This window comes from Palleronia marisminoris (genome assembly GCF_900172315.1).
In the GTDB taxonomy this organism is placed as follows: Bacteria; Pseudomonadota; Alphaproteobacteria; order Rhodobacterales; family Rhodobacteraceae; genus Palleronia; species Palleronia marisminoris.
Genome location: NZ_FWFV01000006.1, coordinates 113,523 through 168,061, shown reverse-complemented (window position 1 = coordinate 168,061; position 54,539 = coordinate 113,523). Strand labels below are relative to the sequence as shown.

General features: G+C 67.1%; 56 protein-coding genes and 1 tRNA gene (2 of these 57 cut by a window edge). 26 read left to right on the top strand and 31 right to left on the bottom strand.

The window, feature by feature from the left end:
- The 5 genes from PAM7066_RS11750 to cysQ all read right to left on the bottom strand — a co-directional run.
- Positions 1-120, bottom strand: partial view of a DUF5927 domain-containing protein gene (locus PAM7066_RS11750; RefSeq protein WP_085854360.1) — the start only. The gene continues 1,548 nt to the left of window position 1, outside the view; only the first 120 of its 1,668 coding nucleotides appear in the window; it begins with the start codon at positions 118-120; its stop codon lies off the left edge, out of view.
- On the bottom strand, positions 117-1,127 hold the full coding sequence (locus PAM7066_RS11745; protein ID WP_085854359.1) for a glycosyltransferase family 2 protein: 1,011 nt from the start codon (positions 1,125-1,127) through the stop codon (positions 117-119). The genes PAM7066_RS11750 and PAM7066_RS11745 overlap by 4 nt, the downstream gene beginning before the upstream one ends.
- Before the next feature lie 49 nt (positions 1,128-1,176).
- Entirely contained in the window at positions 1,177-2,190 is a 1,014-nt protein-coding gene (locus tag PAM7066_RS11740; RefSeq protein WP_175484638.1) for a glycosyltransferase family 2 protein, read from the bottom strand.
- Positions 2,191-2,230: 40 nt separating this feature from the next.
- Positions 2,231-3,121 carry a UTP--glucose-1-phosphate uridylyltransferase GalU gene (gene galU, locus PAM7066_RS11735; RefSeq protein ID WP_085854357.1) on the bottom strand — a complete coding sequence of 297 codons (891 nt, stop codon included), beginning with the start codon at positions 3,119-3,121 and terminating at the stop codon, positions 2,231-2,233.
- Positions 3,122-3,182: 61 nt separating this feature from the next.
- Complete coding sequence (gene cysQ, locus PAM7066_RS11730; RefSeq protein ID WP_370738091.1) at positions 3,183-3,992, bottom strand: 3'(2'),5'-bisphosphate nucleotidase CysQ; 810 nt, start codon at positions 3,990-3,992, stop codon at positions 3,183-3,185.
- 89 nt (positions 3,993-4,081) lie between these two features.
- Here cysQ and PAM7066_RS11725 point away from each other — a divergent pair, with 89 nt between their 5' ends.
- A complete protein-coding gene (locus PAM7066_RS11725; RefSeq protein WP_085854355.1) occupies positions 4,082-4,903 on the top strand; it encodes an ABC transporter permease in 822 nt (273 codons plus the stop codon).
- Positions 4,900-5,493: a COG3650 family protein gene (locus PAM7066_RS11720; RefSeq protein ID WP_085854354.1), complete on the top strand. Its 594-nt coding sequence runs from the start codon at positions 4,900-4,902 to the stop codon at positions 5,491-5,493. The genes PAM7066_RS11725 and PAM7066_RS11720 overlap by 4 nt, the downstream gene beginning before the upstream one ends.
- Here PAM7066_RS11720 and PAM7066_RS11715 read toward each other — a convergent pair.
- Positions 5,470-6,108 (bottom strand): alpha-ketoglutarate-dependent dioxygenase AlkB family protein, encoded by a 639-nt coding sequence (locus PAM7066_RS11715; protein ID WP_245749668.1) that lies wholly within the window; start codon positions 6,106-6,108, stop codon positions 5,470-5,472. The genes PAM7066_RS11720 and PAM7066_RS11715 overlap by 24 nt on opposite strands.
- 163 nt (positions 6,109-6,271) lie before the next feature.
- On the opposite strand from PAM7066_RS11715, the gene dnaK reads away from it, so the two are divergent.
- The 3 genes from dnaK to radC all read left to right on the top strand — a co-directional run bounded on the left by dnaK (position 6,272) and on the right by radC (position 10,211).
- Positions 6,272-8,191 carry a molecular chaperone DnaK gene (gene dnaK / locus PAM7066_RS11710; RefSeq protein ID WP_085854352.1) on the top strand — a complete coding sequence of 640 codons (1,920 nt, stop codon included), beginning with the start codon at positions 6,272-6,274 and terminating at the stop codon, positions 8,189-8,191.
- Between the two features lie 71 nt (positions 8,192-8,262).
- Complete coding sequence (dnaJ, locus tag PAM7066_RS11705) at positions 8,263-9,414, top strand: molecular chaperone DnaJ (protein WP_085854351.1); 1,152 nt, start codon at positions 8,263-8,265, stop codon at positions 9,412-9,414.
- A 53-nt stretch (positions 9,415-9,467) separates the two neighbouring features.
- A complete protein-coding gene (gene radC / locus PAM7066_RS11700) occupies positions 9,468-10,211 on the top strand; it encodes a RadC family protein (protein ID WP_085854349.1) in 744 nt (247 codons plus the stop codon).
- Here the strand turns inward: radC and PAM7066_RS11695 are convergent.
- Both PAM7066_RS11695 and secA read right to left on the bottom strand, forming a co-directional pair.
- Positions 10,183-11,688 (bottom strand): OmpA family protein, encoded by a 1,506-nt coding sequence (locus PAM7066_RS11695; RefSeq protein WP_085854348.1) that lies wholly within the window; start codon positions 11,686-11,688, stop codon positions 10,183-10,185. The two genes, radC and PAM7066_RS11695, sit on opposite strands and share 29 nt — an antisense overlap.
- Before the next feature lie 57 nt (positions 11,689-11,745).
- A complete protein-coding gene (gene secA, locus PAM7066_RS11690; RefSeq protein WP_085854346.1) occupies positions 11,746-14,448 on the bottom strand; it encodes a preprotein translocase subunit SecA in 2,703 nt (900 codons plus the stop codon).
- Positions 14,449-14,612: 164 nt separating this feature from the next.
- Between secA and PAM7066_RS11685 the strand changes: the two genes are divergently transcribed.
- From PAM7066_RS11685 to PAM7066_RS11675, 3 genes are read left to right on the top strand one after another with little or no spacing between them, the layout of a single operon-like run.
- Positions 14,613-15,440 (top strand): peptidylprolyl isomerase, encoded by an 828-nt coding sequence (locus tag PAM7066_RS11685; protein WP_085854345.1) that lies wholly within the window; start codon positions 14,613-14,615, stop codon positions 15,438-15,440.
- 3 nt (positions 15,441-15,443) lie between these two features.
- A complete protein-coding gene (argJ, locus tag PAM7066_RS11680; protein ID WP_085854344.1) occupies positions 15,444-16,661 on the top strand; it encodes a bifunctional glutamate N-acetyltransferase/amino-acid acetyltransferase ArgJ in 1,218 nt (405 codons plus the stop codon).
- Positions 16,658-17,056 carry a (deoxy)nucleoside triphosphate pyrophosphohydrolase gene (locus PAM7066_RS11675; RefSeq protein WP_085854342.1) on the top strand — a complete coding sequence of 133 codons (399 nt, stop codon included), beginning with the start codon at positions 16,658-16,660 and terminating at the stop codon, positions 17,054-17,056. Before argJ ends, PAM7066_RS11675 begins: the two co-directional genes overlap by 4 nt.
- Positions 17,057-17,108: 52 nt before the next feature.
- Here PAM7066_RS11675 and trxA read toward each other — a convergent pair whose 3' ends face one another.
- The 8 genes from trxA to regB all read right to left on the bottom strand — a co-directional run bounded on the left by trxA (position 17,109) and on the right by regB (position 28,828).
- Positions 17,109-17,429 (bottom strand): thioredoxin, encoded by a 321-nt coding sequence (gene trxA, locus PAM7066_RS11670; RefSeq protein ID WP_085854341.1) that lies wholly within the window; start codon positions 17,427-17,429, stop codon positions 17,109-17,111.
- A gap of 57 nt (positions 17,430-17,486) precedes the next feature.
- Positions 17,487-20,849, bottom strand: a complete 3,363-nt coding sequence (gene addA, locus PAM7066_RS11665; protein ID WP_085854340.1) for a double-strand break repair helicase AddA — start codon at positions 20,847-20,849, stop codon at positions 17,487-17,489.
- Positions 20,807-23,716 carry a PD-(D/E)XK nuclease family protein gene (locus PAM7066_RS11660; RefSeq protein WP_085854339.1) on the bottom strand — a complete coding sequence of 970 codons (2,910 nt, stop codon included), beginning with the start codon at positions 23,714-23,716 and terminating at the stop codon, positions 20,807-20,809. The genes addA and PAM7066_RS11660 overlap by 43 nt, the downstream gene beginning before the upstream one ends.
- Entirely contained in the window at positions 23,709-24,380 is a 672-nt protein-coding gene (locus PAM7066_RS11655; protein ID WP_085854338.1) for a nucleotidyltransferase family protein, read from the bottom strand. Before PAM7066_RS11655 ends, PAM7066_RS11660 begins: the two co-directional genes overlap by 8 nt.
- Positions 24,377-25,306 (bottom strand): aminoglycoside phosphotransferase family protein, encoded by a 930-nt coding sequence (locus PAM7066_RS11650; protein WP_085854337.1) that lies wholly within the window; start codon positions 25,304-25,306, stop codon positions 24,377-24,379. The genes PAM7066_RS11655 and PAM7066_RS11650 overlap by 4 nt, the downstream gene beginning before the upstream one ends.
- Entirely contained in the window at positions 25,299-25,769 is a 471-nt protein-coding gene (gene tsaE, locus PAM7066_RS11645) for a tRNA (adenosine(37)-N6)-threonylcarbamoyltransferase complex ATPase subunit type 1 TsaE (RefSeq protein ID WP_085854336.1), read from the bottom strand. The genes PAM7066_RS11650 and tsaE overlap by 8 nt, the downstream gene beginning before the upstream one ends.
- Positions 25,770-25,864: 95 nt before the next feature.
- The gene (locus tag PAM7066_RS11640; RefSeq protein WP_085854335.1) at positions 25,865-27,382 is read right to left on the bottom strand and encodes a PAS-domain containing protein; all 1,518 of its coding nucleotides are present in this window, start codon (positions 27,380-27,382) and stop codon (positions 25,865-25,867) included.
- A gap of 75 nt (positions 27,383-27,457) precedes the next feature.
- The gene (regB, locus tag PAM7066_RS11635; protein WP_085854334.1) at positions 27,458-28,828 is read right to left on the bottom strand and encodes a sensor histidine kinase RegB; all 1,371 of its coding nucleotides are present in this window, start codon (positions 28,826-28,828) and stop codon (positions 27,458-27,460) included.
- A gap of 75 nt (positions 28,829-28,903) precedes the next feature.
- Here regB and PAM7066_RS11630 point away from each other — a divergent pair, with 75 nt between their 5' ends.
- Both PAM7066_RS11630 and PAM7066_RS11625 read left to right on the top strand, forming a co-directional pair.
- Positions 28,904-29,545 carry an SCO family protein gene (locus tag PAM7066_RS11630; protein WP_085854333.1) on the top strand — a complete coding sequence of 214 codons (642 nt, stop codon included), beginning with the start codon at positions 28,904-28,906 and terminating at the stop codon, positions 29,543-29,545.
- 74 nt (positions 29,546-29,619) lie between these two features.
- On the top strand, positions 29,620-30,174 hold the full coding sequence (locus tag PAM7066_RS11625) for an ActR/PrrA/RegA family redox response regulator transcription factor (RefSeq protein ID WP_085854332.1): 555 nt from the start codon (positions 29,620-29,622) through the stop codon (positions 30,172-30,174).
- Here the strand turns inward: PAM7066_RS11625 and PAM7066_RS11620 are convergent.
- Positions 30,171-31,046, bottom strand: coding sequence for a LysR family transcriptional regulator (locus tag PAM7066_RS11620; RefSeq protein ID WP_085854331.1), 876 nt, complete (start codon positions 31,044-31,046; stop codon positions 30,171-30,173). The two genes, PAM7066_RS11625 and PAM7066_RS11620, sit on opposite strands and share 4 nt — an antisense overlap.
- A gap of 214 nt (positions 31,047-31,260) precedes the next feature.
- Between PAM7066_RS11620 and PAM7066_RS18985 the strand changes: the two genes are divergently transcribed.
- On the top strand, positions 31,261-31,416 hold the full coding sequence (locus tag PAM7066_RS18985) for a hypothetical protein (RefSeq protein ID WP_175484632.1): 156 nt from the start codon (positions 31,261-31,263) through the stop codon (positions 31,414-31,416).
- A 6-nt stretch (positions 31,417-31,422) separates the two neighbouring features.
- Here the strand turns inward: PAM7066_RS18985 and PAM7066_RS11615 are convergent, their stop codons facing one another.
- On the bottom strand, positions 31,423-32,013 hold the full coding sequence (locus PAM7066_RS11615; RefSeq protein ID WP_085854330.1) for an HD domain-containing protein: 591 nt from the start codon (positions 32,011-32,013) through the stop codon (positions 31,423-31,425).
- Entirely contained in the window at positions 32,010-32,984 is a 975-nt protein-coding gene (locus PAM7066_RS11610; RefSeq protein ID WP_085854329.1) for a glycosyltransferase family 8 protein, read from the bottom strand. The genes PAM7066_RS11615 and PAM7066_RS11610 overlap by 4 nt, the downstream gene beginning before the upstream one ends.
- Positions 32,985-33,120: 136 nt before the next feature.
- Here PAM7066_RS11610 and ahcY point away from each other — a divergent pair, with 136 nt between their 5' ends.
- Entirely contained in the window at positions 33,121-34,509 is a 1,389-nt protein-coding gene (gene ahcY / locus PAM7066_RS11605) for an adenosylhomocysteinase (RefSeq protein WP_085854328.1), read from the top strand.
- Between the two features lie 68 nt (positions 34,510-34,577).
- The gene (locus PAM7066_RS11600; protein WP_085854327.1) at positions 34,578-35,615 is read left to right on the top strand and encodes an FUSC family protein; all 1,038 of its coding nucleotides are present in this window, start codon (positions 34,578-34,580) and stop codon (positions 35,613-35,615) included.
- Here the strand turns inward: PAM7066_RS11600 and PAM7066_RS11595 are convergent.
- Together PAM7066_RS11595 and tsaD are read right to left on the bottom strand one after the other, a co-directional pair.
- Positions 35,612-36,025, bottom strand: a complete 414-nt coding sequence (locus PAM7066_RS11595; RefSeq protein ID WP_085854326.1) for an EVE domain-containing protein — start codon at positions 36,023-36,025, stop codon at positions 35,612-35,614. The genes PAM7066_RS11600 and PAM7066_RS11595 overlap by 4 nt on opposite strands.
- Positions 36,022-37,065: a tRNA (adenosine(37)-N6)-threonylcarbamoyltransferase complex transferase subunit TsaD gene (gene tsaD / locus PAM7066_RS11590; RefSeq protein WP_085854325.1), complete on the bottom strand. Its 1,044-nt coding sequence runs from the start codon at positions 37,063-37,065 to the stop codon at positions 36,022-36,024. Before tsaD ends, PAM7066_RS11595 begins: the two co-directional genes overlap by 4 nt.
- Here tsaD and PAM7066_RS11585 point away from each other — a divergent pair.
- From PAM7066_RS11585 to PAM7066_RS11565, 5 genes are all read left to right on the top strand, one after another.
- Positions 37,064-37,816, top strand: a complete 753-nt coding sequence (locus PAM7066_RS11585) for a uroporphyrinogen-III synthase (protein WP_176237569.1) — start codon at positions 37,064-37,066, stop codon at positions 37,814-37,816. The genes tsaD and PAM7066_RS11585 overlap by 2 nt on opposite strands.
- Before the next feature lie 15 nt (positions 37,817-37,831).
- Complete coding sequence (locus PAM7066_RS11580) at positions 37,832-38,998, top strand: COG4223 family protein (protein ID WP_085854323.1); 1,167 nt, start codon at positions 37,832-37,834, stop codon at positions 38,996-38,998.
- 11 nt (positions 38,999-39,009) lie between these two features.
- Positions 39,010-40,575 carry a heme biosynthesis protein HemY gene (locus tag PAM7066_RS11575; RefSeq protein WP_085854322.1) on the top strand — a complete coding sequence of 522 codons (1,566 nt, stop codon included), beginning with the start codon at positions 39,010-39,012 and terminating at the stop codon, positions 40,573-40,575.
- A 49-nt stretch (positions 40,576-40,624) separates the two neighbouring features.
- Positions 40,625-40,700 (top strand) — tRNA-Thr (locus PAM7066_RS11570).
- A 454-nt stretch (positions 40,701-41,154) separates the two neighbouring features.
- Positions 41,155-41,460, top strand: coding sequence for an SOS response-associated peptidase family protein (locus PAM7066_RS11565; protein WP_245749667.1), 306 nt, complete (start codon positions 41,155-41,157; stop codon positions 41,458-41,460).
- Between the two features lie 232 nt (positions 41,461-41,692).
- Here PAM7066_RS11565 and PAM7066_RS18660 read toward each other — a convergent pair whose 3' ends face one another.
- On the bottom strand, positions 41,693-41,983 hold the full coding sequence (locus PAM7066_RS18660; RefSeq protein WP_139214998.1) for a hypothetical protein: 291 nt from the start codon (positions 41,981-41,983) through the stop codon (positions 41,693-41,695).
- Between the two features lie 61 nt (positions 41,984-42,044).
- On the opposite strand from PAM7066_RS18660, the gene PAM7066_RS11560 reads away from it, so the two are divergent.
- Positions 42,045-42,491, top strand: coding sequence for a COG4315 family predicted lipoprotein (locus PAM7066_RS11560; RefSeq protein ID WP_085854321.1), 447 nt, complete (start codon positions 42,045-42,047; stop codon positions 42,489-42,491).
- A gap of 384 nt (positions 42,492-42,875) precedes the next feature.
- Positions 42,876-43,046, top strand: a complete 171-nt coding sequence (locus PAM7066_RS18980) for a hypothetical protein (protein WP_175484630.1) — start codon at positions 42,876-42,878, stop codon at positions 43,044-43,046.
- Between the two features lie 16 nt (positions 43,047-43,062).
- On the opposite strand, the gene PAM7066_RS11550 is transcribed toward PAM7066_RS18980, so the two are convergent.
- The 3 genes from PAM7066_RS11550 to PAM7066_RS11540 form a co-directional block, all read right to left on the bottom strand.
- Positions 43,063-43,662: a hypothetical protein gene (locus PAM7066_RS11550; protein WP_175484629.1), complete on the bottom strand. Its 600-nt coding sequence runs from the start codon at positions 43,660-43,662 to the stop codon at positions 43,063-43,065.
- Between the two features lie 212 nt (positions 43,663-43,874).
- Positions 43,875-44,141: a CsbD family protein gene (locus PAM7066_RS11545; protein ID WP_246799791.1), complete on the bottom strand. Its 267-nt coding sequence runs from the start codon at positions 44,139-44,141 to the stop codon at positions 43,875-43,877.
- 44 nt (positions 44,142-44,185) lie between these two features.
- Complete coding sequence (locus PAM7066_RS11540; protein ID WP_085854317.1) at positions 44,186-44,671, bottom strand: hypothetical protein; 486 nt, start codon at positions 44,669-44,671, stop codon at positions 44,186-44,188.
- Between the two features lie 72 nt (positions 44,672-44,743).
- Here PAM7066_RS11540 and PAM7066_RS11535 point away from each other — a divergent pair, with 72 nt between their 5' ends.
- The 4 genes from PAM7066_RS11535 (at position 44,744) to PAM7066_RS11520 (ending at position 49,065) form a co-directional block, all read left to right on the top strand.
- Complete coding sequence (locus tag PAM7066_RS11535; RefSeq protein ID WP_175484628.1) at positions 44,744-45,355, top strand: DUF3280 domain-containing protein; 612 nt, start codon at positions 44,744-44,746, stop codon at positions 45,353-45,355.
- A gap of 539 nt (positions 45,356-45,894) precedes the next feature.
- Entirely contained in the window at positions 45,895-46,455 is a 561-nt protein-coding gene (gene hslV / locus PAM7066_RS11530; protein WP_085854315.1) for an ATP-dependent protease subunit HslV, read from the top strand.
- Positions 46,452-47,756 carry an ATP-dependent protease ATPase subunit HslU gene (gene hslU / locus PAM7066_RS11525; protein ID WP_085854314.1) on the top strand — a complete coding sequence of 435 codons (1,305 nt, stop codon included), beginning with the start codon at positions 46,452-46,454 and terminating at the stop codon, positions 47,754-47,756. Before hslV ends, hslU begins: the two co-directional genes overlap by 4 nt.
- Positions 47,757-47,826: 70 nt before the next feature.
- The gene (locus PAM7066_RS11520) at positions 47,827-49,065 is read left to right on the top strand and encodes an MFS transporter (protein ID WP_085854313.1); all 1,239 of its coding nucleotides are present in this window, start codon (positions 47,827-47,829) and stop codon (positions 49,063-49,065) included.
- On the opposite strand, the gene PAM7066_RS11515 is transcribed toward PAM7066_RS11520, so the two are convergent.
- Genes PAM7066_RS11515 through PAM7066_RS11505 form a run of 3 tightly spaced genes read right to left on the bottom strand, consistent with a single transcriptional unit; the run spans position 49,030 to position 51,310 of the window.
- Entirely contained in the window at positions 49,030-49,623 is a 594-nt protein-coding gene (locus PAM7066_RS11515; RefSeq protein ID WP_085854312.1) for a Smr/MutS family protein, read from the bottom strand. The two genes, PAM7066_RS11520 and PAM7066_RS11515, sit on opposite strands and share 36 nt — an antisense overlap.
- Positions 49,623-50,648 (bottom strand): murein transglycosylase A, encoded by a 1,026-nt coding sequence (mltA, locus tag PAM7066_RS11510; RefSeq protein ID WP_085854311.1) that lies wholly within the window; start codon positions 50,646-50,648, stop codon positions 49,623-49,625. The genes PAM7066_RS11515 and mltA overlap by 1 nt, the downstream gene beginning before the upstream one ends.
- Complete coding sequence (locus tag PAM7066_RS11505) at positions 50,648-51,310, bottom strand: Tim44/TimA family putative adaptor protein (protein WP_085854469.1); 663 nt, start codon at positions 51,308-51,310, stop codon at positions 50,648-50,650. Before PAM7066_RS11505 ends, mltA begins: the two co-directional genes overlap by 1 nt.
- 102 nt (positions 51,311-51,412) lie before the next feature.
- On the opposite strand from PAM7066_RS11505, the gene PAM7066_RS11500 reads away from it, so the two are divergent.
- Both PAM7066_RS11500 and secB read left to right on the top strand, forming a co-directional pair.
- Positions 51,413-51,928 (top strand): FxsA family protein, encoded by a 516-nt coding sequence (locus PAM7066_RS11500; protein ID WP_085854310.1) that lies wholly within the window; start codon positions 51,413-51,415, stop codon positions 51,926-51,928.
- A gap of 27 nt (positions 51,929-51,955) precedes the next feature.
- Positions 51,956-52,480: a protein-export chaperone SecB gene (gene secB, locus PAM7066_RS11495; protein ID WP_085854309.1), complete on the top strand. Its 525-nt coding sequence runs from the start codon at positions 51,956-51,958 to the stop codon at positions 52,478-52,480.
- Here the strand turns inward: secB and dnaQ are convergent, their stop codons facing one another.
- The 3 genes in view from dnaQ to PAM7066_RS11480 are tightly spaced (each overlapping or abutting the next) and all read right to left on the bottom strand, a layout consistent with a single transcriptional unit that may run on beyond the window.
- The gene (gene dnaQ / locus PAM7066_RS11490; protein WP_085854308.1) at positions 52,481-53,167 is read right to left on the bottom strand and encodes a DNA polymerase III subunit epsilon; all 687 of its coding nucleotides are present in this window, start codon (positions 53,165-53,167) and stop codon (positions 52,481-52,483) included. It abuts the gene before it with no gap.
- Positions 53,160-53,747, bottom strand: coding sequence for a dephospho-CoA kinase (coaE, locus tag PAM7066_RS11485; RefSeq protein ID WP_085854307.1), 588 nt, complete (start codon positions 53,745-53,747; stop codon positions 53,160-53,162). Before coaE ends, dnaQ begins: the two co-directional genes overlap by 8 nt.
- Positions 53,744-54,539 carry the 3' portion of a shikimate dehydrogenase gene (locus PAM7066_RS11480; protein WP_085854306.1) on the bottom strand. Its footprint extends 35 nt past the window's final position, so 796 of the gene's 831 nt are visible here — the last part of the coding sequence; the start codon falls outside the window, past its right edge; its stop codon occupies positions 53,744-53,746. The genes coaE and PAM7066_RS11480 overlap by 4 nt, the downstream gene beginning before the upstream one ends.

Here is a 54,539-nt window from a genome sequence, read left to right as displayed (position 1 = left end):
GGCCGAGGCGCGTGCATCGACATGGATCACGATGGGGCAGCCACGCTCGGACCAGTGGCGGGCGACCTGCGCCGCCCGGTCGAGCGCCTCATGGCAGAGCATGACGAAGCCGAGGCTCATGCCCAGTTCCCCTTGGACATCAGGCCCAGGATCTCGAGCTGGCGCCAGTTGATGTATCGCTCGGACCAGTTGGACCACAGCTCAGGGGAACTCTCCAACCCTTCGGCATAGGCCTGATATTCGCGCCCGCCGGCATAATGTTCCGCCCGCACGGCCTCGTCCTTCGCGCGATCACCGAGGGTGTTGAGGAACTTGGCATGCAGCAGCACGCCGCACGCCTTCTCGCCGCCGAGATCGTCAAAGACGAGGTTCAGCCCCCGCGGCAGCACGTTGTGGGTGGACGAGGCGAAGACCGTCCCGCGCCGCCATTTGACCAGGGGAACCTTGTTCAGCGCCGGCGACCGCGAGGGATCGTCGCGGAAGAAGACGCGCGCGCGCGGACCGCCCTGGATCCACAGCGACTTGCACTCCCAGTTCCGGGTGATCGTGTAATTGCCGCTGTCGAACCACGACGCCACCTCGAACGGGTTCTGCCCGGCCTCGTATGTCGCCTCGCCCACCGGGCCCTTGGGATACATGTCGATCAGCATGGTCCCGAACGAGCGGATGTCCGACCCGTCCAGCCAGTCGGTCAGCGCGCGGATCGGGCGGGTGTCGCAGAACGGGAAGACGAAGAACTCGTCCACGTCGACGTGCAGCACCCAGCGGCCGAGGCAGTATCGCCGCGCGAGCCAGTTCACCCAGTCGAGCCCGAAGCGCGCGCCCCGGTAGCTGGCGTCGGTGGACCAGACCGAGCAATCGGGCTGCTCGGACAGGTAGGCGACGCTCTCGTCCTCGCTGCCGTTGTCGATGAACAGGAAGTGCTCGATCCCGAGGTCGCGGTAGTAGCGCAGGAAATAGGGCAGACGGACATGCTCGTTGCGCGCGACGGCGATGACGACGTTGGTCGCAGAGGAGATCCTGGCCCCGCGCAGGCGGATACGCCGGAGGTCACGGCGCTTGCGGATGGCGCGGATATACCACCGCCGCCGTCTCAGCCCGAGCCGGATCCGCTTGCCGATCTGCATGTCCGCTCCACTCTCGACCCGGCCGGCGCCGCTGCGGGCCGTCGGCGGCTCAGGTCCATCCCCCGCGCGAGATCAGGCCGAGCGCCTCGAGATGCCGCCATCCGCGATACGCCGTGGAAAAGGAACACGCGAGCGTGGGCTTGTCTATCAAAGCCTCGTAATAATTATCGTAAAGAGAAGCGTTTGCGAAATGCTCGCGCCGCTCCAGTTCTTCCGCCGATTTGCGAACGATCTGGTCGAGGAACTTGGTGTGCAGGAGCGCGCCGGTGATCCGCTCTCCCTCGCCTTGGATCTTGTTCAGGCGGGGCGGCAGGGCGGCGTGGGTCGAGTTCACGTAGACATAGCGTCGATCCCAAAGGATCAGGGGCACCTTCTGCATCGTCGGCGCCCGACGCGGCTCGGATGCGAAGAACCTCCGCGCCCGGACCCCGCCCTGCACCCAGAGGTTCCCCATCGGCTCCTGCCGCCGGATCGTGTAGTTCCCCGCGTCGAAGAGGGGCAGTGTTACGGTCGGGTCGGTGCCGACGTCGTACGGCACCTCGCCCAGCGGCCCCTCGGGGTAGAGGTCCAGCATCAGCGTGCCCATCATCGGCTGCTCGCTTGCGCCCAGCCATTCGGTCAGCGCCTGCAGAGGGCGGGTGCGCCAATGCGGATAGATGAACAGTTCGTCGGCATCGAGCGTGAGGCACCAGTGGCCGTGCCCGTGCCGGATCATCAGCCAGGTCAGCCAGTCCATGCCGAAACGCGACTGCCGATAGGAGTGCCCGGTACGCCAGACAGAGACGTCGGGCGCATTGGCCAGCATCTCGGACGTGCCGTCGGTGGAGCCGTTATCCACGACGAGGATGTGATCCACGCCAAGCGCGCGGTGGTGGTCGAGGAAGAAGGGCAGCCGGGCGGCCTCGTTCCTGACGCAGGTGAACAGAAGGATGTCGCCGGGGCGGATGCGGCCGGTGCGGTCAGCGACTGTCGCAAGCTGCCGACGCTTTCGCAGGGCGCGATACAGGAGGCGCCGCCGCTTCCAGCGTAGCCGGTACGCGGCGGCGGGATCCGGCGGCAGGATCGGACGCGAGACGCCGATCTCGATCCGCCGCCGGGTCAAGTCAGCCCAGCTCGTTCGGCCCAAGGGACTTGATGAAGCTCGCGAGATCGTCGCGCAGGTCGGGACGGCTGAGGCCAAAGGCCACGGTCGCCTGCAGGAAGCCGGCCTTGGATCCGCAATCGAACCGCTGGCCGTCGAACTTCAGGCCGTGCACACCCTTTTCGCTGTCGATCTGCTTGGCGATGGCGTCGGTCAACTGGATCTCGCCGCCCTTGCCGGTGTCCTGGTTGTCGAGAACCGACAGCACCTGGGGCGTCAGGATATAGCGGCCGATGACTGCAAGGTTGGACGGCGCTTCGGACGGATCGGGCTTCTCGACCATGCCCTTGACGCGGAGTGTCCTGCCGCCGTCGTCGTTCACGTCGAGGATCCCGTATTTCGAGGTCTGTTCGTGTTCGACTTCCATCGCGGCGACCATGCAGCCTCCGGTCTCGGCCTGCGCGTCGACCATCTGCTTCAGGCAGGGCACGTCGGACTTGATCACGTCGTCCGGCAGGATCACCGCGAAGCTCTCGTCCGAGTCGATCAGGCGGCGGGCACACCAGACCGCGTGACCCAGGCCCAGCGCCTTCTGCTGGCGGATGGTCGAGATCGCGCCCGAGGGCATGTCTGTCCGGCTGAGCTCTTCCAGCAGGTCGTCCTTGCCCTTCCGCTTCAGAGATTCCTCGAGCTCGGGCGACTTGTCGAAGTAATCGACGAGCGAGCTCTTGCCGCGCGCGGTCACGAAGATGAAGTCCGTGATCCCCGCATCGCGGGCCTCGTCCATCGCGTACTGGATCAACGGGCGGTCGACGAGCGTCATCATCTCTTTCGGCATCGACTTCGTCGCCGGCAGGAATCGCGTTCCAAGCCCGGCGATCGGAAGGACGGCTTTGGTGACTTTCTTGGTCATGAAATCCTCTTTGGCACCGTGTGCACGGCGTGCATCTACCGTGTTGGTTGTAGTGCCTACATTACTGTTTCAATGTGACGCCCGGTGCATGGGCGATGAAGAAAGGGTTCTCGAACCCGGATTTACCATAGCGCAAGGGGTTCTGATCGTCGAAGCGGACGACACGGCCGCCAGCGCCGGAAAGGACGGCGTGACCCGCCGCGGTGTCCCACTCCATCGTGCGGCCGAGGCGGGGATAGAGGTCGGCCTCGCCGGTGGCGACGAGGCAGAATTTCAGCGACGAGCCCGCGCTGCGCATGTCCTCGACGCGGTAGTGCCCGATGTAGTCGTCCGTCGCCTGGTCGCGGTGCGACTGGGACGCGACGACCAGAAGCGCGTCGTTGTTGGGCACCCGCACGCCGATCGGCTGGGTTTCTCCCGGCGTTTCGGGGTCGAACGGGCCTTCTTCCTCGACCGACTTGCCGTCGGGGCGGGTGTAGAACAGCCGACCGCGCGCCGGGGCATAGACCACGCCGCGGATCGGCTCGCCATCCTCGACATAGGCGATGTTCACGGTGAAATCGCCGCGCCGCTTCACGAATTCCTTCGTGCCGTCCAACGGATCGACGATCAGGAAGGTCGCGACGGACTGCCCGTGGCTGTCGGCCTGTTCTTCGGTCACCAGGGGCGTGTCGGGAAATGCCGCGCGCAGGCCGGCGGATATCAGCTTGTCCGCCGCCTCGTCGGCCTCGGTCACGGGGCTTTCGTCGGACTTTTCGCGGACCTCGAAATCCTCGCGGTTGTAGATCTCCATGATCGCTTCGCCCGCTTCGAGCGCAAGTTTCCGCATTACACGGGCGAGAGTTTCCTGATCCACCACAATTCTCCGCATTGGCTGATTCCCGGGGGAGGTTTAGGCGAGGCTGCTAGGAAAACAACAACATTCCCCTGCGAGACTACCCTCGGAGATTCGGAGCGACCATGTTCGAGGCAAGAAGAAGCACATCGTGGATCGGATCAGCGGGCGGTGTACTCGGCCTGATCTTCCACAACACCGTGCGATCGGTGCGCAAGACCCACGCCAACGCTTTCATGGCGATCGGGCTGAACATCTTCCAGACCGTGATCCTGGTGGTGTCGTTCTACGTCCTGTTCACGGTCCTCGGGATACGCGGCGCGGCGATCCGCGGCGACTTCATCCTCTTCATCATGAGCGGCATCTTCCTTTACATGGTGCATGTCCGCACCGTGCAGGCGGTATTTTCGACCGAGGGGCCGTCCTCGCCGATGATGCTGCATGCGCCGATGACCACCTTCGTGGCGATCGCGTCGAACGCCCTCGCGGCGCTCTACACGCAGATCCTTTCGGTCATCCTGGTGCTCTATGCCTACCATGTCATCTTCCAGCCGATCGCGATCCACAACTGGAAGGGCGCGCTCGCGATGATGTGCCTCGCGTGGTTCTCGGGCGTGGCCGTCGGCGTGCTGTTCCTCGGTCTGAAGCCGTGGTTTCCCAGCGCCGCCTCGACGGGGCAGTCGATCTACAGCCGCGTGAGCATGATCGCCTCGGGCAAGATGTTCGTCGCCAACCAGATGCCGGGCTACATGATCGACTGGTTCGACTGGAACCCGCTGTTCCACGTCATCGACCAGACGCGGGGCTTCGTCTTCATCAACTACTTCCCCCATTACTCGAACGTCACCTACCCACTTTACATATCGCTGGCGCTGATGATGATCGGCCTGATGGGAGAGTTCTTCACACGCCAGAACGCCTCGATCAGCTGGGGGGCACGCAGATGATCCGGACTCTGGTCCTCCTGCTCGCGATCCTGACCGGCGGAGCCGCTGCGGCGCAGGGGACCGGGCTGTACGACGTGACCGGCGTGGCCTCGGACGATGCGCTGTTCGTCCGCGCACGACCCTCGAACGACGGAGAGGTCACCGGCACCCTGTCCCACGATGCGCAAGGCGTGCACGTCAGCGAACTGTCCGAGAACGGTCTCTGGGGGCGCGTCGATCACGACGGCGCCGCAGGCTGGGTCTACCTCGGATACATGGAGGCCCAGGGCGCCATGGACTTCCCCGGCACGCTCGATTGCAACGGGACCGAGCCCTTCTGGTCGCTTTCCATCCGCCCCGACAGCGTCACCCTGGACGAGATGTCGGGGGCCGGCTTCGACGGCACCACCGGAACGAGGGCGCGCGCAGACGGCCGGACCAATCGCTGGTCCCTGCGCGCCTTCGACAGCGGCCGCAGCCTGACGGCGGTGATCGTCGCGCAACAATGCAGCGACGGCATGTCGGACCGCAGCTATCCCTACACCGTCGACGTGATCCTGTCCGAGCAGGACGGCCACCGCCACGTCTCAGGGTGCTGCGCCCTGCCCTGACCGGGCCACCCGCATCGTCACGTTGATCCGCCCGCCCTGGGGCAGAAGGTCGGACGAGCCGAACCTGATCCGGTCGATGCCGTGATGGACCAACCGCGCAGCGCCGCTCAGGATCGCCACGTCGCCCGACCGCAGCCAGACGCTTTCCGTACATCCACCCCGCTCGACATTGCCGATGCGGAACAGGGCCTCGTCGCCCAGTGACAGAGAGAGGACCGGCAGCGATAAATCCGCCTCGTCCTTGTCCTGGTGCAGGCCCATCCGCGCGCCCTCGCCGTAGTAGTTCACGAGGCAGGTGTCGGGCGCGGCCGCGTCCGGAAGCACGCCCGCCCATAGCTCGGTAAGACGCGGCGGGATCGCGGGCCAGTCGCCGCCCGCAGGGTGGCGTGGCGCATAGCGGTAGCCCTTCCGGTCGCTGACCCACCCGACCGCGCCGGCCGAGGTCATGCGCACGCTCATCTGCCCCCGCCGCGTCTCGGGGTGGAAGAAGGGCGCGACCCGCGCCACGGCGCGCAGATCCTCTACCAAGGCCTCCTGCGCCAGCCGGTCCAGCGCGCCGCGCAGGACCTCCACGCCGCGTATGTCGATCCGCTCGCTTGTCTCGAAAAGGCTCAAAAAGCGGTCCTCCGTCGGGATTGCAGCGTCAAAACGCCCTCCCTATATACGACCGGACGCCGGCCGCAGGCGATAAACGCGGCAGAAAATCGGGATCGGCGGCGGGGCGCCTCGGACGTGGGCCCGGCTGCAACAACATCGCCTAGAAGAGGACATTGAGAGCATGGCCAAAGTCATCGGTATCGACCTCGGCACGACGAACAGCTGCGTCGCCATCATGGACGGCTCGCAGCCCCGCGTGATCGAAAACTCCGAGGGTGCGCGCACGACCCCCTCGATCGTCGCCTTCACGGAAGAAGAGCGCCTTGTCGGCCAGGCCGCCAAGCGTCAGGCGGTCACCAACTCGGAGAACACGGTCTTTGCCGTCAAGCGCCTGATCGGCCGCCGGTTCGGCGACCAGGGGCTCGAGAAAGACAAGAAGAACCTGCCCTACACCATCGTCGACGGTGGCCAGGGCGACGCCTGGGTGCAGGCGCGCGGCGAGAAGTACTCGCCCAGCCAGATTTCCGCCTTCATCCTGCAGAAGATGAAGGAGACGGCCGAGAGCTATCTCGGCGAAGAGGTGACGCAAGCCGTCATCACCGTCCCCGCCTATTTCAACGACCAGCAGCGTCAGGCCACGAAGGACGCCGGCAAGATCGCCGGCCTCGAGGTACTGCGCATCATCAACGAGCCGACGGCCGCCGCGCTGGCCTACGGGCTCGACAAGAAGGAAACCAAGACGATCGCGGTCTATGACCTCGGCGGCGGTACCTTCGACATCACGATCCTGGAGATCGACGACGGCCTGTTCGAGGTGAAGTCGACGAACGGCGACACGTTCCTCGGCGGCGAAGACTTCGACATGCGGATCGTCGACTACCTCGCGGCCGAGTTCAAGAAAGAGCACGGCGTCGACCTGACCCAGGACAAGATGGCCCTTCAGCGTCTGAAGGAAGCGGCCGAGAAGGCGAAGATCGAGCTGTCGAGCTCGAGCCAGACCGAGCTGAACCAGCCGTTCATCACGATGGGCGCGAACGGCCAGCCGCTGCACCTCGTGATGAAGCTGACCCGCGCCAAGCTGGAAAGCCTCGTCGGCGACCTCATCAAGAACTCGATCAAGCCATGTCAGGCAGCGCTGAAGGATGCCGGCCTCTCGACCGGCGACATCGACGAGGTGGTGCTTGTCGGCGGCATGACGCGCATGCCGAAAGTCATCGAGGAAGTGACCAAGTTCTTCGGGAAAGAGCCCCACAAGGGCGTGAACCCCGACGAGGTCGTCGCCCTCGGCGCCGCCATTCAGGCCGGCGTGCTGCAGGGTGACGTCAAGGACGTCGTGCTGCTCGACGTGACGCCGCTGTCGCTGGGTATCGAGACGCTTGGCGGCGTGTTCACCCGCCTGATCGACCGCAACACCACGATCCCGACGAAGAAGTCGCAGATCTTCTCGACCGCCGAGGACAACCAGAACGCGGTGACGATCCGGGTCTTCCAGGGCGAGCGCGAGATGGCGGCCGACAACAAGATGCTCGGTCAGTTCAACCTCGAGGACATCCCCCCCTCGCCGCGCGGCATGCCCCAGATCGAGGTGACGTTCGACATCGACGCCAACGGCATCGTGTCGGTTTCGGCCAAGGACAAGGGCACGGGCAAAGAGCAGAACATCACCATCCAGGCGTCCGGCGGTCTGTCCGACGACGACATCGAGAAGATGGTGAAGGACGCCGAGGCCAATGCCGACGCCGACAAGAAGCGGCGTGACCTGGTCGAAGCCCGCAACCAGGCCGAAAGCCTGATCCACTCGACCGAGAAGTCGCTGGAAGAGCACAAGGACAAGGTCGATCCGACCACTGTCGAGGCCATCGAACTGGCCATCTCGAACCTGCAGGAGCAGCTCGAGACCGACAACCCGGAGAAGATCAAGTCCGGCATCCAGAACGTGACCGAAGCGTCGATGAAGCTGGGCGAGGCGATCTACAAGTCGCAGCAGTCCCAGGGCGAAGCTTCGGCCGACGACGCCGAGGGCGGCTCCGGTGGCGGGGGTGACGACGACATCGTCGATGCCGACTTCGAGGATATCGACGACGACAAGCGCGCGTCGTAAGACACCCCGTAACTTCAACAGGGGCCGGCCTGATCTGTCGGGCCGGCCTTTGACGTGAAGGAAACAGACTGATGGCAAAACGTGATTTCTACGACGTTCTGGGGGTGTCGAAGGGCGCGTCTGCCGACGAGATCAAGAAGGGCTATCGCCGCAAGGCGAAAGAGCTTCACCCCGATCGCAACAGCGACAACCCGAACGCCGAAGCCCAGTTCAAGGAAGTGAACGAGGCCTACGACGTCCTGAAGGATGCCGAGCGCAAGGCCGCCTATGACCGCTTCGGCCACGCGGCCTTCGACGGTGGCATGGGCGCACGAGGCGGGCCTCGTCCGGGCGCGGCTCACGGCCAGGGCGATTTCGCGTCGGCGTTCTCGGATGTGTTCGACGATCTCTTCGGTGACTTCATGGGGCAGCAGCGTCGCGGTGGCGGCCAGCGTGCGACCCGCGGATCCGACCTGCGCTACAACCTGCGGATTTCGCTCGAAGATGCCTACCGCGGCATGCAGCGCACGATCACCGTTCCGACGGCCGTGGCCTGCAGCGTCTGCGACGGATCGGGCGCCGAGGGCGGCGCCGAGCCGGCCACCTGCCCCACCTGTTCGGGCATGGGCAAGGTCCGCGCGCAGCAGGGCTTCTTCACCGTCGAGCGGACCTGCCCGACCTGCTCGGGCGCCGGTCAGATCGTCAAGAACCCTTGCAGCAATTGCGGCGGCGCCGGGCGCGTGCAGAAGGACCGCGCACTGTCGGTGAACATCCCCAAGGGCGTCGAAACCGGCACCCGCATCCGCCTCGGCGGCGAGGGTGAAGCGGGCCTCCGCGGCGGCCCGGCAGGCGACCTTTATATCTTCATCGAGGTCGAGGATCACCCGATCTTCCAGCGCGAGGCCGAGAACCTGTTCTGCCGGGTGCCCGTGTCGATGACCTCGGCCGCGCTTGGTGGCGACATCGAGGTGCCGACGATCGACGGCGGCCGCAGCCGCGTGAAGATCCCGGGCGGCAGCCAGTCGGGGAAGCAGATGCGCCTGCGCGGCAAGGGGATGCCCGGGCTCCGCAGCACGACGAGCGGCGACATGTTCATCGAACTGGCGGTCGAAACGCCGGTGAACCTGACCGGCCGCCAGAAAGAGCTTCTGCGCGAGTTCGAGGACCTGTCCGAGGAAAACAGCCCCGAGAGCACGGGCTTCTTCCGCAAGGTCAAGTCGTTCTGGGACGGGATGAAGGGCTGAGTCCCTTCATCCTTTAACGCCGCCTTCATCACCGGTCCGGCAAGGTGGGCACCATGCCGGATTTCGCTGAACATCCACGACTGTTTGAGGGGTTCCCCGCGGGGGAAGCGGTCTCGCGCGGGCAACCGTCCTATATCGCGGATCACCGGGTCCGCCTGCGCGAACGGTTCGCCGAAGGCGGGCCCGACGCGATGCCGGACTACGAGCTTCTGGAACTGCTGCTGTTCCGCATCGTGCCCCGGCGCGATGTGAAACCACTGGCGCGCGCGCTGATCGACCGCTTCGGCGATCTGGGCGGTGTGCTCGCCGCGCCGCGAGACATGCTCGCGGCCGTTCCCGGCGCGGGTCCGGCCGTCGCGCTGGAGCTTTGCCTCACCGACGCCGTCATCCGTCGCGCGCTACGTAACCGGGCGCTTTCGCGGCCGGTCGTCTCGTCGTGGGAGGCGCTGATGGACTACTGCCGCGCAACCCTCGCCCGGGAACGCACCGAACGCTTCCGGGTCCTGTTTCTGGACGCCAAGAACACGCTGATCGCCGACGAAGAGCAGGCGAAAGGCACGGTGGATCACGTTCCGGTCTACCCGCGAGAGGTCGTCAAACGCGCGCTCGAGCTTGAGGCGAAGGCGCTGATCCTCGTCCACAACCACCCGTCTGGCGACCCGACCCCCTCGGATGCGGACCGATCTGTGACGCGACAGATCGCGCAGGCCTGCGAGGTTCTCGGCCTGATCCTGCATGACCACGTCGTCATCGGGCGGGGGCGCGAGGTCAGTTTCCGGGCCGAGGGGTTCCTGTAGGCTCATCCGCTCCGACCCAGACCTCCACACGCCGATTCATTCGGCGCCCCCAATCGGTTTCGTCGCATGCGATCGGCAGCACCTCGCCGTATGCTGCCACGTCGAGCAGGACGTTCGTCCCCGGAACCGCCTCGGCCACGGCGCTTCGGACAGCCTCGGCCCGCTCACGGGAAAGACGACGATTGCCGTAGACCGTCCCGCCACCGTCGCTGAATCCTGCGAAGATCAGCCGCCGGCCATCGAACAGCCCTCCGCGCAGGGCGGCCGCAAGCCGATCCACGTTGTCCTGGGACTGCGCGTCGAGCTGGCTCGAGCCGCCCTCGAAGCGGAAGGACAGCGTCAGCCGGGCCTTCCCCCGCAGGTCCGTCACCATGCGCTGAAGCCCCGTCAGGACGGCATCCTGCTCGGCCGCGATGATTGCCAGACCCAGACGCTCGCCCTGGGCGGCGAAGGGGATCGCCTCGGGGAACTGGTCAACCAGGCCGGCTCGCTGGATCACGGGCTGCGCGATCGGCGAGACCACGTAATCCAGGAAGTTCCGCGCCACACCGGTGATCCGGCGCATCGGCGTATACAGGAAGACCGGCGCCGTGAGGGGGTAATCCTCGGTCTTTAGACTCTGCGGATCGGCATCGACCGAGGCGCCACAGGGGCCCATCAGCGTCAACGGTAGCGTGTCACCCTGGGCCGAATAGAGCGTCAGACCCAGCGCGTCGGGGGACGCCGCAACCGCTGCGGCAAGCGCCTCGAGCGTCGCGTGGGGGACCACCGGCCGATCGCCGAGGGAGGGGAAATGCCGCAGGATGGCCTCGCCCGCGCTGGTGGCGGGATCGGGGATATGCAGCGCCTCAGGCGGCCAGCCGGAGATATCCTCGACCGAGATTGCGCTCCGCTCGGACAAGGCCGAGACGACCGGGACCACGCCGTCCAGCCCGAGGATCGCGCGGCGGCTGGCCTCCGACAAGTCGCCGCGACCCGCTTCGCGCGCCAGCGCAAGCTCGATGCTGTCAGGTGGGCGTAGGGAAACCGCCACGTCGGCGAGATCGGCGACGAGATCGGCGAACCCTTCGGAACTGCTGGTTGGCGCGAGGGTCATCCGCGCCAAGACCTTGTCGCCACGCGACAAGGTATAGCGCGTGGCGGCACCGTCCGTATCATGCGCGAGGTCGTAGCCCTCGCGGCGCGAGAAGGTCTCGATCAGCGGCGGGAGCACGGTCCGCACCACGGACGCCTCGCCCGAGATGCGCACGATCTGGGGCGCTTCGGGGCTGGGGCAACCGGCGCCGATACACTCCAGGGTTCGGCCATCGAGCGTCACTTCGCCGTTCGGGCCGAGGATGCGGTAGTAGCGCCCGTCGAAGCCCAGAAGCTCACCCTCTGCCACGGTGCGGCCGTCGTGGCGCAGCGCGATCGGCTCTGCCGCGGCCGGGACCGGCCAGCAGAGCATCGCGCACAGGAGCCAGCCTGTCGGTTTCATCGACCCTCCCCGGATGTGCCGGGGAGTCTCCCGCCCCGCAGCCCGGGTTTCAAGTACTCATGCAAGCTGGCCGTGGCAGTGCTTGAACTTCTTGCCGGACCCGCAGGGGCACGGATCGTTGCGGCTGGGGTTGCCCCAGGTCGTTGGGTCGGATTCGACGAAGCCGGGGGCTGCCGCTTCGGCCTCGGCCTCGCCGGGCTTGGGCTGGGGATCTGCCGATTCGCGGACACGGGCACGTTGCGCCTGGATCTGCGCGATCATCTGGCGCTGCTCATCCTCGGACAACGGCTTGATCTGACAGAGCTTCTTGGTCACGTCCGCCCGCAGCGAGTCCAGCATCGACTCGAACAGCTGGAACGCCTCGTTCTTGTACTCGTTCAGCGGGTCGCGCTGCGCATAGCCGCGGAAGCCCACGACCGAGCGCAGGTGCTCGAGCGTCAGAAGGTGTTCGCGCCACTTGCCGTCGATCGTCTGCAGCAGAAGCTGCTTCTCGATCTGGCGCATGTTCGTAGGGCCGAACTGCGCGGCTTTCGCGGCCATGTACCGATCGGATTCGTCGTAGAGGCGCTCGCGGATGATCTCGTCGTCGACGCCGTCCTCTTCGACCCAGGCCTTCACCGGCAGGTCCAGATTCAGCGTTTCAAGCACCGAGACATACAGCCCGTCGCCGTCCCACTGGTCGGCATATGTTTTCGCCGGGATGTGCTGGTCGACCAGATCGTCGATCACCTGGTGGCGCATGTCCTGCGCGATCTCGGCCAGTTCTTCGGCCTCCATGATCTCGCGGCGCTGACCGAAGATCACCTTCCGCTGATCGTTCTGGACGTCGTCGAACTTCAGAAGCTGCTTGCGGATGTCGAAGTTGCGCCCCTCGACCTTCGCCTGCGCACGCTCGAGCGACTTGTTCACCCACGGGTGGACGATCGCCTCGCCCTCTTTCATCCCCAGCTTCTGGAGCATGTTGTCGAGCCGCTCCGAGCCGAAGATGCGCATCAGGTCGTCGTCGAGCGACAGGAAGAACGCCGACCGTCCCGGATCGCCCTGACGACCGGAACGGCCGCGCAGCTGGTTGTCGATCCGGCGGCTTTCATGCCGTTCGGTCGCCAGCACGAAGAGGCCGCCGGCCGTCTTGACCTTCTCCTTCTCGTCGGCGGTCTCGGCCTGGATGCGGGCGCGGATCGGTTCGGGATCGGCCTCGGGATCGTCGGCGAGCGCCTGCATCACCTTCATGTCGACGTTGCCGCCAAGCTGGATGTCGGTACCACGGCCGGCCATGTTGGTGGCGATCGTCACGGCGCCCAGCTTGCCGGCATCGGCGACGATCTGCGCCTCCTGCTCGTGCTGGCGGGCGTTCAGGACGTTGTGGGGCACGCCTTCCTTCTGCAAAAGCTCGCTGAGGAATTCCGACTTCTCGATCGAGGTCGTGCCGACGAGGGTCGGCTGGCCGGCCTCGTGGGCGCGCTTGATCTCGGCCACGATGGCATCGTATTTTTCCTGCGCGGTCCGATAGACGGCATCGTGCTCGTCCACCCGCGCGATAGGGCGGTTGGTGGGGATTTCGACCACGCCCAGCTTGTAGATCTCCAGAAATTCCTCTTCCTCGGTCAGCGCCGTGCCGGTCATGCCGGCCAGCTTGTCGTAGAGGCGGAAGTAGTTCTGAAACGTGACGCTCGCGAGGGTGACGTTCTCGGGTTGGATGTCCACGCCCTCCTTCGCCTCGATCGCCTGGTGCAGACCGTCGGACAGGCGCCGGCCGGCCATCATGCGGCCGGTGAACTCGTCGATCAGCACGATCGAGTCGTCGCGGACGATGTAGTCCTTGTCCTTGGTGAACAGCTTGTGGGCGCGCAGACCCTGGTTCACGTGGTGGACGATCGTGGTGGATTCGGGGTCATACAGCGACTGCCCCTCGGGCAGGATCCCGGCGCCCAGCAGATGCTCTTCGAGGAACTCGTTGCCGTCGTCCGTGAAGGTCACGTTCCGCGTCTTTTCGTCGAGCGAGTAGTGCTCGTCGGTCAGAAGCGGGATCACCTTGTCGATGGTGCGGTAAAGTTCGGATCGGTCGTCCGACGGGCCAGAGATGATCAGCGGCGTCCGCGCCTCGTCGATGAGGATCGAGTCGACCTCGTCCACGATGGCAAAGTTGTGCCCGCGTTGCATCAGTTGGCGCAGTTCCGAACGCATGTTGTCGCGCAGGTAGTCGAAGCCCAGCTCGTTGTTCGTGGCGTAGGTCACGTCGGCGGCATAGGCCGCGCGCTTCTCGTCCTCGGGCTGCTGGGGATAGACGACCCCGGTCGTCATGCCGAGTTGCCCGTAGACCTTGCTCATCCAGTCGGCGTCGCGGCGGGCGAGGTAGTCGTTTACCGTGACGATGTGCACGCCCTTGCCGGTCAGCGCGTTCAGGTAGGCCGGGAAGGTCGCCACCAGCGTCTTGCCCTCGCCGGTCTTCATCTCGGCGATGTTGCCCTGGTGCATGAAGATGCCGCCGGTCAGCTGCACGTCGAAGGCGCGCAGGCCAAGCGCCCGGCGCGCGCCCTCGCGGCAGTTGGCGAAGGCTTCGGGCAGGATGTCGTCGAGGCTTTCGCCCTTCGCGACACGCTCCTTGAACTCGGCTGTCTTGGCGATCAGCGCGTCGTCGGACAGGGGCTCGAACTCGGCCTCCAGCGCGTTGATCTTGTCGACGAGGGGGCGCGTGGCCTTGACCTTGCGATCATTCGGCGTGCCGAAGACCTTTCGCGCAACAGAACCCAGACCAAGCATCGTCTCTCCTGACATCAACGTGTGAGGGGATCGCTTGCCCGGCCCGTCGGCGCCGAATAGGAAGGCGGCAAGAAACGGTCCCTTCAGAGGCTGAAGGCGATGTAAGGGGCACCCTTGGAACTGTCAATGTTGGGACCATGGGCCCACGGGAAAGGACAATCACGATGACGAAACTCGGCACGATGACCGCCGCGGCCATGATGGCGCTCGCTCTGCCTGCGGTTGCGCAGGACGCCTCGACCGTAGTAGCGACCGTGAACGGCACCGACATCACGCTGGGCCACATGGTCGCGATGCGCGAGCGCCTGCCCGAGCAGTACCAGGCGCTTGACGATCAGACCCTGTTCGAGGGCGTTCTCGAGCAGCTGATCCAGCAGACCGCCCTGGGCGACCAGGCCGACGGCCTGTCCCGCCGCGGCGAACTGGTGATCGAGAACGAGCGCCGCGCCCTGGTCGCCTCCGAGGTCGTCCAGCGCCTTTCGGCGGACGCGGTGACCGAAGGTCAGGTCACCGAGATGTACGAGGCCGAGTATGGCGGGACCGAGCCGTCGACCGAATACAACGCCTCGCACATCCTCGTCGAGACGGAGGAAGAGGCGCAGGCCCTGATCGAACGCCTGAACGCCGGCGAGGATTTCGCCGAACTGGCCCGCGCCGAGTCCACCGGCCCCTCTGCCCCCTCGGGCGGCAACCTGGGGTGGTTCGGCCCCGGCGCCATGGTCCAACCCTTCGACGAGGCGGTGCAGGGCATGGAGGCCGGCGCAGTTGCGGGTCCCGTCCAGACCGAATTCGGCTGGCACGTCATCAAGTTGAACGAGACGCGCGAACAGACGCCGCCGCCGCTTGACGAGGTCCGCGGCGAGATCGAGGGCCGCATCCAGATGCAGGCCGTCGAAAGCATCGTGTCCTCTGCCATCGAGGACGCCGAGGTGAACCGCCCCCAGACGCAGATCGACCCGGCCACGATCCGCAACGACAACCTTCTGGACTGACCGATGCCCACATTGTCGCCGCTCGCGCCCGCGCGCTTCCCCGATCTGCCGCAGGTGGACGGGGTCCGTTTTGCCACGGCCGCAGCCGGGGTCCGCTACAAGAACCGCACGGACGTGATGCTCGCGCTTTGCGATCCCGGCACCACCGTCGCGGGGACCTTTACCCGCTCCGCGACGCGGTCGGCCCCGGTTCGGGACTGCGAGGCCAAGATCGGCGGCGACGGCGATGCAGGTGCTGCGATCCTGGTGAACTCGGGCAATTCCAACGCCTTCACCGGCAAGGCCGGCGAGGGCTCGGTCGAGCGCATCGCGGCCGCCGTGGCCGAGGTGGCCGGCCTGCCCGAGGCACGCGTCTTCACCTCGTCCACCGGAGTGATCGGCGAGCGTCTGCCCGACGACCGCATCACCGCCGCGCTGACCGACCTGCACGAGGCGCTCGACCCCGCCGGGATCGAGCCGGCAGCGCGGGCCATCATGACGACCGACACCTTCCCCAAGGGCTGCGCCCGCCGCGTCGAAATCGACGGGCAGGCGGTGAACGTCGTCGGGATCGCCAAGGGCTCGGGCATGATCGCACCCGACATGGCGACGATGCTGGTCTACATCTTCACCGACGCAACGATCGCCCGCCCCCTGCTGCAGGAGATGCTGTCGGACCTCACCGACCGCACCTTCAACTGCATCACCGTGGACGGCGACACTTCGACCTCGGACACGCTGCTGTTGGCGGCGACTGGCAAATCGGCCGAAGTGACCTCGCGCGGCAGCCCGTTCGAGGACGCGCTTCACGAGGTGATGCTGGACCTGTCGCACCAGGTCGTGCGCGACGGCGAGGGTGCCACGAAGTTCGTCGAGGTCTCTGTGACCGGCGCGGCAGACGATGCCGATGCGCGCAAGGTGGCGTCCTCCATCGCGAACTCGCCCTTGGTCAAGACCGCCATCGCAGGCGAGGATCCCAACTGGGGCCGCATCGTCATGGCCGTCGGCAAGTCCGGCGCCAAGGCCGACCGCGACACCCTGTCGATCCGCTTCGGCGATATCGAGGTGGCGCGCGACGGCTGGGTCTCGCCCGACTATGCCGAGGACAAGGGCGCGGCCTATATGAAGGGGCAGGAGCTTGTGATCCGCGTGGATCTCGGCCTTGGTAGTGGCACGGCCACCATGTGGACCTGCGACCTGACCCACGCCTATATCCAGATCAACGCCGACTATCGCTCGTGAAAGTGGTTCTGGTGTCTGCCGTCGCGCTCATAGATCGCGACGGCCGGGTGCTTCTGGCGCAACGTCCCGAAGGCAAATCGATGGCCGGCCTGTGGGAGTTTCCCGGCGGCAAGGTCGAACCCGGCGAACGCCCCGAGGACGCCCTGATCCGCGAGCTGGACGAGGAACTGGGCATCAACACGTGGTCCTCGTGCCTTGCGCCGCTGACCTTCGCCAGCCACGCCTATGACGATTTCCACCTGTTGATGCCCCTCTTCGCCTGCCGCAAGTGGGAGGGGACGCCAAGCCCGCGCGAGGGCCAGACCCTCGCCTGGGCGTTCCCGCGCGAGCTGCGCAACTACCCCATGCCGCCCGCCGACATCCCCTTGATCCCGATCCTGCGCGACTGGCTCTAGGCACGAAAAAGGGCGCCCGCAGGCGCCCGATCTCACGTCCAAGGTGGCGCGATCAGATTTCGCTCTTGATCCAGCTTTCCAACGAGGCCTTGGGCGCCGCGCCGATCTTGTTCGACACGACTTCGCCGTTCTTGAACAGGAACAGCGCGGGAATGCCGCGAACGCCCATTTGCGCGGGCGCGTTCGGGTTCTCGTCCACGTTGACCTTCACGATCTTGACCTGGCCTTCCATCTCGTTAGAGATCTCCTCGAGCGCCGGGCCGATCTGCTTGCAGGGGCCGCACCATTCGGCCCAGAAGTCCACCACGACGGGAATGTCGGACTGGCGAACCTCGGCGTCGAAGGTGGCGTCGGTGACGGGGGTGGTGCCCATGGGAAATCTCCTTGCGATCGCGTCAGGCGAAGGACGTAAGGACGCCCCCCATCAGCGTCAAGGCAGCGTGCGGGCGAAGGCGACCGCGACAAGGTCGCCCGGCAGCGGCATCAGCAGCGGCTTGCGGGTCCACAGCAGCGCCGTCTCGATCCGCCTTCCCGGGTAGATCGCCCCCAGCGCGTGCGCATAGGCGCCCATCTGCCGCAACAGGCCCTCGGGCACGGTGTCGGGCATTTCCGGCACGATCCGGTTCGACTTGTAGTCGATGGCCAGCACGCTGTCGGGGCCGACGATCAGCCGGTCGACCGCGCCCAGAAGCCGGTCGCCCGAGGGTAGCGGCGCGACAAGGTCGACCTCTTTCAGCGCGGGGCGGTTGAACATTTCGCGCAGGTCCGGTGCACCGAGGACGCGGCGCGCCTCGTCCAGAGCGTCGGCGACCTGGTCCGGCGTGGGCGCGGCGGCGGCCAGAAGCCGCGCGGCGCGGGTGTCCCAAATCTCGGGGGCGTCCATCGGCAGGTGTTCGAGCAGAAGGTGAATGCGCGAGCCGCGGGCGATGGCCTCGTCCTCGTCCAGTTCCTCGGGCAGCACCTCGCCCGGCAACGCCTTCGCGCCGCCGAGACCCGAGGGGGAGACGATCCCAGCCTCTCCCGGCGGCGGCGACGGCGCCTCGTCAAACCACGGGGCAAGCGTTCCTTCGGGGGCGCGGGCGGGCGGCGCGGTCTCGGCGGGCGCCGTGGCGGCCCAGTCGTTCACCTCGAACCGGCGGCCGGGGCCGGCCTGCGTCGCGATCTCGACGGTCTCCAAGGCGGCCATTCCGGCCTCGAGCGACTCGTACCACGTCCCCTTGGGCCGCGTCGTCTCGGGGCCGCAGCAGATCAGCCAGCTTTCGGCCCGGGTCATCGCCACGTAGAGAAGCCGTTCGCGCTCGGCTGCATCGGCGGCGGCGCGCGCTTCGGCACTGGCGGCAAGCGCCGGGGGCCGCGCCTCCTTCGGGGGCGACCACAGCACCGGCCCATCGGGCAGCTTGACGAACCGCGCCGCGTCGTTTCGCGGCGCCTTCGTCGTATCGGCCAGGATCACCACCGGCGCCTCAAGTCCCTTTGCGCCGTGCACCGTCATCACGCGCAGCCGGTTCCCCGCGCCCTCGGCCTGCCGCTTGATCTTGACCGTCTCGGCCTCGAACCACGCCAGGAAACCCGCCAGCGAGGGCACGTCAGACCGTTCGTAATCCAGCGCCTGCCCGAGCAGCGCGTCGATGGCGTCCTCGCTTTCCACCCCCAGCCGCCCGATCAGCCGCGACCGCCCGCCATGGCGCACCAGCAGGCGGTCGATCAGCTCGTAGGGGCGGACGTAGTCGGCATGGTCGCGCAAATCGCGGATCACGTCGATGGCGGCGGCATGACGGCTGCGCCTCAGCGCATCCCACAGCGACCCGCTACGCCCGTGCGCGAGGTCATACAGATCGCCCTCGCTCAGCCCGAACAGCGGCGAGCCCAACGCCTCGGCCAACGCAAGATCGTCCTTTTCAAGCGCAAGGAACTTCAACAGGGACAGGATGTCCCGCACCGCCAGATCGTCCTCGAGCGTCAGGACATCCGCCCCCGCGATGTCGAGCCCCGCCGCCTTGCACGCCCGGATCAGCGGGTGGAACACGCCCGAGCGCGACCGCACGAGGATCAGCACGTCGCCCGCCCGCACCGGCCGGCAGCGCGAGGGGTCGGTGCGGTCGGGGATGGTCTCGCCCCGGTCGATCATCTCCTTCACCGCGCCGGCGATCTGGCCCGCGATCCGCGAGACGGCGCTTTCGGGGTCGGGGCTGTCCACCGGGTCTTCCCAGTCGGGCGGATCGTCGCCGGCGTCGCCCTCGGTCATCGGCCAGAGGTCTACGCGACCGGGCATAGCGGCCTTGAACGCGTGGTGCTGGACCGGCCCGCCCAAACCGGCGGCAAACACCGCGTCCACCGCGCCCAGCACGGCGGGAGCCGAGCGGAAAGAATGCTGAAGCTCAAGCCGTTGCAGCGCCTCGGGGCCAAGCTGCTCGGCGAAGTAGTCATGCATCCGGTCGAACCCCTCGGGGTCCGCACCCTGGAAGGAATAGATCGACTGCTTCTTGTCGCCCACGACGAAGATCGTCCGCTCGCCCGACTCGCGCCTCCCGTGTCCGGCGGCAAACTCGCGGGCGAGCGCGCCGATCACCGTCCATTGCACGGGCGAGGTGTCCTGCGCCTCATCCACCAGGATGTGGTCGATCCCCCCGTCCAGCCGGTAGAGCACCCAATCCGCCACCGCCTTCTGGGTCAGCAGGTCCCGCGCGCCAAGGATCAGGTCGTCGAAATCGAGCCATCCGCGCGCCTGCTTGGCCGCCTCGTAGCGGGTCAAGACCGCTTGGGCGAACCGGTTGAGCGTCAGCGATCGGTCGAGCACGGCAAGGGACAGGCGGGTCGCGCGGGCCTCGGCCACCCGCTCCATCAGCTCGTCGAGGGCCTCGCAATCGTCGCCCAGAGCGGTGCGGACGGCCTTCGTGGGGAACTTGCCGCACTTCGCGCCGAAGGGCTCCTTGGCGCCTGCGCCGTAGAGGCAGAGGTCTTCGAGCACGTCCAGGACCTCGGCCCCGAACGGCGCAGCCAGCGCCGCCAGCCGCGGGGCTGCGGATTGGTCCGTCTTGCCGCCCGACGCCATGGCTGTCGCGACCCGGCGCAACACCGCCTCGGTGCCCGGCTCGAACACCTCGTCCAACAGCGCTCCGAACGTGTCGTCGGGCTTGAGGTCCAGCGCATCGCGCAAGCCGGGCTCGTCCACGGGAACGAAGGCGTCACGGGCCGAGACAATGCCTGACACCAGTTCTCCTACCGCGCCTGTCATCGCGACGACCTGCCGGAACAGGTCAGGCTCGGCCTCGGCGACGGCTTCCAGCACCCCTTCGCGCAGTTGCGCGGCGGAGCGGTCGTCCATCTCGGTGAAGCTGGGCGAGACCTGTGCCTCGAGCGGGAAGCGCCGCAAAAGCACCGCGCAGAACGAGTGGATCGTCTGGATCCGCAAGCCGCCGGGCGTCTCGATGGCCTGTGCGAAGAGGCGCCGGGCGCGGGCCAAGTCGGCCTCGGCGGGCTCGGCGCCCAGCGTGTCCAGCGCCTCGAACAGCGCGGTGTCGGGCATCATCGCCCAGCGGCCGAGCGTGGCGAAGAGGCGGTTCTGCATCTCGCTCGCCGCGGCCTTGGTGTAGGTCAGGCACAGGATGTTCTGCGGTTGCACCCCGGCCAGCAGCAGCCGCGCCACCCGGTCCGTCAGCACTCGCGTCTTACCCGAGCCCGCATTCGCCGACAGCCAGGTCGAGCGATCGGGCCGCGCGGCGGTGATTTGGCGCGTCGTCGCCTCGTCCCTCACCCGACATCCTCCGGCTGGGCCGGGTCGCTCAGGTCCCATTCGCCGAAGCGCGCAAGGTGCGCATAGTCGAACCGATCCAACTGCCGTTCCGTCGCGCGCAGCGAGGTATAGCCCTGCGCTCGGTCGTTATAGGCCCCCAGCAGCTTTTGCAGCATCAGCAGCACGGCGCGGGGGTCGAGCGTCACGTCGCCCGCCTCGCGCAGATCGTGCAGCGTCTCCTTCCGGTCGGAGCCGAGGCCGATATGGCTGACCGTGGCGACCTCGGCCGCATCAACGCCCCGAAAGGCCCCCGCCTCGGCCATGACGGCTTCGAGCATCAGTTGCTTGTCGAAATGCAGAAGCTGGTCCTTCGAGGGCAAGCGACCGGTCTTGTAGTCGATGACGTTCAGGCGCCCGTCGGTCCGACGGTCGATCCGGTCGGCGGTCCCGGTCAAGAGGACGCCGGTGCCGGGAACCTCAAACCGGCCTTCTTCTTCGGGGCGCAGCGGGGTCGCCTCGGCTTGCCGCGTGCGCTCGCCTTCCAGGAACCAGTCGGCCCAGCCCTCGACCTGCGCCAGCCAGGTCAGGCGGGCGCTGGCCCACTGCACTTGGGCCAACACCTCGGTCGCGATACGCAATAGCGCCTCGCGCGCTGCGGGGGTCGCGGGGTCGTGCCGTTCGATCAGCCACAGTTCCAAGATGCGGTGCAGCGCCTGCCCCCGTTGCCGCCCGTCCGGCTCGGGTCGGCGCGGCGACAGGGGACGCAGTTTCAGGACGTTTGCCGCGTAGATGCCGTAGGGATCACGCACCAGCTTTTCGATCTGCGTGACCGACAGCCGGTTCGGCCGCACGTCCACGGGCGGGCGCGGTGAGGGCCTGTGCGCCGGCCTCAGGCGATCGACCCGCGCGGCGGACAGGCGCGCCTGGTTCAGCCAGAGATCGCCCCGCGCCCGCATGGCGGCCAGCGCCTCAGGGCCGCGATTGTCGGGCAGACCGCCCAGCAGGTTCGTCAGGCGGTTCAGCCAGCGGGACATCACCGTCTCGGCCTCGGCATCGCGGCGGGCGCGCGAGAACACGACCTCGGGCGCGCAGGCCGCCTGCTGGAAGTCGTGCGCCGACAGGCCGATGCGCCGCTCGGGCAGCAGCAGCCCGACACGCGCCCGCATGTCCCGGTTCAGCCACGGATCGGGGGTCGGCGGCTCGGGCCACGTCCCCTCGCTGAGGCCGGCGAGGATCACGAGGTCCGCCCCCTGCACCCGCGCTTCGAGCGTGCCCCAGATCATGATGTCGGGCCGGGCGGTATCGGGGCGGCGGGATTCCTCGGCCTGCAGCAGCGAGTCGAGCAGCGCCACGTAATCCGACGGCCTGAGTGGCCCGCCATGCCCCGCCGACGCCTCGAGCGCCGCCATCACCTCGCGCGCCTTGCGGCCGGCGGCCTGGGACCAGAGATCCGGCGACAGGGCCTGAACCTCGGCCATGTGGCGCGCCACGAGCGCGGGCAGATGCGCCGCGCCCGTCGCCGCGAGCCGGTCGAGCACGCCGCCGATCCACGTGGCCCAATTGGGGTCGGCTCCCTTCGCCTCTGTCCACCGGGTCAGCAGCGCAGAGTCGACACTGGGGCCGCCATTGTCGCGCAGCCAAAGGTCGAGCGCGTTGGCATTGCGCAGATGCACCCCGCGATCGCCGTGACTGACAAGCGGATGCTTGAGCAGCGCCAGTACGGCATCCGGCCCAGGCCCCTCGCCCAGCAGCCGGGCGGTCTGGCGCAGAAGTCGCCCCGGGGGCGTGAGGTGCAGCGGCTCGCCCGCGCTGTCGTCGGCCTCGATCCCCCACCGGTCGAGCGCGGCCTGCACCCGCCGCGTCAGCGTCCGGTCGGGGGTGATCAGCGCGGTACGGCGGCCTTCGTCGGCGGCGCGGCGCAGGCGGATGGCGATGGATTGCGCCTCTTCGACCGGATCGGCGGCCTCGATCAGGCTGAGGCCCTCAGTCGCCGTCACCATGTCGCCCAGCGCCGGCCCATCGCGCATCCACTGGTCGGTCACCGGCGCGGGACGCAACGCCATGGACAGGAGCGCACTGCGCGCCGGCACCGGGTCGCAGCCGGTCCAGCGCGGCAGGTCCCACGGCACCCGGCCCAGCTTCTGGCAGATCGCGGCAAAGCGGAACTGCGGGTGATCCTCGCCCGTCCGCGCGTCGCCGAGCCGGTCCCAGACATCCGCCGGCATGTGCGGATCGACGCCGGGCAGCACGACGGCGCCCTGCGGCAGGCGGGCCACGGCCTCCATCAGCAGCGCGACCGGCCCGCGCGACCCGGTGGAGCCCGCGACGATCACCGGATGCGACGGAGGTGCGGCGGCCCAGCGCGCGGCCAGCGCCTCGGCGGCGCGGCGCAGGCGGGCCTCGGGGCTGGGCAGGGCGTCGGTCTCGGCCACCTGCCGCGCGATCATCAGGAACTTGAGCGCGCGCTGCCAGTGGCCGCCCATTTCGCCCACGTCCAGCCCCTCGAGCGCGGCGGGATCGACGCCTTCGCCATACATCTCGTCGAAGACCGCGCCGAGGCTGTCGGCCAGGTCGAACACCGCGCTGCGGGGGGCGAGGGTCGGGTCCGCCTCGATCAGACGCAGGACGAGCCGCGCGAGGTCGAGCTTGCGGTCCAGCGAGGGCAAGGCGGGCGGCAGGTCCACCGCCGGGTCGGCCGCAAGCTGGCCCAGCAGGCGGATACGCGGCAACAGGCGCGGCGGGCCATCGGCGAATAGGCGCATCAGGCGACGGCGCATCCGGGTCGTGTTGACGAAGATCTCGATCTCGGCCCACGCCTCGGGGGGCTGCCCTTCAAGGCGCTGCTCCATCCCGCGGATCAGCTCGGCAGGGTAGTCGCAGCCGGGCGGAAGGGCGAAGAGGCGCGCGCCGGCCGCGGGGTCAAACATCGGCAAGAAGGTCCTCGGCCAGCGCGATCCCCTCGGGGTGGCCGACATCGGCCCAGGCGCCGGGATATTCGACGCCGTGCAGCGCGCCCTCGGCCGCCAGCGCCTCCCACACGCGGCGGAGCGAGAACACCCGCTCGGACACCTCGTCCAGCACCGCAGCGTCGATGATCTGCGCGCCGGTATAGACGTGGTCCCCGCCGAACCTCAGGCGGTCACCGGTGAGGGTGAAATCCCCACCGCCCTTGCGCCCCTTGGCCTGCGCCAGCGGCACGCAAAGCAGAAGCGCCCGCATCCCCTCGCTCCATGCCCCCTGCAGCACGTCGAGCGGGTTCGGTCCCGCGAAGATCGCGTCGGGGTTCAGCGTCCAGCACGGCCCCGGCCCCAGAAGCGGCCGCGCGGCGGCAAGCCCGCCGCCGGTGTCGAGGATCTCGCCCGGCTCGTGCGAGATCGTGACCCCGCGCGCCTGCAGCCGGGGCGTGATGACCTCGGGCAGGTAGTGCGTGTTGGCGACGATGGGCGCAGCGCCGGCGGCGAGGCCAAGATCGACGGCGCGGTCGACCATGGTGCGGCCGCCGACCTCGACCATAGGCTTCGGGCGGTCCTGCGTCAGGTGCAGCATTCGCCTGCCGAAGCCCGCGCAGAAGATCATCAGCGGGCGGCTCATGCGGCGACCTGCCCTGCGAGACATGCGCGAAGCGGATCAGCCAGTGGCGCGGCGGCGGGGTGACGCAGCGAGCGCTCGACATAGCCCCGGACGCGCGGCACGTGAGCGAGGTAGCCGGTCCGGCCCCGCTCGGCGAGGCGGGCGAAGAGGCCCAGGATGCGGACGTTGCGCTGCAACGACTGAAGCGCGTAGGCGCCGCCGAAGGCATCCCGGTCGCGGCCGGTGACGGTGCAGAACCGGTCGAGCATCCACGCCTCGGTCTCGGGTGAGACGTCGCGGCGGGCGTCCTGCAGATACGAGGCAAGATCGTAGGCGGGGTGGCCGGCGAGCGCATCCTGGAAATCCAGCAGACCCACCCGTCGCGCATCCTGTCGTCCCGGCATCCAGACCAGGTTCACGGCCTGGAAGTCGCGATGCACGAGGACCACCTCGTCGCCGCCATGCTCTTCGAGGAGCGTACGGAACAGGCGCCCGCATTCCTCGGTCGGGCCGGCCGGCTGCGCCGCGTGTGTCCAGGCCGGTTCGAGCGCGGCGGTCATGGCCTCGGCGTCGTAGGCTGCGGCCCAGGCTGGCACCTTCGCCGCCTGCCACGTGGCGACGCACTGGATGACGGCCTCTCCCAACGTGGTTTCGGCAGCCGGGTCGGCGGCGATGACGCGGGCGAAGGTGTCGTCACCAAGATCCTCCATCAGGATCAGGCCCTGCGGCTCCGACGAGGCGATGATCCGCGGGACCGACAGGCCCAGATCGTCGAAATGCGCGGAAACGGTCAGGAACGGGCCGATCGCGGCGTCGGGGCTCTCCATCAGGACGGCGCTTTCGGTGCCCCGCAGCAGGCGCGTGTATCGGCGGCCGGAGGCGTCGCCGGCCAGGTCGGTGCGGGTGGCGTCGCGCCAACCGGCGCGGGAGAGGAAGGTCTCAGGCATGGGTAAGGGCCTTAATCCCGTCGGTCAGCCGGCGGGGACCGTCCAGCGTCGCGCGGCGGCCGTCCCCCTCGGGCAGAAGGGTGATGCGCAGGGCGTCCGCGGGCGCATGGTCCAGCCGGTCGGGCCATTCGATCAGGCAGATGGCGGGGCCGGAGATGGCCTCGTCGAGGCCGAGCTCGACCAGTTCCGAGGGATCGCCCAGCCGGTAGAGATCGGCGTGGATCATCTCGATCTCGCCGATCCGGTAGGTCTGGACCAGCGTGTAGGTCGGCGACGGGACGTCCTCGACCCCGCCATGCCGGGCCATCCGGGTCTGGATGACGGCGCGCGCCAGATGGCTTTTGCCGGCGCCGAGCTCGCCCGTCAGCAACACCGTGTCGCCGGGGGCCAGACGCTCCGACAGGGTGCGGCCCAGCGCATCGGTCGCGGCGGCATCGGGCAGAAAGAGGGAAAGATCGTCCATGCCCACAGGATGACGCCGCGGGCCGGGGTCATCAAGCCGATAGCGCCCGCCCGGTCCCGCGATGCGCGGATGGACGCGCGTGGGTGACATAGCCGTCACGCCGATTGGGCGCGGGGCAGCTCGGCCTGGTATGGATGAAGCGCCTGGCCTGAGGCAGCCCGTTCGACGAAGCGCAGAAGGGTCGCCGACCCCGGCAGGGGCGCCGCGATCACGAGGATCCGGCCACCGTCGCGCAGGGGCAGGTCCGCCACCGGGCCGACAGGGCCGGAGCGCGCGTCGATGGCCTGGGCCAGATCCTCGAGGCTCGGGTCGGGAAGGCAGCGGCCACGCCACGCGGCGACGGCGCCGGGAAGGTCCGGAGTCTCGTCCACGCCCCAAAGCCGATCGTAGGCTGCGTTTCTCAGGGTCAGCGCACCACCTTCGTCGAATACCGCAACGGCCTCGGGCAGCGCGTTGAGCACCGCAAGGCCGGTGTCGATCCGGGCGCGGAACTGACGGGTGAGGGTGACTTCGGAGGTGACGTCCTCGATCAGCAGGGCGTAGGCGCCATCGGGCTGCGGGCGTCCGGTGACGCGGAAGGTGCGGCCGCCGGGCAGGTGCCACAGTTCGGAGAAGGTGCCCTCTTGCGCCGCCCCCTCGACCGCGGCGACGCGGTCGCGCCAGGAGGCATAGTTCTTCGGCTCGGGCATCATGCGCCGGGACCGGAGCGCGTCGAGGAACGACGCCAGCGTCGGCTGCGAGATCAGGATGTCGATGGGCAGCGTGGTCAGGTCGCCCAGCGCGGGGTTGAACACCGCCAACCTTCCGCCCCGATCGAAGATCGCGAGGCCCACGGTCAGGTGCGCGAAGGTCCGCGCGACGGTGCCCTTGAAGGCGCGCAGGTTGGATTCGGCCGCCGCGAGGTCGGTTGCGGGGAAGGCCGTGATCACACGGTTCCCGCCCCGCTCGGCCGCGCGGATGTCGAACCAGTCGTCGCCGAGCCGGAGCAGCTGCCGGTCCTCACCCGAGAACCCCTCGGCCGGGAACAGCGCCGGAAGCGGCCAGCTCGCGCGGCCGTGGAGGCGCTCGCACCGGGCGCGGTAATCGCGGTTCGCCCAAAGAAGCCGTCCGCCCGCGTCCTCGACCCAGACCGGGCAGACGAGCCCATCGGCGGCACGTCGCAACGTCTCGAGCTCGTCCAGCGCGGCGCTCTGGCAGACGCGGTCCACGAGGATGCGGTCGTTGCCATCCTCGCGCATGGTCAGGCGCAGGCGGTCGCCGTCCTGTTCCAGGTCCAGCCGCCCTGCCCCGTCGCGACCGATCACCATGCGCTCGGCACGTTCGTCCATGCTGGCAAGCGCGGCGGGCAGGTCGGGAAAGCTGTTCGTCAGCCACTCGATCACGCGATCCCTGCGCCAGGCCTCGCCCTCTTCTCCGCCCAGGAACTCGAGCATCGTGCGGGCCGTCGCCGTCGCGTCGATTACCCGGTCGGCATCCAGAATAAACACGGTCCGGTCCGACACGTCGCGCACCAGCAGGCGGGGGCGGGTGGCGGAAAGCAGCCCGAGCGCCCCGAGCGCAGCGGTCACGGCGCCGGCCATCCCGAGCAGCATAAGCGTCGTCTGAGCGGCCATGCGCCGGCCTCCTGTCCTGACTTTTCGGACTCAGGGTGCGCAGAACGGGGTTAAAGCGGCCTTAAACACGTTTCGTCAGGTGGTGGCGCGGTTTTCCCCCAAAGGCGCGCGATCGGTGGCCACGGAGATATCGCTCCGGCGCCACGCGGCGTGGACGACCGCGCCGCCGTCCCGACCGTTGGCGAAGGCAAGCTCGGCCCTCGACCGTTCCAGCAGCGTCTTGGCGATGAACAGGCCCAGACCCATCCCCTCGTAGCCCTGGCGATTCGCGCCGACCGCGCCTTCCCGACGCTTGCGAAGGAACGGGTCGCCGAGGCGCGGCAGCGCCTCGGGCGGGTAGCCCGGCCCGTCATCAGAGATGCGGATCGCGACTTCGTCGGCGCTCCACGATACCTCGATAAGCACCTCGGCAGCGGCGAAATCGACCGCGTTCTGCACCAGGTTGCGCAGCCCGTGGATCACGTCGGGCCGCCGGGCGATACTGGGCTGGCTGGTACTGTCATGAGCGATCGTCTCGATCACCACGTCGATGCCGCGATCCTTGTGAGGATCGGCGGCTTCCTCGACCACGGCGACGAGCGGGACGACCTTGATGTGTTCGTCCTGCTTTCCGGCCTGCCCCATGCCGCGCAGGATGACTCGACACCGTTCGGCCTGGTCGCGGACCAGTTGCGCGTCCGCGCGCGTGTCCTCGTCGGGGGCATCCTCGATCATCTCGCTCGCCACCAGCACGATGGTCGCCAGCGGCGTCCCCAGTTCGTGCGCCGCCGCGGCCACCACACCGCCGAGGTCAGTCAGCTTCTGCTCGCGCGACAGCGCCATCTGCGTGGCGGTCAGGGCATCGCTCATCGCGGTCAGTTCCGAGGTGACGCGGTGCGCGTAGGCGCCCTGAAACAGGATGGCGATGACGATTGCGACCCAGAAGCCCAGCACGAAGACCGGCGGCAGCTGCATGACCTCGCCCGAATGCGTCGTCAGCGGCAAGTGGACGAAGACCAGCGCCGTCCAGAGCACGATGGCCACGGCGCACAGGACGAAGGTTCGCCGGGCGCTCAGCGCAAGGGCGGCAATGGCGACTTGCGCCAGCACGAACAGCGCGAAGGGGTTGTGCAGCCCGCCTGTCAGCAGAAGCAGCGTCCAGAGCTGCACCATGTCGAAGGCGAGGGTCGCGGCAAGCTCGGTCTCGGACAGGCGCCGGTTCTCGGGGAAGGCCATCGTGGCCATCAGGTTCGTGATGACGGCCGCGCCGATGGCCGCGACGATCAGCCCTGTCTCGAGGTCGAGTCCCAGCGCCCCGCACGCCACGATGACCGAGATCACCTGCCCCAGGACGGCGATCCACCGGAGCCGCGCCAGGGTCTGCATCCGCACCCAATGCGCGCGGTTGTCGAAGGCGAGGCGCGGGTCGAGCGCGTCGGTCTCCGAACTGTGAGGGGTCTCGATCATGGGAACGACTTGTAAGCCGCCGCCCGAGGCACGATCAATGCGGCGATATCGACGCCCCCAAGGATACGACCCGACATGACCCCCAGGACTCTCACGCTCGCCTCTCTCGTGGTGCTTGCCGCTGCCGCGGGAACCGCCTCTGCGGTCTGGTGGATGGGGCGCGGAGACGACCCCTTCGCCCCCTGCCGCGAGGGGGCGGTCGCGGGTGCCGCGGCGATCGGCGGTCCGTTCGACCTGGTGTCGGAAACGGGCGAGACGGTGACGGCCGAAGCGGTGCTGGACGAGCCGTCGCTGGTCTATTTCGGCTATACCTACTGCCCCGACGTCTGCCCCTTCGACGCGTCGCGCAACGCAGAAGCCGTCGATCTGCTGGCCGAGCGCGGCTACGACGTGCAGCCGGTCTTCATCTCGGTCGATACCGAGCGGGACACGCCCGAGGTCATGGCCGAGTTCACCGACTACATGCACCCGGACATGCTGGGCCTCACCGGCTCGCCCGAGCAGGTCAAGGCGGCGGCGCAGGCCTACCGGGTCTACTACGCCAAGCGCGGCGAGGATCCGGCGACCTACCTGATGGACCACACCGTCTTCACCTACCTCATGGTGCCCGGCCACGGCTTCATCGACCTGTTCCGCGGCGCACCTGGTGCCTCGGGCGAGGGGGTCACCGCCGCAGAGGTGGCGGACCGGACGGCGTGCTACCTCAGCAATACGTGAGCAACCGTGGTTTGATCGGCCACGGCCGGCGCCTACGTCCCGCGATGTTGGCCGCTTTGCAGGGATGACCTTTCATGGAAGATCCGGAACCCATCGACTTTCCCGGCGACAAGACGCTGCTGCTGGTCGATGACGACGAGCCGTTTCTGAAGCGTCTTGCCCGCGCGATGGAAAAACGCGGGTTCAAGGTGACCACTGCCGAGAGTGTCGCCGAGGGACGCGCCCATGCCACCCATTGCCCCCCGGCCTACGCGGTGGTCGACCTGCGGCTGGGCGATGGCAACGGGCTCGACGTGGTCGAGACGATCCGGGCGAAACGCGAAGACGCGAAGATCGTGGTCCTGACCGGCTACGGCGCCATCGCCACGGCCGTTGCCGCGGTGAAGATCGGTGCCACGGACTACCTGTCGAAGCCCGCCGACGCGAACGAGATCACGGCCGCGCTGTTGTCGCGTGGTCATGACCTGCCCCCGCCGCCCGAAAATCCGATGAGCGCCGACCGCGTGAAGTGGGAGCATATCCAGCGCATCTACGAACAATGCGACCGCAATGTCAGCGAGACCGCGCGGCGCCTGTCGATGCACCGCCGGACCCTGCAACGCATCCTCGCCAAGCGCAGCCCGCGCTAGACCTGGCTCTTCAGCCAGCGCCGGAAGGCGCGGACTGCGGGTGTTTCACGCTCGGGGCGGGTGAGGATGTGGTAGGCCAGATCGGTCTCGCGCTCTTCGAACAGAATCTCCAGGGTGCCGGCCCTGACGTCGGCGTCGGCGATGAGGCGGGGCAGAAGGCCCACGCCATGCCCCGCGCGCACGGCTTCCAGCACCATCGAGACGTTCGCGAACTCTCGGATCTTCATGCTGTCTACCGGTAGACCGTTGCTGGCTGCCCAGAACTTCTCCTCGGTATTCGCGGCCTCGGTCATCCACGGCAAATCGGCCAGGTCGGCCAACTCGGCCAGCAACGTCACCGCGCCGCTGACGCGGCCGGGTGCCGCGACGACCGCGTGGCCCGCGGTGGACAAGCGCTCGGCCTTGACGCCGTCCCAAGGGCCGCGCCCATAGCGGACCGCCATGTCGAAGCCCTGCGCCGCAAGGTCGACCAGATCGGGCGAGGGCACCATCTCCAGCTCGATTCCGGGATGCTTGGCCCAGAAATCGCCGATCCGCGGCATGAGCCAGCTCGCCGCGAAGGACGGCGTCAGGGCGAGGCGAAGGGGGCGGGCGGCGTCACGCTCGACCAGGTCGCGGCAGGCGGTGGCGATACGGCCGAACCCGTCGGACAGCGCCGTCGCCAGTTGCCGTCCCTCGGGGGTCGGGGTCATCCCGGCGCCCTGCCGTTCCATCAGCTTGCAACCGAAATGAGTTTCGAGCGCGCGGACATGCTGCGCGATCGCAGGGTGCGTCACGTTCAGCTCGCGCGCCGCTCCGCTGAGCGATCCGCTGCGCGCCGCAGCCTCGAAGGCCCGGAGCGAAAGCAACGAGGGAACCTGCCGCCAATCCATCCCTGCATTGTAAGCTGAACTTTCAGAAGTGCAATCTTCCTGATTGGGCGAAAGGGCGGGCGCGACGTTAGAACGGGTACAGGTAGCGAAGGAGGCTGACCGATGAAATCCCGCCACTCACGCCTTCGGCGCATCGCACGCCGCATCGCCGATCTGCCCCTGTCCCCCTACGCGGTGGACCTCGACTTCACGAAACCTCGGAAGGAAAAGTGACATGCTGAGCCTGCTGACCCAGACCATCCTCGCCGATACGATGCGCATCGCCACGCGCACCGAAGCCCGCCACCATCCGCGCCCGGCCGAACCGGACGAGCCTCGCGCGCGCCGGCGCATCGCGGCCAGGACCGAAAGCGACCGGCTGCCCGACTGACCTCGGCTAGATGGCGGCCAACAGCGCGGCATGACGCGCCATGAACGCCTCTCGCACGTCCCGCGGGGGACGTAGCACGATGTCGAGCCCGCCGATCAGTTCGGGGTCGGGACGGCCGAAGAAGCGCGTTGCCTCGGCATCGGAGAAGCCGGCGATCTGCGTCGCCTCCATCCACGCCGAGACCTTGTCCGCCGCCTTGATCTGTCGCTTCACCTTGACCGGGATCGCCGCCGGAAGCCCGAAGCGGATGTGGATCGCCGCCGTCAGCCGGTCGTCGAGCGCTCCGTAGCCCGGCCCGACCGCCGCCTTCACCGGCGAGATCATGTCCCCGATCACGTATTCCGGGGCGTCGTGCAGTAGCGCAGCGAGCTGCCACCGGGGCTGCGCCGGGACGGTCATCCGGGTGAACAGCGCCTCGACCAGAAGCGCGTGCTCGGCCACCGAATAGGGAAAATCACCCTCGGTCTGGCCGTTCCAGCGGGCGACGAAGGCGAGGCCGTGGGCAATGTCCTCGATCTCGATATCCACAGGGGTCGGGTCGAGAAGGTCGAGCCGACGCCCCGAAAGCATCCTCTGCCAAGCGCGGGGCTTCTTCATGTCAGCACCGTCATCTCGTCGGAAAAGCGCTTGATGTGCCGCAGGGTGCGGTGCTGGGACAGGATGTGCTTGGCCAGCGACCGGCGCATCCACATTTCGTCCGGCGGGGCGACCTCGGGCAAAGCGGGTTGCTCGGGGAAATGCTGCACCATGAATTCGGCGAAGGCCCGGCGATAGCGCAGAGGGTGGCGGCCGCCCCACTTGCTCCAGGGTTTGCGGGGGCCGATGAAGTGCAGAATGCGGGGAGAGACCATCTCGGCCAGCATATTGGTTGCAGCGGTGTATTGCCAGTTCCAGGTCGGGTGCAGCTCGGCCCAGTCGCCTTGCAACACGCCGTTCAGCAGGTTCTGGTCATGCCGGATCATCTTGTCGCGGTGCTGACGTCCGAAAGCCACGGCGCGCCCGGTGATGTCCTGGTCGAGCCAGCGGGACACGTCGATCAGCATGACGCCCGCGTTGAAATATCCGGCGTGGGGAATGCCCAGCCGCCGGAACTGCTCGGGCAGGCGGCGCGGTGTGCGGGCCTGGCTGTTGTCCCGTACGGCAGCGATGGCCCGTTCCGCAATATCCGCCGTCAGAAGCTCGCCGAACCCGCCGCCCTGAACGAAGATGTCGCTGTCGAGGTAGAGGATCCGACGGTACTCGCCCCGGAACGCCTGCGGCAGGGCGAGGCGCAGGTAGACGATCTCGGTCCGGCCGGAATCAAGTCGGAGGCCGTCGAACAGGCCGTTCGTGCGGATCGCACAGCGGCGAAGGTTCAGATGCGCAAGGCTCTCGGGGGGTGATGCGGGCATGTCGTTGGCAGCGATGCAGATGTCGAACCGGCGATCGGGGTGCAGCGCGTGGATCTGCTGGGCAACCTGCATCGCGGCGCGCGCGTAGAAGCCGTCTCCGGCGAAGACGATCGCCGTGTCGGCACCGGCCGGGCGCGAAGTTTCGACCGAAAGCTGGGTCGCGCTATGATCCTTCACCGTGGAACTCCCCGATTTGGCTATAAGTCACGCCATAATGACCCTTGCGGGAAGCCGCACGGCCATTGGCAAGCGCGGGCGGGGTCTGCTACCTGCCCTCAAGGTTAATCGCGAATACCACCGGAGTACGTCCCAGATGCAAGACTACGTCGTCAAGGATATCTCGCTGGCCCAGTACGGGCGCCGGGAAATCGAGATCGCCGAGACCGAGATGCCGGGCCTGATGGCCACCCGCGCCGAGTTCGGCGACGCCAAGCCCCTTGCCGGGGCGCGCATCGTGGGGTCGCTGCACATGACGATCCAGACGGCGGTTCTTATCGAGACGCTGGTGGCGCTGGGCGCCGATGTCCGCTGGGCGTCGTGCAACATCTTCTCGACCCAGGACCACGCCGCGGCGGCCATCGCCGAGTCCGGCGTGCCGGTCTTCGCCATCAAGGGACAGAGCCTGGAAGAGCACTGGGACTACCTCGACCGCTCGTTCCAGTTCGAGGACGGCCCGAACCTGATCCTCGACGATGGCGGCGACGCGACGCTTTACGTCCTGCTGGGCGCGCGCGTCGAGGCGGGCGAGAGCGATCTGATCGAGACGCCCACCTCGGAAGAGGAAGAGGTCGTGTTTGCCCAGATCAAGAAGCGGATGGCGCAGTCGCCCGGCTGGTTCACCAAGATGCGCGACCAGATCAAGGGCGTCTCGGAAGAGACGACCACGGGCGTCCACCGCCTGTATGACCTGAAGAAGAAGGGCCTGCTGCCCTTCCCCGCGATCAACGTCAACGACAGCGTCACCAAGTCGAAGTTCGACAACAAGTACGGCTGCAAAGAATCGCTGGTCGACGGCATCCGCCGCGCCACCGACACGATGATGGCCGGCAAGGTCGCCGTCGTCTGCGGTTACGGAGACGTGGGCAAGGGCTCGGCCGCCTCCCTGCGCGGCGCCGGCGCGCGCGTGAAGGTGACCGAGGTCGATCCGATCTGCGCGCTTCAGGCCGCGATGGACGGGTTCGAGGTCGTGCTGCTGGAAGACGTGGTATCCTCGGCAGACATCTTCATCACGACGACCGGCAACAAGGACGTCATCCGCATCGAGCACATGCGCGAGATGAAGGACATGGCGATCGTCGGCAATATCGGCCATTTCGACAACGAGATTCAGGTCGCCAGCCTGAAGAACCACAAGTGGACCAACATCAAGGACCAGGTGGACATGATCGAGATGCCCTCTGGGCACCGGATCATCCTGCTGTCGCAGGGGCGTCTGTTGAACCTCGGCAACGCCACGGGGCACCCGTCCTTCGTGATGTCGGCCTCGTTCACCAATCAGGTGCTTGCGCAGCTCGAGCTGTGGAAGAACGGCGGCGAGTACGAGAACGACGTCTACATCCTGCCCAAGCATCTGGATGAGAAGGTGGCGGCGCTGCATCTCGACCGGATCGGCGTGAAGCTGACGAAGCTGTCGTCCGAGCAGGCGAGCTATATCGGCGTCACGCCCGAGGGCCCGTTCAAGCCCGAGCACTATCGCTACTGATCCTGCGGGACCCTCTGGCGGAGGGTCCCGCACCTGCCCATCCGCGGGATCGGTCTATATCGGACGGCATGCTCGACCGCCTGAAAGCCAAGCTGTTCGAAAGCCCCGACCCGATGCCCTGGCGCGACGTGGCGATGATGATCATCGCCATGGTCCTCCCGGCCGTGGTCGCGGTCAGCATCCTGGGCCGCACCGGCTCGATCGCCTTCGTCGCGGCCATGCCCGCCTGCCTTGCCGCGCAGGATGCCGGGGTCCGGGTATCGCTCCTGGTCACGCTGGTCATGGGGATGGCCGGCCTCCTGTCCCTTGGCGAGCCGCAGATGGCGCTGCTGATCGCGCCCTTCCTGGGCCTCATGGTGGGGATCTGCGGCACGTTCGGCCTCGCAAAGCCTTCGATCCGGGGGTTGTTCACCTGGCCGATCTTCACCTCGACCATCATCGACGCGGATAACCTGCCGCTGATCTTCCTGGTCTTTCTGCTCGCCATGGCCTGGTCGCAGGCGGTCACCTGGGCCTTCGGCAAGGCCGCCTCGAACCCCGACGAGGACGCCGAGAGCAACCCCTATGCACTGGTTTTCGGCATCGCGCTTGCCATAGGACTGACCCTGTCGGTGTGGGTCGGGCAGCGATATTTCGGCGAGCACGGCTTCTGGTTCCCGCTGACCTTCGTGATCCTCGTCCTGCCGCCGCACGGGCAGCTCTTCTCGCGCACGGTCAAGCGGACGGTAGGCACCATCGTGGGAACCGCGATCGCGATCGGCCTCGCCTGGGTGTTCGACCTGACCTGGCTCACGGTGGGGCTGGGGGCCGTGGCGCTGGTTCTTGGCTTCAGGATGCTGCCCTACAACTACACGGTGTTCACGGCCCTGCTGACGATCGCGGTCCTCGAGGTGCTGGCGCTGGTGTCCGAGGTCGATCAACTGGCGCTGGAGCGGGTCGGGACCATGGGCGCGGCGGCCGGCATGACGATTGCACTGGGGCTGCTGGGCTACCTGATCCTGCGCCTCGTCGCGCCGGGGGCCATGGATGCGCTACTGGAAGAGGACGTGCCGTTGCAGGGCCAGAGGTCGAAGGACAGCCGCGCCTCGGCCAGTCGCGCGGGCTAGAGACCGCCAAGCTCGCAGATGATGCGCCATTCCGCTTCGTTGACTGGCTGGACCGACAGGCGGGGACTTTTGACCAGCAACATGTCGGACAGGCGAGGGTCGGCCTTGATCTCGGTCAGCGTCACTGGGCGGGGCAACGGCTCGATGGCCTGCACTGTCACGCAGTCCCATCTGCCGGTGTCGTCCGTCGGGTCGGGATGGGCCGGGGCGGTCACTTCGACGATGCCGACGCAGGCCTTGTCGGTCTGGGAATGATAGAAGAACGCACGGTCGCCGACCTGCATCTCGCGCATCTTGTTGCGGGCCTGGTAGTTTCGGACGCCCGACCACTCCTCACCCTTTGCCCCCTTGGCGACCTGATCGTCCCAGGACCATTCCGCCGGTTCGGTCTTCATCAGCCAGTAGTTCATGCCTTCGCCCCCCTCTTGCCCGAGCCGAGCATGGGCGAGGCGGCGCTGTCCAATGGCCAGCGGGGGCGCGGGGCAAGGTCCATGCCGTCGCGGTGGCCGGCGGCGAACAGTTCGGACCCCGCCCAGGCGATCATCGCGGCGTTGTCGGTGCACAGGCGCAGCGGCGGGGCGAGGAACGCGCGGTCAGTGATGGGTTCGAGCGCCGCGCGGATCGCTTCGTTTGCCGCAACGCCGCCGGCCACGGCGAAACAGGTGGCGTCGGGGCACACGGCCAGCGCGCGGCGAGATTTCTCGGCCAGGGTGGCGGCGACGGCGGCCTGGAAGCTGGCGCAGATGTCGGCGCGGGTGGCGCGGGGCAGCGCACCGTCCACCAGCGACTGGTCGCGGGCGCGCAGGACGGCGGTCTTGAGGCCCGAGAAGGACAGGTCGTAGCCCGGTCGGTCCAGAAGCGGGCGGGGGAAGGCGAAGGCCGTGGGGTCGCCGGATCGCGCCTCGGCCTCGACGGCGGGGCCACCGGGTTGGGGCAGACCGAGGAGCTTCGCGACCTTGTCGAAGGCCTCGCCCGGGGCGTCGTCGATGGTGCCGCCGAGGCGAGTGAACCGGTCGGGACCGTCGACCCGCAGGAACTGACAATGTCCGCCCGAGACGAGCAGCATCAGGTATGGGAACTCGACACCGTCCGTCAGCCGGGGGGTCAGCGCGTGGCCGGCAAGGTGGTTCACGCCGATCAGCGGTGTGCCGGTCGCCAGCGCCAGCCCCTTGGCGCACATCACCCCTGCCATGACGCCGCCGATCAGGCCGGGGCCTGCGGTGACGGCAATCACGTCCACCTCGGCCAGCGTCACGCCTGCTTCGGCCAGCGCCTGTTCGACGCAGAGGTCGAGCTTTTCAACATGCGCGCGCGCAGCGATCTCGGGAACGACCCCACCGAAGGCCGCGTGGAGGTCGGTCTGCGACGAGACGACGTTCGACAGGATTTCGCGGCCGCGCAGGACGGCGGCGGCGGTGTCGTCGCAACTGGATTCGATGCCGAGGATCATGCGCGCGCCTTCGGAGGGATTGGCGAACCGCCTACCAAACCGCGCCCCGCCCGTCTATGCAGGCGCCATGATCGTGCTGACCCGCCCCCTGCCCGCCGCGCGCCGCTTTGCCCGCGCGCTTCGCCAGCTGGGGATGGATGCCCCGATCCTGTTCTCTCCGGTACTGGAGATCGTGCCGCTTGGGGGCGGGCCGCTGCCCGACGGCACCCTTGTCTTCACCTCCGAGAACGGCGTGGCGGCGGCTTCGGAACTTGGCTCTCTGGCCGGTCGCACCGTGATCACCGTGGGCGAGCGCACCGCCGCCGCCGCCCGCGCGGCCGGTGCAGAGGCCGAGGTGCTGGGCGGAGATGTCGCGGCGCTGGGCGACGCGATCCTCGCCCGGGGTGGCGGGCCGTATGTCCACCTGCACGGCCGTCACGTCACCGGCGATCTGGCCGGGCGGCTGCAAGAGGCCGGCATCGCGGCCGAGGGGCGGGCGATCTACGACCAGAGGGCGAAGCCCCTGACCGAGGCGGCCCGGTCCGCCTTGATGGGACCTGAACCCGTGGTTCTGCCGTTGTTCTCGGCACGCTCGGCCAGCTTGACGGCGGCGGCGCTGGACGATCGGCCGGTCAACCTGCACGTCGTTGCGCTTGGTCCGAAAGTTCTGGATAGCTGGCCGTGGCCAATGGCGACGCTAGGTGCCGACAGGACAGACATGTCGGCCATGGCCGACGCTACCGTCGCGGCATGGCGCGACGCGCGGGGATGACAGAAGGGGCGGGACGTGACGAACGAGACCGAGACAACGCCGAACGAACCAACGCCTGAGACGGCCGAGACGACGGAAACGACCGAGCGAACCGAACCGCAGGACCGCAGCAGCGGCCGTCCGCTTCTGGTGGCGGCCCTCGTCGGCGGCTTCCTGGCCGGCGCGGCGGGCTACGTGACGGCGCATGTGACCGAATTCGGCCTGTTCCAGTCCGATGCCGACGGCCCCATCGGCACGATTTCCGACTCGCTCGACACGCAGGCCGCACGGCTCGAGGCGCTCGAACAGGCGTTCGAGCAGTCCGGCAGTGATCCCGACCAAGCCCGGGTCGAAGAGACGTTGACCTCGGTGAACGAGCAGGTCGAGATGCTGTCCTCCCGCCTCGAACAGATCGAAACCGCCGCTTCGGGCGAGCCGGTGGATCTAAGCCCCGTCTCGGATCGGCTGACCGGGCTCGAAGGACAGATCGGCAGCCTGCAGGAGATCGAGACGCAGATCATCGATCTGCAGGAGCAGACCGACCAGCAGGCTGCGCAACTCGAAGAGGTGGCCGGATCCGACCGGCTGGACCAACTGGCGCAGCGGGTCGAAGAGCTGTCCGCCACGGTCCAGAGCCAGTCGCAGACCATCGAAGAGCAGCAGCAGGCGATCCAGAACGCTCGGCAGTCGGCGGTGTCGGAGGCGAACCGGATCGCGGCTCAGGGCGCCCTCTCCGGACTTCGCGCCGCGCTCGATACCGGGTCGCCCTATGCCGAGGATCTGGGAGCGCTGCGCGAGGCGACCGACGCTTCGGTGCCCGACCCCCTGGCCGCGCAGGCCGAGGATGGCGTGCCGACGCTGAACGACCTGCGCGAGAGCTTTCCCGACCCCGCCCGCGAGGCGTTGACGGCCTCGATCGGCGCGACGGCCGGCGACGGCCTGACCGACCGCTTCGGCGCGTTCCTGCGCGCCCAGACCGGCGCCCGGTCGCTGAACGAGCAGGCGGGCGACGGCGCCGACGCGATCCTGTCCCGCGCCGAGGCGCGCCTGAACGAGGGCAACCTGCAGGCCGCGCTGGACGAAATCGCAACCCTGCCCGAGGCCGGTCAGGAGGAGATGTCCGACTGGACCGCCCGCGCCCGCGAACGGCTTGCCGCCACGCAGGCCTTTTCCGAGCTCAACAGCTCTGTCACCGGAAACTGAGGACGACACGCATGCTTTGGTCTCTTATCAAGATCGTCGTCTTTTTCGTCCTCGTGGGGCTTCTGGCCATCTGCGCGGGACTTCTTTTGAACGCCGAAGGCTCGATCCGCATCGCGCTTGCGAATACGGAACTTTCGCTTGGCCCGTTGCAGGCCGTGATCGCCCTGATCCTGCTGGTGGTCCTCGTCTGGATCGCCTTCAAGCTTCTGGGCCTTCTGTGGGCGCTGATCCGGTTCCTGAACGGGGACGAGACGTCTGTTTCGCGTTACTTTTCGCGCAATCGTGAGAAGAAGGGCTTGTCGGCACTTGGCGACGCGATGCTGGCCCTTGCGTCCGGCGAGGGGAAAGAGGCGCAGGCAAAGGCAGAGAAGGCGGAAAAGTATCTCCACCGGCCCGAGCTGACGAGCCTTCTGATCGCCCAGGGCGCCGAGATGACCGGCGACCGCGCCCGCGCCGAAGAGGTCTACAAGGAGCTGGTCCAGCACGACCGCACCCGCTTCGTCGGGGTGCGCGGCCTGCTGAAACAGCAGCTCGACGCGGGTAACACTGATACCGCCTTCGCCCTTGCCGAGCGGGCCTTCGCCATCAAGCCGAAGCACGAGGAAACGCAGGACACGCTGCTCAAACTGCAGGCCTCGCGGCATGACTGGACCGGCGCCCGCCGGACGTTGGGCGCGAAGCTCAAGCACGGCTCGATGCCGCGCGACGTGCACAAGCGGCGCGACGCGGTGCTGGCGCTGTCCGAAGCGCGCGACGTGATCGACGAGGGCAACACGATCGAGGCGCGCGAGCGGGCCATCGAGGCGAACCGCCTGTCGCCCGACCTGATCCCGGCCGCCGTCATGGCCGCCCGCGGCTACATGGAGAACAACCAGGAGCGCTTTGCCACCCGCGTCATCAAGAAGGCGTGGAACGTCCAGCCGCACCCGGATCTGGCCGCCACCTTCGCCGAGATCCAGCCGACCGAGTCGCCGCAACAGCGGATCCGCCGGTTCTCGACCCTGACGCGGATGCATCCCGACCACCCCGAGACGAAGATGCTGCAGGCCGAGCTGCACATCGCGAACGAGGATTTCCCTGCCGCCCGCCGTGCCCTCGGCGATCTGGCCACGACGGAACCGACGGCGCGCTCGGTCACCATCATGGCCGCGATCGAACGCGGCGAGGGAGCAGACGATTCCATCGTTCGCGGCTGGCTGACCCGCGCCCTGTCGGTGCCGCGCGGCCCGAAATGGGTTTGCGACAATTGCCACACGGTGCATGGCGAATGGACCGCGATCTGCGGCAATTGCGGCGCCTTTGACACCCTGTCCTGGACCGAGCCGGAAGAGGGCACTGTCGCCCTGCCGACACAGACCGAGATGCTGCCGCTGATCGTCGGCCATACCGAGACCACTCAGCCCGCCGTGGAGGACCATCCCGCGCCCGCGTCCCCGGCAGTCACCGAGGTCCACGGCAAGGAGGCGCACGTCCCGCCCGTGTCCGAGGACGAGCGGCAGGAGTCCGTGAGCATACCCGAAGCCCAGGTCATCGTGCCGCAGCACCAGCGCGACGAAGAAAACGCGAAATCGAACTAGCCTCTTTTCCTTCCGGCGCGGCACTGCTACAGACCGCGCCGTTGGGTCCGCCGCTGTAGCTCAGCTGGTAGAGCACGTCATTCGTAATGATGGGGTCGGGGGTTCGAGTCCCTTCAGCGGCACCACCCAGCTCTCGAAAGAGATGAAACATAAAGGGGTTAGCGGGAAGCGCCCCGTTTCCATCCAACTGCCCGCTCTCGCCTACCACCCATGAAGTGGGCATCGCGCAGGGCACTCCGTTCTCAAGCTCTGGGGCGCGAATCATTGGGCTTCGCTTGATCAGCGGCTGTCGGTCGGGTTTGCAGCGGGTTGGCCGGGTGGTTTAGCCACGCCGGGGACAGAGCGGACATCAAGTCGCCGCCGGTCCGCTACCATCGCTGTCGTAGGAGCCGCTCGAGCCCTGCGTGAAACGCCGGAGACGCCGCCAGCGCCTGCCGCTTCACCTCAGCAGGGTCGCCGGAGCCTCTTGCTCATACTGTGTCATAAGGCTACCGAGGTCGGGAGGGTCTCCGACCTCCATGAGCCAGCTAGGCCGATTGGCACTGGCGGCGTTGGCTGGCCATAGAGCGTCGCTGCCTCGTGCCCTTCACCAGCTTCTCAGAGTACGAAGGGAAGCCGCCCGAGCCGGTGCGGTTCGCGCTGAGCGAGGAGAGGCCCGTCGCCCTCTTTGCTGGCATCTGGACCCGCTGGACAGCCGTCAGAAAGCTGAAGGAGGGCGCGACGACGAATGACCTCTATGGCTTCCTGACGACGCAGCCGAATGCCGTCGTCGCGCCGATCCACCCCAAAGCCATGCCCGTGATCCTGAACCGCAGCAACCTTCGAAGCCCTAGAGCTGCAACGGCCGCTTGCCGACGATGCGTTGCAAGTCGTCGCACAGGGTGAAAAGCGAGACCCACCGACCCCATAGGCCCCGCCATCCCGCCAACGTAAAAAGATCCGCGAAGTTCTCCGCTCGACGTTCGCCCTCGTGACGAAGGCGGCCTCCTCCAGTGCGCGCGTCCATATCCGATCCGCGCTCTGCGTAAGCTCTCGTGGAATGTGGTCCGGGCTGGCACCAGCGGTGCGTCTTGCTCGTCCTGGTGATCCCGGAGGAGCTTGCCACGATAGTGAAGGATTAGCTTCCGATGCGTTCGCGCACCCTCCTGATTGTGACTGCCTCGCCCGCTTTTTCCAGTGCCTCGACCGCGTCCGCGACCTGTCTCATCGTTATCGCCATCATAGATTCCTTCTGACGGAGGAATCCTGACATCAGGCGCTGAAACTGAGGTCCCGTTGTGGATTTCGCTCCGGCTAACTGTCCGGTGGCGGGGGCCATACTGGGGCCTTCCAGTGCGGCACGTCGCGTGATCCTGGCATTGAGCGGATCTTCTGGTCCGATCACTTCAGGTTTCAGCGGCAGAATCATCTTTGCCTTCCCCAAACGTGTGTTGAGATGACGTTACGTAACGTAGTCTGGGAGGATTATCATGAGAATGCTTTTGTCGATGTCAGGCGCGGCTCTGGCCGCAACCATCTTTGCCGGTGCGGCGCTGGCTCAGGACGCCGCCAGCGTCACAGTGGCCGAGAGCGGCGATTACGGTCAGTACCTGGCCGATGCCGAGGGCAATGCGCTCTACCTCTTCACCAACGACACTCAGGCGACCAATGGGACGGAAGCCTCGATCTCGTGCGAGGGCGACTGCCTGCAAAACTGGCCACTCTTCACTACCTCGGGCGATCCGACGGCAGGCGAGGGCGTGGACGCCGAGATGCTCGGCACCGTTGCGCAGGGTGAAGAGACGGTCGTGACCTATAACGGATGGCCGCTCTATTACTTCGCTGGAGACGAGGCGGCGGGCGACACCGCAGGTCAGGCGCGAGGCGATGTCTGGTACCTCGTCTCACCCGGGGGCGAGATGATCGCAGGAGAGTAGATCCCGTCACGAACCGCTTGTGCGGTTCGTGACCTCAACACGGTTCCAGAAAGAAGATGGCAGATGAAAGTCGGAGCATGAGTAGAAAGCGCATCATCATCGCGCTGGTCGTGGTGGCAATACTGCTGCTGGTCTGGATCGAGCTGGCGGTTGGGCTTCTCGGAACGCCGTGGGCTGGCTCCTGACGACCAACCAGCGCAGAAGGAAGGGCCTGCCCCTCCCATCGCGTTCGCCTCTGCTGCGACGCATTCGTGGCGCAGGGCCGCCTCACTGCGAGCACCCGCTTCCAAGGTAGCGGTCAGCAAGGCGACCGACGCCTGAAAGCTGGACGCGTCCCCGTTGGCACCCATCATTGGGTTCCCGCAGCAGCCGATGGAGAAGCCGATGGACGACGTTTTGATCAAGTGCCCTGTGACAGGAAAGCCCGTGAAGACCGGGATCGTTGCGGAGAGGGAAGGCTTCGAAGAAAGCGTCCTCGAGGAAAGCACCGTTCCCTGCCCTCATTGCGGTCAGACACACACCTGGGACAAGCAGGACGCCTGGCTCGCCGACTAGCCTGCGAACGTCCGGATCAGAATATGTAGCGCACACCTATGACATTCGCGTTTGTTGCCCCCTTCATGTTCCCGAGGGTCTTGCCGGCGCCTGACCGGTGGTGGAGCCGCCAGAAAATCGAGGGGGCATCCTCTCGGAAGGAAACGCTGATTTCGGGTCCAAGATAGAAGAGCAAGCTGGCGTTTCCTTCATATTCGCGCTCCTGGTCCGCCTCTCGACCTACTTGGGCATCACTCACCATGCTGAGACCGACAGTGATGCTTGGCGTGATGCGCAGGTCATTGCCCAGCTTGAGTGGGTCCAGGCGCGCAACCGGTCCTGCCCAGACCTCGCTCGTGGAACTTTGACCGAACCTGAATGCCAGCCCGACCTCTCCCCCGACCCGCACCCAATCGAGATCGAAATAAAAGGACTGCAAGCCTGCGCCGATGATCCCGTTGCCGTCATAGTCCACCGCCAGCGGGGAAGCGCTACGCTGCATGTCGTCCGCAGTCAGCGCACCACCAAAAACGAAGGCCGTGCTTTCTGGGGCCTTGCCATAGCTCTCCGCAGCAAAAACCTGGTTGGATGCAGCGAGCAGGATTGCGGTCGGGATTGCTGAAAGGAAGCGTTTCATTTGCGCAGCGTTGAAGGGGAGCCTCATCATGTCAACAACGCTGAGGCCGCACCCAAGCGCGGATCGAGGTCGTGCCGGATGCTTCTGCCCGCTCTCCAGTGACAGGCGATGACCTCTTCATTCCGAGATGCGTCGGAGCGACCATCCGACATTTCGGCACACTCCAAAGCGCGCCCGCGAGTATAAACCTGCGGACGTGCGTAGGCATTGAGTTACCTGTCCTTGTCAGACTTCAGAGCGTCTTGAGCCTTACCGACGTTCTTCTGAGCCTTGCCCTCGACCTGCTCGCCTTCGCCCTTGGCTTCCGTCTTCTCGTTGCCGGTGACCTTGCCGAGCATCTCCTTGCCCTTGCCCTTCAGCTCTTTTCCGTGACCCTTGGATTCATTGTCATTCATCTGTTCGTCCTCCGGTGCGTGCTGTGTTCCGGCCAATGCGCAAAGTTGGCCGCCGTTCCGCGAGTTCGTCGGATGGGCGATCACTTCTTCGCGCTAGCAAGTGGCTGGCGCTGGCTGCGTGATAGCGTTCATGGCCTGGCGTGGATTTGGAGCGGTTTGTGTGCCGCATCTGCCCATACATAGCTGATCACGACCTTCGCCCGGTAGGGCCAGTAGATGCGGCTCAGCCGCTTGCGCGGGCGATAGTAGACGAAGACTGCGCCCGACTTGCCTGGTTCTATGGTTTCCCATGCATATTCCGGGAAGCTTGTAGACCGAAGCCCGAGGTCGAACTCGCGGGAGCTGGCAGGCTGCGCTGCCCGAGCTTTGAGACGGCCACCGATCCACGCTACGCCAGTAAGATGAACATCGACATTGCACGGATTTTCCACCTGCAGGAGGTAGCGGTCGTGGTCCGGCTCGTGCCTGATATTGACTTGAAGTTTCGGCCGTCCGAATTGTTCGCGGATGAGCGCTGCTTGACGAGTGGCCGCGAACGCCGCCCAGGCAGCGGCAAGAGCCGCGATAGGAGCGGCTAGTGCAATGAGGGCATCAACCATTGCGTTCCAGTTCATGGAGGTGCTCCGTGCAACCCGTGATCCTGCCTCCCTTAGCAGCGGGCATGCATGAAGGGCCAGTGTCGCCCCATGCGTACTCTGCGGCGCTTCGCTGCCTTCGATTTGCTGGCTGCTGATTGCGCTGCGGTGATCTACTCTCGCACCGTGGAGGATCTCGTCATGAGACCAAAGTGCATCATTGCAAGCTTTGCCTGCACCATCTTGATTGGAAACTTTGCATATGCGGAGGAGTTGCCAGTCGCCGTTTTCGATATCGCCTTCGTGAACTACAGCCAAGAGGTCGAGTTCGGCGCGACGAACGAGGCAGAGAAGGCACGGGCTCTCATGCTGTCCGCAGAATTCCGCACGCTGATAGAGACGAGCGGTCGGTATGCTCTCGTCGACACCGCTATGGCGGAGACCGAGCTTGCGCTGCATGGCAACCCTTTCGGCTGCAACGCCTGCGAGGCCAAGATTGCCGCGAAGCTCGGAGCAGAGCGGTCTTTCACGGGGGCAGTCCAAAAGTTGTCAAACCTGGTCCAGACCATCGTCATCCGGGAACGCGATACACGGAGCGGCGAGGTGATGGCGCAGTACCAGACGGATATCCGAGGCAACACGGACGAGGCTTGGCTGCGCGGGCTGCGCTGGCTCATGAAGAACCGGATGCTCCCGGGGACGGCAGAGCTTGATGCCAACTAGCCCCACGGCGTCGGCGCCTGCTGTTCTTCGCGCTCCTTGATCGGGTCGCTCCCCGATTAGCGATCTCCCGCCACTTATCTGCGTCCTCGCGCGCGTCGCGGAGCGAGAGGTCGGATGAGCTCACAAGCCCCATCTCGCGACGCTTGTCGTAAACGGCCACGCGGAGAACCCACTGGGCTCTGCCATCTGGCGCTTCACCAGCATCAAGCCAGCGCCGCCAATGTGCTTCCCGACGGGGGCGCTCTTTGCGAAAGCCGCTGAGAGAGGATGCCGTGCTCGCATCCAATCCACCACACGATATGCGACAGAGTAAGACCTATAGAACCGCGCATTCAAAAATACGGCCTATCCTGAAAACGCGAGTTGGTGAGCCCACATGGTATTGATGCTCAGTGCCCTTCAGCTGCAACACCAACAGCTGAAACGGCCGCGGCATCGCCCGCGGCCTTTCGCGTTTCGGCGGTCTCGTCGGGGACGCCATGGTTTGCATTGCCCCTTTGGACGTCCATATGCAGGACGTTCGACAAGAGGAGACGGCGATGGCCGAGAACTTTCCAGGCTGGCACGGCACGACGATCATCGGGGTTCGCAAGGGCGGGCGTGTAGTGATCGCGGGCGACGGCCAGGTCTCTCTGGGCGACACGGTGATCAAGGGAACAGCGCGCAAGGTGCGGCGCCTGAAGCCCGGCGGGCACGAGGTGATCGCTGGATTCGCCGGATCCACCGCCGATGCCTTCGCGCTGCTGGAACGGCTGGAGGCCAAGCTCGAGGCGACGCCCGGCCAGCTTCAGCGCGCAGCGGTGGAGCTTGCGAAGGACTGGCGGACGGACAAGTACCTGCAGAAGCTCGAGGCGATGCTGATCGTGTCGGACGGGCGGGACCTCTATGTCGTGACGGGCGCCGGTGACGTGCTGGAACCCGAGCACGAGGTCGCCGCCATCGGCTCGGGCGGGAACTATGCCCTCGCCGCCGCGCGCGGCCTTTACGAGCATATGGACGACGCCGAAGCGATCGCCCGCCGCGCGATGGAGATCGCCAGCGACATCTGCGTCTACACGAACGGCAACCTCACCATCGAGACCCTGGAGGCCGCGGCATGAGCGACCTGACCCCCCGCGAGATCGTGTCCGAGCTCGACCGGTTCATCATCGGGCAGAAGGACGCCAAGCGCGCCGTCGCCGTCGCCCTGCGCAACCGTTGGCGTCGCAAGCAGTTGGCGCCCGAGATGCAGGAGGAGGTTTACCCCAAGAACATCCTGATGATCGGCCCCACCGGCGTCGGCAAGACCGAGATCTCGCGCCGCCTTGCCAAGCTGGCCCGCGCGCCGTTCCTGAAGGTCGAGGCGACGAAGTTCACCGAGGTCGGCTATGTCGGCCGCGACGTCGAGCAGATCATCCGTGACCTGGTCGAGCAGGCGATCACGATGACCCGCGAGCACATGCGCGAGGACGTGAAATCCCGCGCCGAGGCGAATGCCGAAGAGCGCGTGATCGAGGCCATCGCCGGTGAAAACGCCCGCGAAGGCACGCGCGAGATGTTCCGCAAGAAGCTGCGCACGGGCGAACTGGATGCGACCGAGATCACGCTGGAACTGCAGGACAGCTCGAACCCGTTCGGCGGGATGGAGATGCCGGGGATGCAGCCCGGCCAGGGCGGTATGAACCTGGGCGACATCTTCGGCAAGGCCATGCAGGGGCGGACGGTGCGCAAGAAGATGACGGTGGCCGACAGCTACGGCGTCCTGATCGCCGAAGAGGCCGACAAGCTTCTGGACGACGAAAGCGTGAACAAGGCCGCGCTGAAGGCGGTCGAAGAGAACGGGATCGTGTTCCTCGACGAGATCGACAAGGTCTGCGCCCGGCAGGACGCCCGCGGTGGCGAGGTCAGCCGCGAAGGTGTGCAGCGCGACCTGCTGCCGCTGATCGAGGGCACCGTGGTCGCGACGAAGTACGGGCAGATCAAGACGGACCACATCCTGTTCATCGCGTCCGGCGCGTTCCACGTCGCCAAGCCCTCGGACCTGTTGCCCGAGTTGCAGGGCCGTCTGCCGATCCGGGTCGAACTGCGCGCCCTGACCGAAGCGGATTTCGTCCGCATCCTGACCGAGACCGACAACGCCCTGACTCGCCAGTACACGGCGCTTCTGGGCACCGAAGAGGTAAGCGTGACCTTCACCGAGGACGGCATCGCCGCCCTGGCGCGGATCGCGGCCGAGGTTAACGAGTCGGTCGAGAATATCGGCGCCCGGCGCCTCTATACCGTGATGGAGCGTGTCTTCGAGGAACTGTCCTTCGAGGCGCCCGACAAGGCCGGCGAGGCCGTCACCGTGGACGCCGATTTCGTCGAGAAGCACCTGGGCGAGCTTTCCCGCTCGGTCGATATCAGCCGCTACGTGCTGTGACCTGCGGGGCGGCGGAATTCCATCACGCCGCCCCCTTCCCTTTCCCGGCGGATAGCGCGAATGACGGCTCATGCCGTTCATTCGTTTCCTGCGCGAGAACGCCCCCTTCCTAGCGGTCGGCGTTCTTCTCACCTTCTGTTCTTCCTTCGGGCAGACGTTCTTCATCTCGGTCTTCGCCGGAGACATCCGGGCGGAGTTCGATCTGTCGAACGGCGACTGGGGGTTCCTCTATTCCGTCGGGACCACGGCCTCGGCCGCCGTGATGATATGGACCGGCATCCTGACCGACACGTTCCGGGTGCGGATCCTCGGGCCGGCCGTGCTGGCGCTGCTGGCGCTGGCCTGCGTGCTGATGGCCACCGTTTCGAGCTGGTGGGCGCTGGTCTTCACCATCTTCGCGCTGCGCTTCTGCGGGCAGGGCATGGCGACGCTGGTGGCGACCGTGGCGATGGCGCGGTGGTTCGTGGCGACGCGCGGCAAGGCGCTGTCGGTCAGCCGGATCGGCATCTCGCTGGGCGAGGCGTTCCTGCCGATGATCTTCGTCGCCGCGCTCGGCGTGCTGGACTGGCGGATGCTCTGGCTGGTCGCGGGCGGAATCGTCATTGCGCTGCTGCCGCTGCTTTGGCCGCTGCTGCGGCTCGAGCGGACGCCGCAGAGCATCGCGAAGGACGACCAGGCCGCCGGGATGGACGGAGTTCACTGGACGCGCGGGAAGATGTTGGGGCATCCGCTCTACTGGATGATCGCCCCGATGCTGATGGCGCCGGCGGCGTTCTCGACCGCGTTCTTCTTTCACCAAGTGCATCTGGCCGAAGTGAAGGGGTGGAGCCACCTTGGCCTCGTCTCGACCTTCCCGATCTTCACCATCGCAGGAGTCGTCATGTTGTTCGTCTCGGGGCCGATCATCGACCGCGTCGGGACGGCGCGACTGATGCCGCTGACGATCCTTCCAATGGGGCTGGGCTTCGCAGGGTTCGCCTTCGCGCCGAGCCTCGCGACCGCCACCATCTTCATCGCGCTGATGGGCCTGACGCAGGGACTGAACAGCACCGTGCCGCCCGCCTTCTGGGCCGAGTTCTACGGCACGCGCCATCTCGGCGGCATCAAGGCGCTGGCGGCGGCGGTGATGGTGTTCGGAACGGCTATCGGGCCGGCAGTGACGGGGGCGCTCATCGACCTTGGCGTGGCGTTCCCGCAGCAGATGATCTGGATCGCGCTCTATTTCTTGGCGGCGGCGGGGCTCGTGGCCGTCGGCGTCGCGAAGGCGGCGCCGTCACTTCCGTCGCAGGTAGACGTAGAACGCCCCTGAGCCACCGTGGCGCTGATGCGCGGTGGTCACTTGCAGGATGATGGGACGCAATGCGCCGTCGTTCAGCCAGTGCGGCACCTGGTGGCGCAAGATGCCGCGCCGCTCGGGGATCGGGCCGCCATCGTCCCGGTCGCGACCCTTGCCGGTGATGACGAGGACCAGTCGCTTGCCGGACGCATGAGCCGAGAAGACAAAGGACATCAGGCGGGGATGCGCTGCCGATAGCGTCAGGCCATGAAGGTCGATGCGGCCCTCGACCTCCATCTTGCCGCGCTTCATCCTGCGATGCGCCTTCGCATCCATCCGCACCGGCTGAGACGACAGACGCTGCGACAGGCTCGGTTGCAGGCGGTGCCCGGCGGATTTTGCGGGCGCCTTGCCCCCGAGGCTGAAGCCGGACAGGTCCACCGGGGGCGGCTCGGGTGCGGGTTTCGGCTTCGACTCGGCGCGTGGCGCAGGCGGCGGCTTGCGGCCCGGGTGGAGGGGGTGCGCGGTCTGTTCCACCCGCTGCCAGAGCTCGCGCTCGTCCGGGCGCAGATCGCGGCGACGGCGGGCCATCAGATTCCCTCGGCGGTCGCGTAGGCCCTCTGGATCGGCAGCAGGACGATCATCCGGCCGCCTTCTTTCACAGTGCCCGCGCGCCTGCCGGCCGCCCTGCCCGTCCCGAAGAAGATGTCGGCGCGTTGCGCCCCCTTGATCGCGGCGCCGGTGTCGTGCGCGATCATCAGGCGGTGCAGATCCTGCGCGCCGTCGGTCTCGATCCAGACGGGCGCGCCGAGGCGCGTATAGGTCGGGTCGACTGCGATCGAGCGCATGGCGGTGATCGAGCGGTTCATGGCCCCCAGGGGTCCGCGGTTGGCCGGGACGTGGCTGACCTCGCGGAAGAAGACGTAGGACGGGTTGTGGTGGAGGAGCTCTTCCCCCTCGGCGCCATTCTCGCGCACCCAGTCGCGGATGCGGTCGATATTGACCGAGTGCTCGTCCAGTTCGCCCCGACGGATCAGCTCCTTTCCGACCGAGCGGTACGAGTGGCCGTTCTTGCCGCCGAACCCGACGCGGATCGCCGTCCCATCGTCAAGACGGATGCGGCCCGAGCCCTGCACCTGCAGGAAATAGGCATCCACCGGATCGGTCAGGTACGCGATCTCGAGCCCGCGGCCGGCCAGCGCGTCGCGGTCTTCGATCTGGGCGCGGGTCAGCCAAACGCCGTCGAGTGCCTCGTCGGGGGTGCTGTAGATGGGGTAGCGGTACTGGCCGCCCCTGTAGCGAGAGCCGCGCAATTCGGGCTCGTAATAGGCGGTGAAAAGCATGGGGGTGCCGTCCTCGATCAGGACGGGGCGAAAGTGGAGCTCGAAGAAGAGCCTGGCGTCGTCCCACTCCTCGGCGGTCTGGCAGAGGGTGGCCCAGTCCGGGTCACGGAGGTCGCGGCAGGTTTCGATGAAGACGGCGAGGGCTTCGGCGTGGTCGTCCTCGGCCCAGCCGGCCAGATCGGAGAACTCGAGGATCGAGTGGCTCGCGGCGCCGACCGGCCCGGCCGCAAGGAATGCGGCAGACAGGCAGGCCGCGCGCGCGAGGCCCCGCATCACGCCCCCGTGGCGACGAGCTGCCAGTTGGGATCGTCGGCACCCATCTCGCGGGCGAAGGTCCAGGTATCGCGCTGGCGCTTGATCTCGGTCGGGCTGCCCTCGACGATCTCGCGACCGGCGTTGCGCACCACGGTCGTCAGCTCGGCGAGGAAACGGACAGTGACCTCGCCGCGCCGCGTCTCGCGGTCGAAGGTGGCCTTGTAGAGTTCGACATCGCGCACGCCGACGATCTCGCTTTCGATGGTCAGGCCCTGCGCCTCGCGCTCGGCGATCACCTCGTCGAAGGCGGCGGCGACGTCGGGGTCGAGAAACTCGCGCACCTCGGAGATGTCGCCCCGCTCGAAGGCGAGGAAGATCATCTCGTAGGCTTGGCGGGCGCCGGACAGGAACTCGGTCACGTTGAAGCTGGGCTCTGCCATCTTCATCGCGGCCAGTGCCTTTGCGTTCTCGGACCCGTCGTCGACATGGTCGGTGATGTCGCGATCCGGTCCACCCTCGATCACCTCGAACTCGGGTCGATTGCGGGTTGCGGACGGGCGCGGCCCCTCGACGGGCGGTTTCTCGAATCCATCACGGGTCCCGAGCACGTTCTTCAACCGCAAGATAAGAAAAATCGCGATCCCCAGAAGGACCAGCAACTGTATGATGGAATTACTCATGAACCCTCGGAAGGCGTTGGTGGCATCGTGCACGATCCGTTCCTATCTAGGGACCGGGTGGCCCCGCGTCCACCGCCACGACCGTGACAAAGAGGTACGCCCATGTGGCTTTTGCTGGCGTTCATCGCCGTTCCGCTGATCGAGATCGCCCTGTTCATCCAGGTTGGCGGCCTGATCGGCCTGTGGCCAACGCTTTTGATCGTCGTCGTGACAGCGATCCTGGGCACCACGCTGGTCCGGTCACAGGGCGCCTTGGCGATCCGGCGGCTGAAAAGCTCGTTCAACGATTTGCGAGATCCCTCCGAACCGCTGGCCGACGGCGCGATGATCCTCTTTGCCGGGGCGCTTCTGCTGACGCCGGGCTTCTTCACGGACGCGTGTGGCTTTGCGCTGCTGATGCCGAGCGTCCGCAAGCGGATTTTCCAGGAGGCCAAGAAGCGCGTGAAGGTGGAGACCGTCAGCTACGGTAACCCCGGCGCCCAGCATCGCTCCGCTCCGCGTCGCGGAACGGTCATCGACGGGAACGCGGAAGAGGTCGAGGTGAAAGAGCCCGATCCGAACCGCCGCCCCTCTGGCTGGACCCGCAACGAGGCGGATGGTAGGTCGGAACGCAACTGATCGATTTGAATTCAGGGAGCGAACCATATGGCCGAGAACGAAAACGAGACCCAGCCGCAGGAACCTGCGACCCAGGCGAACGGCGAAGCGCCCGCGATGCCGCAGATCCGGCCGCTTGCCCAGTACATCAAGGACATGTCCTTCGAGAACGCCCTCGCGCAGCGCGGTCTGAAGGGCCAGGCGCAGCCCGAGGTCAGCGTGCAGGTGGCGCTTGATGCCAAGAAGCGCGAAGGCCAGGAAGACCAGTACGAAGTGACGGGCAAGTTCACCGTCCGCTCGAAGAACAAGGACAGCGAAGAGATGCTGTTCCTGCTCGAGTTGGAATATGGCGGGATCTTCCACGTGTCGAACGTGACCGACCAGCAGCTGCACCCGTTCCTTCTGATCGAAGCGCCGCGGCTGATGTTCCCCTACGTTCGCCGGATCGTGTCCGACGTGACCCATGACGGCGGCTTCCCGCCCCTGAACCTCGAGCCGATCGACTTCGTGAAGCTATACCGTCAGGGTCTCGCGCAGCGGGCGCAGGCGCAGCAGCCGGCTGGCACCGCCTGATCAGGCGAGCTTCTTCCACAACGCGTCGTCGCCCATCTTGTCCACGAAAGCGGCATGGGCGGCGACTTCCTCGGGGGTGATGCGCGGCGGCAGCGGTTGCGGACGCGGACGGGGCCGCCACGTGGTTTCCACCGGACCCGTCGTTTCGGTTGCGGTCGAAAGGCCGAAATCCGGCTGCCGGCCCCCGATCAGTTCCAGGTAGACCTCGGCCAGGATCTCGGAGTCGAGAAGCGCGCCGTGCAGCGTCCGGCTGGAATTGTCGATCCCGAACCGGCGACACAGCGCATCCAGCGTTGCGGGCGAGCCCGGGAAGCGTTGCCGCGCCATCATCAGCGTATCGACGGCCTGATCCAGCGGAAGCTGCCGCAGGTTCAGCCAGCGCAGCTCGGCATTCAGGAATTTCATGTCGAACGAGGCGTTGTGGATGACCAGCTTTGCGTCGCCCACGAAAGTCAGAAAATTCTGGGCGATCTCTGCGAATTTGGGCTTGTCGCGCAAGAAGTCGTCGCCGAGCCCGTGGACCTGGAACGCCTCCTGCGGCATCGACCGTTCCGGGTTGATATAGACGTGGAAGGTCCGGCCCGTGGGGACATGGCCCATCAGCTCGACCCCGCCGATCTCGACGATGCGGTCGCCTTGCTCGGGCTCGAAGCCGGTGGTTTCAGTGTCGAGGACGATCTCACGCATCTCTGAGGCTCCGGATCAGGCGGTCGATATGAGCCCGTGTTTCGTCGATCGTGACCGAGGGCACAACCACATCCGCGCGGGCGCGCTTCTCGGCGTCGGGCAGCTGCTTCGAGAGGATGCTGGCGAACCGCTCCTCGGTCATGCCGGGCCGCGCCAGGACCCGGCTGCGCTGGATTTCTGCGGGAGCCGAGACGACGACCACCGTATTGACGGAAGAATCCGCGCCGATCTCGAACAGAAGCGGGATGTCGAGCACCACGATATCGCTGTCGGCGCGCTGGATGAAGGCGGCACGGTCGGCGGCGACGAGGGGGTGCACGACGCTTTCCAGCCGGGCGAGCGCTTCGGGGTCACCGGCAATCCAGTCGTTCAACGCGTTGCGGTCCACGCCCTTTAGGCCGACGGCCTGGGGGTGCAGTTCGCGCACCGGCTCGACCGCGGCGCCGCCGCGGGCGTAGAGCGCGTGGACGGCCGCGTCGGCATCCCAGACCAGGATACCGGCCTCGCGAAAGAGTCGGGACGCCGTGGATTTGCCCATACCGATGGAGCCGGTCAGCCCGATCACATGCGGGCGACTCATGCCAGCGCAGCGGCGCGGAGGTCGTCGTCCACTTCCGGCCGCGGGCCGAACCACCGCTCGAACCCGGGCGCCGCCTGGTGCAGCAGCATCCCCAATCCGTCAACGGCGACGCAGCCCGCGGCCTTGGCGGCCTTCAGGAAGTCGGTCTCGAGCGGGGTGTAGACGAGGTCGCTGACCACGGCCCCCCGCGTCAAGCCATCGAGCGGGACGCGGAAGGCCGGCTTGCCGGTCATCCCGAGGGACGTCGTGTTGACCACCGTGGCCGCGTCATCGGCGACGTTCCCGGCGCGGACCCAGTCATGAACGACGACCTTGCTGCCGAATTCCTGCCGTAGCGCCTCGGCGCGGCCACGGCTGCGGTTGGTCAGCCGGATTTCGGGCGTTCCCGCATCGAGCAGCGCGACGATCACCGCCCGGGCCGCGCCGCCTGCCCCGAACACCGCGGCGGGGCCGCTGCGGGGGTTCCAGTCCGGGGCGGCCTGCCGGATGTTCTCGAGAAAGCCGAACCCGTCGGTATTGTCGGCCTGCATGCTCCCGTCGTCGCGAAAAGTTATCGTGTTCGCCGCTCCGATCAGCGCCGCGCGATCCGTCACGAACTGGGCGAGGCGCAGCACGGATTCCTTGTGGGGAATCGTGACGTTGCAGCCGACGAAGCCCATTCTGGGCATCGCGCGCAGCACGTCCGCGAGGTCCGCGGCGCCGACATCCATGGGAATGTAGTAGCCCGGCACGCCGTGACGGCGCAGCCAATGGGCATGCACCTTGGGCGAGCGGCTGTGGGCCACGGGATGG

Excerpts from the sequence above, each read along its gene's own strand:
- PAM7066_RS11745 (WP_085854359.1), bottom strand. The coding sequence starts at position 1,127 with ATGCAGATCGGCAAGCGGATCCGGCTCGGGCTGAGACGGCGGCGGTGG.
- galU (WP_085854357.1), bottom strand. The coding sequence starts at position 3,121 with ATGACCAAGAAAGTCACCAAAGCCGTCCTTCCGATCGCCGGGCTTGGA.
- cysQ (WP_370738091.1), bottom strand. The coding sequence starts at position 3,992 with ATGCGGAGAATTGTGGTGGATCAGGAAACTCTCGCCCGTGTAATGCGG.
- PAM7066_RS11725 (WP_085854355.1), top strand. The coding sequence starts at position 4,082 with ATGTTCGAGGCAAGAAGAAGCACATCGTGGATCGGATCAGCGGGCGGT.
- PAM7066_RS11720 (WP_085854354.1), top strand. The coding sequence starts at position 4,900 with ATGATCCGGACTCTGGTCCTCCTGCTCGCGATCCTGACCGGCGGAGCC.
- dnaK (WP_085854352.1), top strand. The coding sequence starts at position 6,272 with ATGGCCAAAGTCATCGGTATCGACCTCGGCACGACGAACAGCTGCGTC.
- dnaJ (WP_085854351.1), top strand. The coding sequence starts at position 8,263 with ATGGCAAAACGTGATTTCTACGACGTTCTGGGGGTGTCGAAGGGCGCG.
- radC (WP_085854349.1), top strand. The coding sequence starts at position 9,468 with ATGCCGGATTTCGCTGAACATCCACGACTGTTTGAGGGGTTCCCCGCG.
- PAM7066_RS11695 (WP_085854348.1), bottom strand. The coding sequence starts at position 11,688 with ATGAAACCGACAGGCTGGCTCCTGTGCGCGATGCTCTGCTGGCCGGTC.
- secA (WP_085854346.1), bottom strand. The coding sequence starts at position 14,448 with ATGCTTGGTCTGGGTTCTGTTGCGCGAAAGGTCTTCGGCACGCCGAAT.
- PAM7066_RS11685 (WP_085854345.1), top strand. The coding sequence starts at position 14,613 with ATGACGAAACTCGGCACGATGACCGCCGCGGCCATGATGGCGCTCGCT.
- argJ (WP_085854344.1), top strand. The coding sequence starts at position 15,444 with ATGCCCACATTGTCGCCGCTCGCGCCCGCGCGCTTCCCCGATCTGCCG.
- trxA (WP_085854341.1), bottom strand. The coding sequence starts at position 17,429 with ATGGGCACCACCCCCGTCACCGACGCCACCTTCGACGCCGAGGTTCGC.
- addA (WP_085854340.1), bottom strand. The coding sequence starts at position 20,849 with ATGGGACCTGAGCGACCCGGCCCAGCCGGAGGATGTCGGGTGAGGGAC.
- PAM7066_RS11660 (WP_085854339.1), bottom strand. The coding sequence starts at position 23,716 with ATGTTTGACCCCGCGGCCGGCGCGCGCCTCTTCGCCCTTCCGCCCGGC.
- PAM7066_RS11655 (WP_085854338.1), bottom strand. The coding sequence starts at position 24,380 with ATGAGCCGCCCGCTGATGATCTTCTGCGCGGGCTTCGGCAGGCGAATG.
- PAM7066_RS11650 (WP_085854337.1), bottom strand. The coding sequence starts at position 25,306 with ATGCCTGAGACCTTCCTCTCCCGCGCCGGTTGGCGCGACGCCACCCGC.
- tsaE (WP_085854336.1), bottom strand. The coding sequence starts at position 25,769 with ATGGACGATCTTTCCCTCTTTCTGCCCGATGCCGCCGCGACCGATGCG.
- PAM7066_RS11640 (WP_085854335.1), bottom strand. The coding sequence starts at position 27,382 with ATGGCCGCTCAGACGACGCTTATGCTGCTCGGGATGGCCGGCGCCGTG.
- regB (WP_085854334.1), bottom strand. The coding sequence starts at position 28,828 with ATGATCGAGACCCCTCACAGTTCGGAGACCGACGCGCTCGACCCGCGC.
- PAM7066_RS11630 (WP_085854333.1), top strand. The coding sequence starts at position 28,904 with ATGACCCCCAGGACTCTCACGCTCGCCTCTCTCGTGGTGCTTGCCGCT.
- PAM7066_RS11625 (WP_085854332.1), top strand. The coding sequence starts at position 29,620 with ATGGAAGATCCGGAACCCATCGACTTTCCCGGCGACAAGACGCTGCTG.
- PAM7066_RS11620 (WP_085854331.1), bottom strand. The coding sequence starts at position 31,046 with ATGGATTGGCGGCAGGTTCCCTCGTTGCTTTCGCTCCGGGCCTTCGAG.
- PAM7066_RS18985 (WP_175484632.1), top strand. The coding sequence starts at position 31,261 with ATGCTGAGCCTGCTGACCCAGACCATCCTCGCCGATACGATGCGCATC.
- PAM7066_RS11615 (WP_085854330.1), bottom strand. The coding sequence starts at position 32,013 with ATGAAGAAGCCCCGCGCTTGGCAGAGGATGCTTTCGGGGCGTCGGCTC.
- ahcY (WP_085854328.1), top strand. The coding sequence starts at position 33,121 with ATGCAAGACTACGTCGTCAAGGATATCTCGCTGGCCCAGTACGGGCGC.
- PAM7066_RS11600 (WP_085854327.1), top strand. The coding sequence starts at position 34,578 with ATGCTCGACCGCCTGAAAGCCAAGCTGTTCGAAAGCCCCGACCCGATG.
- PAM7066_RS11595 (WP_085854326.1), bottom strand. The coding sequence starts at position 36,025 with ATGAACTACTGGCTGATGAAGACCGAACCGGCGGAATGGTCCTGGGAC.
- PAM7066_RS11585 (WP_176237569.1), top strand. The coding sequence starts at position 37,064 with ATGCGCGCGCCTTCGGAGGGATTGGCGAACCGCCTACCAAACCGCGCC.
- tsaD (WP_085854325.1), bottom strand. The coding sequence starts at position 37,065 with ATGATCCTCGGCATCGAATCCAGTTGCGACGACACCGCCGCCGCCGTC.
- PAM7066_RS11575 (WP_085854322.1), top strand. The coding sequence starts at position 39,010 with ATGCTTTGGTCTCTTATCAAGATCGTCGTCTTTTTCGTCCTCGTGGGG.
- PAM7066_RS18660 (WP_139214998.1), bottom strand. The coding sequence starts at position 41,983 with ATGATTCTGCCGCTGAAACCTGAAGTGATCGGACCAGAAGATCCGCTC.
- PAM7066_RS11560 (WP_085854321.1), top strand. The coding sequence starts at position 42,045 with ATGAGAATGCTTTTGTCGATGTCAGGCGCGGCTCTGGCCGCAACCATC.
- PAM7066_RS18980 (WP_175484630.1), top strand. The coding sequence starts at position 42,876 with ATGGACGACGTTTTGATCAAGTGCCCTGTGACAGGAAAGCCCGTGAAG.
- PAM7066_RS11550 (WP_175484629.1), bottom strand. The coding sequence starts at position 43,662 with ATGAAACGCTTCCTTTCAGCAATCCCGACCGCAATCCTGCTCGCTGCA.
- PAM7066_RS11540 (WP_085854317.1), bottom strand. The coding sequence starts at position 44,671 with ATGAACTGGAACGCAATGGTTGATGCCCTCATTGCACTAGCCGCTCCT.
- PAM7066_RS11535 (WP_175484628.1), top strand. The coding sequence starts at position 44,744 with ATGCGTACTCTGCGGCGCTTCGCTGCCTTCGATTTGCTGGCTGCTGAT.
- hslV (WP_085854315.1), top strand. The coding sequence starts at position 45,895 with ATGGCCGAGAACTTTCCAGGCTGGCACGGCACGACGATCATCGGGGTT.
- hslU (WP_085854314.1), top strand. The coding sequence starts at position 46,452 with ATGAGCGACCTGACCCCCCGCGAGATCGTGTCCGAGCTCGACCGGTTC.
- PAM7066_RS11520 (WP_085854313.1), top strand. The coding sequence starts at position 47,827 with ATGCCGTTCATTCGTTTCCTGCGCGAGAACGCCCCCTTCCTAGCGGTC.
- PAM7066_RS11515 (WP_085854312.1), bottom strand. The coding sequence starts at position 49,623 with ATGGCCCGCCGTCGCCGCGATCTGCGCCCGGACGAGCGCGAGCTCTGG.
- mltA (WP_085854311.1), bottom strand. The coding sequence starts at position 50,648 with ATGCGGGGCCTCGCGCGCGCGGCCTGCCTGTCTGCCGCATTCCTTGCG.
- PAM7066_RS11505 (WP_085854469.1), bottom strand. The coding sequence starts at position 51,310 with ATGAGTAATTCCATCATACAGTTGCTGGTCCTTCTGGGGATCGCGATT.
- PAM7066_RS11500 (WP_085854310.1), top strand. The coding sequence starts at position 51,413 with ATGTGGCTTTTGCTGGCGTTCATCGCCGTTCCGCTGATCGAGATCGCC.
- secB (WP_085854309.1), top strand. The coding sequence starts at position 51,956 with ATGGCCGAGAACGAAAACGAGACCCAGCCGCAGGAACCTGCGACCCAG.
- dnaQ (WP_085854308.1), bottom strand. The coding sequence starts at position 53,167 with ATGCGTGAGATCGTCCTCGACACTGAAACCACCGGCTTCGAGCCCGAG.
- coaE (WP_085854307.1), bottom strand. The coding sequence starts at position 53,747 with ATGAGTCGCCCGCATGTGATCGGGCTGACCGGCTCCATCGGTATGGGC.